General features: G+C 64.9%; 46 protein-coding genes (2 of these 46 only partly in view). 21 read left to right on the forward strand and 25 right to left on the reverse strand.

The genetic code is table 11. The annotated features are described in order from the left end of the window. The 8 genes from ppk1 to ACYVKQ_RS18180 all read right to left on the reverse strand — a co-directional run. Positions 1-774, reverse strand: partial view of a polyphosphate kinase 1 gene (gene ppk1, locus ACYVKQ_RS18145; RefSeq protein ID WP_460676767.1) — the 5' end (the start) only. 1,317 nt of this gene lie to the left of the window's left edge; 774 of the gene's 2,091 nt are visible here — the first part of the coding sequence; its start codon is at positions 772-774; the stop codon falls past the left edge of the window. 94 nt (positions 775-868) lie between these two features. Then, the gene (locus ACYVKQ_RS18150; protein ID WP_460676768.1) at positions 869-1,366 is read right to left on the reverse strand and encodes a SixA phosphatase family protein; all 498 of its coding nucleotides are present in this window, start codon (positions 1,364-1,366) and stop codon (positions 869-871) included. A gap of 159 nt (positions 1,367-1,525) precedes the next feature. Continuing rightward, positions 1,526-3,238 (reverse strand): GEVED domain-containing protein, encoded by a 1,713-nt coding sequence (locus tag ACYVKQ_RS18155; RefSeq protein WP_460676769.1) that lies wholly within the window; start codon positions 3,236-3,238, stop codon positions 1,526-1,528. 353 nt (positions 3,239-3,591) lie between these two features. Next, entirely contained in the window at positions 3,592-4,860 is a 1,269-nt protein-coding gene (locus ACYVKQ_RS18160; protein ID WP_460676770.1) for a M43 family zinc metalloprotease, read from the reverse strand. 218 nt (positions 4,861-5,078) lie between these two features. Next, a complete protein-coding gene (gene hflX, locus ACYVKQ_RS18165) occupies positions 5,079-6,443 on the reverse strand; it encodes a GTPase HflX (protein ID WP_460676771.1) in 1,365 nt (454 codons plus the stop codon). A gap of 91 nt (positions 6,444-6,534) precedes the next feature. Further along, on the reverse strand, positions 6,535-7,410 hold the full coding sequence (locus ACYVKQ_RS18170; RefSeq protein ID WP_460676772.1) for a GNAT family N-acetyltransferase: 876 nt from the start codon (positions 7,408-7,410) through the stop codon (positions 6,535-6,537). A gap of 86 nt (positions 7,411-7,496) precedes the next feature. Next, a complete protein-coding gene (locus ACYVKQ_RS18175; protein WP_460676773.1) occupies positions 7,497-9,905 on the reverse strand; it encodes a glycoside hydrolase family 2 protein in 2,409 nt (802 codons plus the stop codon). 5 nt (positions 9,906-9,910) lie between these two features. Continuing rightward, positions 9,911-12,547 carry a cellulase family glycosylhydrolase gene (locus ACYVKQ_RS18180; RefSeq protein WP_460676774.1) on the reverse strand — a complete coding sequence of 879 codons (2,637 nt, stop codon included), beginning with the start codon at positions 12,545-12,547 and terminating at the stop codon, positions 9,911-9,913. 169 nt (positions 12,548-12,716) lie between these two features. On the opposite strand from ACYVKQ_RS18180, the gene ACYVKQ_RS18185 reads away from it, so the two are divergent. Together ACYVKQ_RS18185 and rfbC are read left to right on the forward strand one after the other, a co-directional pair. Continuing rightward, entirely contained in the window at positions 12,717-13,859 is a 1,143-nt protein-coding gene (locus ACYVKQ_RS18185) for a glycosyltransferase family 4 protein (protein WP_460676775.1), read from the forward strand. 45 nt (positions 13,860-13,904) lie between these two features. Beyond that, positions 13,905-14,450 carry a dTDP-4-dehydrorhamnose 3,5-epimerase gene (rfbC, locus tag ACYVKQ_RS18190; RefSeq protein WP_460676776.1) on the forward strand — a complete coding sequence of 182 codons (546 nt, stop codon included), beginning with the start codon at positions 13,905-13,907 and terminating at the stop codon, positions 14,448-14,450. Positions 14,451-14,538: 88 nt separating this feature from the next. On the opposite strand, the gene ACYVKQ_RS18195 is transcribed toward rfbC, so the two are convergent. Beyond that, positions 14,539-15,840: a UDP-N-acetylmuramoyl-tripeptide--D-alanyl-D-alanine ligase gene (locus tag ACYVKQ_RS18195; protein ID WP_460676777.1), complete on the reverse strand. Its 1,302-nt coding sequence runs from the start codon at positions 15,838-15,840 to the stop codon at positions 14,539-14,541. Positions 15,841-15,956: 116 nt separating this feature from the next. Here ACYVKQ_RS18195 and ACYVKQ_RS18200 point away from each other — a divergent pair, with 116 nt between their 5' ends. Further along, positions 15,957-18,263, forward strand: a complete 2,307-nt coding sequence (locus ACYVKQ_RS18200) for an FG-GAP-like repeat-containing protein (protein ID WP_460676778.1) — start codon at positions 15,957-15,959, stop codon at positions 18,261-18,263. Positions 18,264-18,354: 91 nt separating this feature from the next. Here the strand turns inward: ACYVKQ_RS18200 and ACYVKQ_RS18205 are convergent, their stop codons facing one another. The 3 genes from ACYVKQ_RS18205 to ACYVKQ_RS18215 all read right to left on the reverse strand — a co-directional run bounded on the left by ACYVKQ_RS18205 (position 18,355) and on the right by ACYVKQ_RS18215 (position 24,013). Beyond that, complete coding sequence (locus ACYVKQ_RS18205; protein WP_460676779.1) at positions 18,355-19,161, reverse strand: amidohydrolase; 807 nt, start codon at positions 19,159-19,161, stop codon at positions 18,355-18,357. Positions 19,162-19,318: 157 nt separating this feature from the next. Further along, positions 19,319-20,479, reverse strand: a complete 1,161-nt coding sequence (locus tag ACYVKQ_RS18210; RefSeq protein ID WP_460676780.1) for a methionine aminotransferase — start codon at positions 20,477-20,479, stop codon at positions 19,319-19,321. Between the two features lie 126 nt (positions 20,480-20,605). Then, positions 20,606-24,013: a PAS domain-containing sensor histidine kinase gene (locus ACYVKQ_RS18215; protein ID WP_460676781.1), complete on the reverse strand. Its 3,408-nt coding sequence runs from the start codon at positions 24,011-24,013 to the stop codon at positions 20,606-20,608. Positions 24,014-24,200: 187 nt separating this feature from the next. On the opposite strand from ACYVKQ_RS18215, the gene ACYVKQ_RS18220 reads away from it, so the two are divergent. The 4 genes from ACYVKQ_RS18220 (at position 24,201) to ACYVKQ_RS18235 (ending at position 28,725) form a co-directional block, all read left to right on the forward strand. After that, a complete protein-coding gene (locus tag ACYVKQ_RS18220) occupies positions 24,201-24,596 on the forward strand; it encodes a hypothetical protein (RefSeq protein WP_460676782.1) in 396 nt (131 codons plus the stop codon). Positions 24,597-24,650: 54 nt separating this feature from the next. After that, positions 24,651-25,052 carry a hypothetical protein gene (locus ACYVKQ_RS18225; protein ID WP_460676783.1) on the forward strand — a complete coding sequence of 134 codons (402 nt, stop codon included), beginning with the start codon at positions 24,651-24,653 and terminating at the stop codon, positions 25,050-25,052. A gap of 52 nt (positions 25,053-25,104) precedes the next feature. Beyond that, the gene (locus ACYVKQ_RS18230; RefSeq protein ID WP_460676784.1) at positions 25,105-27,978 is read left to right on the forward strand and encodes a hypothetical protein; all 2,874 of its coding nucleotides are present in this window, start codon (positions 25,105-25,107) and stop codon (positions 27,976-27,978) included. Positions 27,979-28,149: 171 nt separating this feature from the next. Beyond that, positions 28,150-28,725: a fasciclin domain-containing protein gene (locus tag ACYVKQ_RS18235; protein WP_460676785.1), complete on the forward strand. Its 576-nt coding sequence runs from the start codon at positions 28,150-28,152 to the stop codon at positions 28,723-28,725. 169 nt (positions 28,726-28,894) lie between these two features. Here ACYVKQ_RS18235 and msrA read toward each other — a convergent pair whose 3' ends face one another. After that, complete coding sequence (gene msrA / locus ACYVKQ_RS18240; protein ID WP_460676786.1) at positions 28,895-29,572, reverse strand: peptide-methionine (S)-S-oxide reductase MsrA; 678 nt, start codon at positions 29,570-29,572, stop codon at positions 28,895-28,897. A gap of 135 nt (positions 29,573-29,707) precedes the next feature. Here msrA and ACYVKQ_RS18245 point away from each other — a divergent pair, with 135 nt between their 5' ends. After that, the gene (locus ACYVKQ_RS18245) at positions 29,708-30,304 is read left to right on the forward strand and encodes a DUF4136 domain-containing protein (RefSeq protein ID WP_460676787.1); all 597 of its coding nucleotides are present in this window, start codon (positions 29,708-29,710) and stop codon (positions 30,302-30,304) included. Between the two features lie 103 nt (positions 30,305-30,407). Beyond that, on the forward strand, positions 30,408-30,803 hold the full coding sequence (locus ACYVKQ_RS18250; RefSeq protein WP_460676788.1) for a hypothetical protein: 396 nt from the start codon (positions 30,408-30,410) through the stop codon (positions 30,801-30,803). Between the two features lie 134 nt (positions 30,804-30,937). Here the strand turns inward: ACYVKQ_RS18250 and ACYVKQ_RS18255 are convergent, their stop codons facing one another. Next, a complete protein-coding gene (locus ACYVKQ_RS18255) occupies positions 30,938-32,368 on the reverse strand; it encodes an MFS transporter (RefSeq protein ID WP_460676789.1) in 1,431 nt (476 codons plus the stop codon). Between the two features lie 71 nt (positions 32,369-32,439). Here ACYVKQ_RS18255 and ACYVKQ_RS18260 point away from each other — a divergent pair, with 71 nt between their 5' ends. From ACYVKQ_RS18260 to ACYVKQ_RS18270, 3 genes are all read left to right on the forward strand, one after another. Then, positions 32,440-36,258, forward strand: coding sequence for an ice-binding family protein (locus ACYVKQ_RS18260; RefSeq protein WP_460676790.1), 3,819 nt, complete (start codon positions 32,440-32,442; stop codon positions 36,256-36,258). A 570-nt stretch (positions 36,259-36,828) separates the two neighbouring features. Next, positions 36,829-37,821, forward strand: a complete 993-nt coding sequence (locus tag ACYVKQ_RS18265; RefSeq protein WP_460676791.1) for a hypothetical protein — start codon at positions 36,829-36,831, stop codon at positions 37,819-37,821. Positions 37,822-38,167: 346 nt separating this feature from the next. Next, positions 38,168-38,422 (forward strand): hypothetical protein, encoded by a 255-nt coding sequence (locus ACYVKQ_RS18270; RefSeq protein WP_460676792.1) that lies wholly within the window; start codon positions 38,168-38,170, stop codon positions 38,420-38,422. A 10-nt stretch (positions 38,423-38,432) separates the two neighbouring features. On the opposite strand, the gene ACYVKQ_RS18275 is transcribed toward ACYVKQ_RS18270, so the two are convergent. Continuing rightward, positions 38,433-39,494, reverse strand: a complete 1,062-nt coding sequence (locus ACYVKQ_RS18275) for a ferredoxin--NADP reductase (RefSeq protein WP_460676793.1) — start codon at positions 39,492-39,494, stop codon at positions 38,433-38,435. A 201-nt stretch (positions 39,495-39,695) separates the two neighbouring features. Between ACYVKQ_RS18275 and ACYVKQ_RS18280 the strand changes: the two genes are divergently transcribed. Further along, positions 39,696-39,887, forward strand: a complete 192-nt coding sequence (locus tag ACYVKQ_RS18280) for a hypothetical protein (RefSeq protein ID WP_460676794.1) — start codon at positions 39,696-39,698, stop codon at positions 39,885-39,887. Here ACYVKQ_RS18280 and ACYVKQ_RS18285 read toward each other — a convergent pair. Further along, complete coding sequence (locus ACYVKQ_RS18285; RefSeq protein WP_460676795.1) at positions 39,884-40,879, reverse strand: aldo/keto reductase; 996 nt, start codon at positions 40,877-40,879, stop codon at positions 39,884-39,886. The genes ACYVKQ_RS18280 and ACYVKQ_RS18285 overlap by 4 nt on opposite strands. A 147-nt stretch (positions 40,880-41,026) precedes the next feature. Between ACYVKQ_RS18285 and ACYVKQ_RS18290 the strand changes: the two genes are divergently transcribed. Beyond that, positions 41,027-41,437, forward strand: coding sequence for a hypothetical protein (locus ACYVKQ_RS18290; protein ID WP_460676796.1), 411 nt, complete (start codon positions 41,027-41,029; stop codon positions 41,435-41,437). Positions 41,438-41,460: 23 nt separating this feature from the next. Continuing rightward, positions 41,461-42,285, forward strand: a complete 825-nt coding sequence (locus ACYVKQ_RS18295; RefSeq protein ID WP_460676797.1) for an alpha/beta fold hydrolase — start codon at positions 41,461-41,463, stop codon at positions 42,283-42,285. A gap of 144 nt (positions 42,286-42,429) precedes the next feature. On the opposite strand, the gene ACYVKQ_RS18300 is transcribed toward ACYVKQ_RS18295, so the two are convergent. Further along, complete coding sequence (locus ACYVKQ_RS18300; protein ID WP_460676798.1) at positions 42,430-43,764, reverse strand: Gfo/Idh/MocA family protein; 1,335 nt, start codon at positions 43,762-43,764, stop codon at positions 42,430-42,432. A gap of 755 nt (positions 43,765-44,519) precedes the next feature. On the opposite strand from ACYVKQ_RS18300, the gene ACYVKQ_RS18305 reads away from it, so the two are divergent. Beyond that, the gene (locus tag ACYVKQ_RS18305) at positions 44,520-44,975 is read left to right on the forward strand and encodes a DUF2141 domain-containing protein (RefSeq protein WP_460676799.1); all 456 of its coding nucleotides are present in this window, start codon (positions 44,520-44,522) and stop codon (positions 44,973-44,975) included. Positions 44,976-45,245: 270 nt separating this feature from the next. Next, a complete protein-coding gene (locus ACYVKQ_RS18310; protein WP_460676800.1) occupies positions 45,246-45,674 on the forward strand; it encodes a hypothetical protein in 429 nt (142 codons plus the stop codon). Here ACYVKQ_RS18310 and ACYVKQ_RS18315 read toward each other — a convergent pair. Both ACYVKQ_RS18315 and ACYVKQ_RS18320 read right to left on the reverse strand, forming a co-directional pair. Continuing rightward, on the reverse strand, positions 45,671-46,180 hold the full coding sequence (locus tag ACYVKQ_RS18315) for a YdeI/OmpD-associated family protein (protein WP_460676801.1): 510 nt from the start codon (positions 46,178-46,180) through the stop codon (positions 45,671-45,673). The genes ACYVKQ_RS18310 and ACYVKQ_RS18315 overlap by 4 nt on opposite strands. Positions 46,181-46,186: 6 nt before the next feature. Further along, positions 46,187-46,774: a hypothetical protein gene (locus ACYVKQ_RS18320; protein WP_460676802.1), complete on the reverse strand. Its 588-nt coding sequence runs from the start codon at positions 46,772-46,774 to the stop codon at positions 46,187-46,189. A 253-nt stretch (positions 46,775-47,027) separates the two neighbouring features. On the opposite strand from ACYVKQ_RS18320, the gene ACYVKQ_RS18325 reads away from it, so the two are divergent. Beyond that, the gene (locus ACYVKQ_RS18325) at positions 47,028-47,729 is read left to right on the forward strand and encodes a DsbA family oxidoreductase (RefSeq protein WP_460676803.1); all 702 of its coding nucleotides are present in this window, start codon (positions 47,028-47,030) and stop codon (positions 47,727-47,729) included. 147 nt (positions 47,730-47,876) lie between these two features. On the opposite strand, the gene ACYVKQ_RS18330 is transcribed toward ACYVKQ_RS18325, so the two are convergent. The 3 genes from ACYVKQ_RS18330 to ACYVKQ_RS18340 all read right to left on the reverse strand — a co-directional run bounded on the left by ACYVKQ_RS18330 (position 47,877) and on the right by ACYVKQ_RS18340 (position 50,067). Continuing rightward, positions 47,877-48,509 carry an START domain-containing protein gene (locus tag ACYVKQ_RS18330; protein WP_460676804.1) on the reverse strand — a complete coding sequence of 211 codons (633 nt, stop codon included), beginning with the start codon at positions 48,507-48,509 and terminating at the stop codon, positions 47,877-47,879. Positions 48,510-48,898: 389 nt separating this feature from the next. Next, complete coding sequence (locus tag ACYVKQ_RS18335; protein ID WP_460676805.1) at positions 48,899-49,258, reverse strand: hypothetical protein; 360 nt, start codon at positions 49,256-49,258, stop codon at positions 48,899-48,901. Positions 49,259-49,650: 392 nt separating this feature from the next. Then, positions 49,651-50,067 (reverse strand): DoxX family protein, encoded by a 417-nt coding sequence (locus tag ACYVKQ_RS18340; protein ID WP_460676806.1) that lies wholly within the window; start codon positions 50,065-50,067, stop codon positions 49,651-49,653. Between the two features lie 133 nt (positions 50,068-50,200). On the opposite strand from ACYVKQ_RS18340, the gene ACYVKQ_RS18345 reads away from it, so the two are divergent. Next, positions 50,201-51,190, forward strand: coding sequence for a GlxA family transcriptional regulator (locus tag ACYVKQ_RS18345; protein ID WP_460676807.1), 990 nt, complete (start codon positions 50,201-50,203; stop codon positions 51,188-51,190). A 450-nt stretch (positions 51,191-51,640) separates the two neighbouring features. On the opposite strand, the gene ACYVKQ_RS18350 is transcribed toward ACYVKQ_RS18345, so the two are convergent. Further along, positions 51,641-52,192, reverse strand: a complete 552-nt coding sequence (locus ACYVKQ_RS18350; RefSeq protein ID WP_460676808.1) for a GNAT family N-acetyltransferase — start codon at positions 52,190-52,192, stop codon at positions 51,641-51,643. Between the two features lie 255 nt (positions 52,193-52,447). Here ACYVKQ_RS18350 and ACYVKQ_RS18355 point away from each other — a divergent pair, with 255 nt between their 5' ends. Next, on the forward strand, positions 52,448-54,358 hold the full coding sequence (locus ACYVKQ_RS18355; RefSeq protein WP_460676809.1) for an alpha-amylase family glycosyl hydrolase: 1,911 nt from the start codon (positions 52,448-52,450) through the stop codon (positions 54,356-54,358). Positions 54,359-54,440: 82 nt separating this feature from the next. Here the strand turns inward: ACYVKQ_RS18355 and ACYVKQ_RS18360 are convergent, their stop codons facing one another. Then, a complete protein-coding gene (locus ACYVKQ_RS18360) occupies positions 54,441-54,821 on the reverse strand; it encodes a hypothetical protein (RefSeq protein WP_460676810.1) in 381 nt (126 codons plus the stop codon). A 316-nt stretch (positions 54,822-55,137) separates the two neighbouring features. Here ACYVKQ_RS18360 and ACYVKQ_RS18365 point away from each other — a divergent pair, with 316 nt between their 5' ends. Then, the gene (locus ACYVKQ_RS18365) at positions 55,138-56,142 is read left to right on the forward strand and encodes an SDR family NAD(P)-dependent oxidoreductase (protein ID WP_460676811.1); all 1,005 of its coding nucleotides are present in this window, start codon (positions 55,138-55,140) and stop codon (positions 56,140-56,142) included. Here ACYVKQ_RS18365 and ACYVKQ_RS18370 read toward each other — a convergent pair. Next, positions 56,139-57,266 carry the 3' portion of a M61 metallopeptidase family protein gene (locus tag ACYVKQ_RS18370; protein WP_460676812.1) on the reverse strand. It continues 402 nt past the right edge of the window, so only the last 1,128 of its 1,530 coding nucleotides appear in the window; its start codon lies beyond the right edge, outside the window; its stop codon occupies positions 56,139-56,141. The two genes, ACYVKQ_RS18365 and ACYVKQ_RS18370, sit on opposite strands and share 4 nt — an antisense overlap.

Genomic DNA, 57,266 nt, shown 5'->3' on the forward strand with positions numbered 1-57,266 from the left:
GGCGAGCAGGTTGCCCGATACTTCCTCCTGAATGTCCAGCTCCGCGTCGCGCGACATCTTGATGCTGCTGACTTCCACCCGCTGGTACTTCGGAAACAGCTCGTGCGCGCAGCAGCGCACCACGTCGTCCAGAAACATCACGTAGTGCTCCGGTCCCGCATCGGGCAGCTGCACGAAGCGCCCGCCGTGGCGTTTTGTGGGCAGCTCCATCACCAGCACCCGCTCGTCCTCTTCGGCTTTTTTGCCTTTCACCGGCTCGGTGAGGTAGAGCGTGAGGTAGGTGGTCTGGTCCTTCAGGAACAGGTGGTGCAGGTTGTCGTCGAGCACAATGGGGGAGAGCAGATCCTGCACCCGCTCGCGGAAGTACTGCTGCACCCAGGCGCGCTGCTCGGCCGTCAGGTCGTGCTCGGCAATGAGGTGAATGTGGTGGCGGCGCAGCTCGGGCAGAATCTGGTTGCGGAACGTGTCGCCGAACTGCTCCTGCTGCTGGCGCACCACGCTGAGCACTTGCTGCAGCTGTTCGCCGGGGTCCTCGCCCAGCTTTGCGCGGGTTTTGCGCTTGAGATTCTGCAGGCGGCGCAGCGTGGCCACCCGCACCTTAAAGTACTCGTCGAGGTTGGAAGAGAAGATAGCCAGAAACTTAAGCCGCTCCAGCAGCGGCACGTCCGGGCTCTGGGCTTCCTGGAGCACGCGGGCGTTAAAGGTCAGCCAGCTCTGCTCACGGTTGTGCAGCTGCGGTTCGGTCGGTGGCGTGGGGGCAGCGTCGTGCGGCATGTGTGTTGATTGTTAAATTGTTAAATGGTCAAGTGGCTGCTTGTTCCAGCGTTGCCGGAACAAGCAGCCACTTGACCATTCAGCCATTCAGCCATTAATCTTCGTGATTTTTGGGCGAGTCGTGGAAGTACAGTTCGGCGTTGGTACGGTGCACGTCGGCCCATCGGTCGGCTTGAAAGTGCAGGCATACGATGGCCGCCGTGCCCATTTCGTTTACCGGGCTCGGCGACAGCGCATTGGCGACGTCAGTAATGGTCGGGTTGTGGCCCACCAGCAGCACCGATTCGGCCTCGTCGGGCAGCTCGTGCACGATGTCCACCAGCCGGTCCAGGTCAGCCGCGTAAATGCCATCGAGTACGTGCACGCGCTCGGGCGGGTACTGCAGCTCCTTGGCCACCAGGGCCGCAGTGCTGAGCGCGCGCACGGCCGGGCTGCTCACCAGCAGGTCCAGGCGGATGTTGCGCGCCACCAGGGCCTGACCCATGTGGGGCGCATCGGTGCGGCCGCGGTTGTTCAGCGGGCGTTCTTTGTCGCTCAGCCCATCGAAATTCCAGCTCGATTTGGCGTGGCGCATCAGATACAGAATCTTCATCGGGATGCGGGGTAGGTAGCGGGCTTCTTTACTGAAGCCCGCCGAAAATAGTTATTCGGGCTTGGCGGCGCTGAAAAAGAAAACCCGTTCCGCCGCAGGGCGAAACGGGTTTTCAGGACCGGAAGCTGCCGGCAGCCGACGCTACCGGCAGCGCCGGGTTTATTGCTTCACGAAACGCTGGTGCACCACCGTGGCCCCGTCGGTGAGGCGCAGGGTGTACACGCCGGCCGGCAGGCTGTTGACCTCCAGCATGCCCGAGCCGTCGTAGCGGATCTGCTTCATGCTCGCGCCGCGGGCATCAAACACTTCCACCTGCACGTCGGCCGCTTTGTGCTCGGCGGGCAACACCAGGTTCAGCACGTCGGCCGTGGGGTTCGGAAACAGCTTGTAATCGGCGGCCGTGGCCTTGGCCGATTCGCTGGTGCGCAGGCCCCCCGAAATGGTAATGGAGTAATCCTCCGTTTCGCCGTAGCTGTAGGAGTTGCAGCTTGTCGTGGCCGAATTGTCGCTCATCACTACGCGCAGGCGGGTTTTGCCGCTTTTGGCCGTGCTGGGCACGGTAAAGGCGCTGCTCAGCGTGGTGCTGGCGCTGCTGCTGCGGCTGGCCACCAGCTCGCCCGCGTCCACGAAGTCGCCGTCCTGGTTGTAGTCGATGTAGATTTTCCAGTACTCGGTGTACGCCGAGCCGGAGAAACCGGCCGAGTAGTAGATGGTCTGGGCCGAGCCGGCCGTTACCGTGGTGCCCAGGGCCGTGCCGTCGTAGTAGCCGGCGTTGGCGCCCGAGCTGCGGTTGATGGAGCCCAGCTGTACCAGGTCAACCCACTCGTAGCCGACGTTCGAGCCCTTGGAGGCGCAGTAAGTCGGGGTGGTGGGCGTAGGCGTGGTGCCGCCGGGCGCCGTGCCGCCCACCGAGGTCAGCAAACCGGCGCGGGCGCCGCCAGTGGCAAACAGCGCGTTCATGCGCGAGGACTGCCCGGTGGAGAACATGTACATGCCCGCGTCATCGGTGTAGTCCATGTAGTTCATGAACATGTCGCTGGTGTTCGAGCACGAAGGCTGCGGGTAGGTCGGCAGACCGTAGTTCTGGTCGGCTTGGTTGGGCGTATCCGATACGTTGTCGGTGCCGGTGCACGCGGTGCCGTCGTCCCCCCAGATGTGGTTCAGGTTCAGCCAGTGGCCCACTTCGTGCGTGCCCGTACGGCCGAGGTTAAACGGGGCCTGCGCCGAGCCGCCCTTGCCGAAAGCCGTGGTCAGGATAACCACGCCGTCGGTAGCGGCCGGCCCGCCGGGGAATTGCGCGTAGCCCAATATGCCGCCCGACAGGTTACATACCCACAGGTTGAGGTACTTGCTCGCGTTCCACGCATCCAGGCCGCCGCTGCTGGCGCGCTTCATCTGGTCGTCGGTGCCCCAGGAGGTGCGGGTGGTTTGCTTCCGCTCGATGCCGGTGGTAGCGGCGCCGGTCGGCGTCTGTTTGGCCAGCACAAACTGAATGCCGACGTTGGCCACCAAGCCGGCGAAGGCGGCCGGGGTCTTGGTGTAGTCGGGGTTGGTTTTGTTGAAGTCTTGGTTCAGCACATCCAACTGCGACTGAATCTGCGCGTCCGAAATGTTCTGGGCGGCCGTGTTGTAAAGCACGTGCACCACCACCGGAATGGTCACCACGGCGTTGGTGCGTTGGGCTGCCTGCGGATCGTTTTGGAATGCTTTGGTCTGGGCCTCGATGGCCGCGCGACGCAGCGCCAAGCTGGGGTCAGCGGCGAGCTGGGCATTCAGGCTCTCAACGGTAGCGCACTTGCGGAGCGTCTGCGCCTCGGCAGTAGAGGTCAGGAGCCCTAGGCACGCCAAGGCAGCGTAAAGGGTTTGCTTCATGTAAACGGTGGTTTGGTAGTGGAAAAAAGGGAATGGAAAAAGAGCAGGCTCTGACTGGCAATTTTTAAAATTATAGCGCTGCTAACAAGCGTTTGTTGCAATATTTTGCCGTAAAAGCAATTATTATTGCGATTCAATAAAAATAAGTTTGATGCCGGCAATAAAAATGTACTTTTGTGCTGGCTTAAAATTGTTATAATTATTTTATTTATAATTTGCACTAATGAAGCTGTCTTGATTGTCTCTGATGGGCAGGGGTTTAGGACAATATGCCGGCCTCGGCGCCTTTCTGTAATCAAAAAAGCCCATCCAAGCAGGATGGGCTTTTTCTACTATATCTGGAGCAGCAGCCGCTACTCTTTCACGAAGTTTTTCTGGACGGTGTTCTGCCCATCGTTGATGGCAATGCGGTAGAGCCCTTTGTTCAGGCTGTGTACGTCGAGTTGACCGGTGGCCGCGTTGTAGCGCACGCCCTTCATCAGCTGACCGTGGATGTCGTACACCTGCACCGAAGCAGCGTGTGAGGCGCGGGCTGCATCGGTCAGGTTCAGGACCGTGGTGGCCGGGTTCGGGTACAGCGAGTACGTGGTGGCCGTAGCCACCGTGCGCGGCGCGATGCCGCCGTTGGACGTCACGAGCGAAGCGCGGGCACCACCCGAGGCAAACAGCGCGTTCATGCGCGACGACTGGCCCGCCGTGAACATGTACATGCAGGCATCATAGGTGTAATCCATGTAGTTCATCGACATGTCGCCCTGGTTGCCGCAGCTCACCTTCGGGAAGGTGGGGCAGCCGCCGTTGCTGGTTTGCTGGGTGGGCGTGTCCGCCACCAGGTCGTTGCCGCAGGTGGCATCGCCCCAGATGTGGCGCAGGTTCAGCCAGTGGCCTACTTCGTGCGTGGCCGTGCGGCCCTTGTTGTAGTTCGAGGCCGTGCCGCCGGGTACCGAGGAGTACAAGCAAACCACACCATCGGTAGCGGCCGGCCCGCCGGGGAACTGTGCGTAGCCGAGCAGGCCCTGGCCCAAGTTGCAGAGCCACAGGTTCAGGTACTTCTCGCGGGGCCAGGCGTCGCTGCCGCCCTTGCTCGAGTACTTTACGAAGTCGTTCGAGCTGAACGAGCGGGTTTTGGTCGACTTGCGCACCACGCCGGTGGTGGGGGCACCGTTCGGGTCGCGCTGGGCCAGCACAAACTGAATGTTGGTGTTGGCGGCCAGGCCCGCGTAGAGGGCCGGCGTGTTGGCCGCATCGGCGTTCATTTTGGCGAAGTCTTCGTTCAGCACCCGAATCTGGGCGTCGATCTGCGACTGCGGCACGTTCTGGGCGGCCGTGTTGTACACCACGTGCACCACCACCGGGATGGTCACCACGGCGTTGGTGCGGTTCATGGCCGGGCTGGCCACGAAATTGCGGGTTTGGGCTTCAATGGCGGCCATGCGCTGACCCATGGCCGGGTCGGCGGCCACCTGAGCGGCCAGTACTTCCATGGCGGCGCACTGGCGGCCAGCCAGGGCTTCCAGGCCGGGCTTGGTGGACAGGCTCCGGTATTGATCCTGGGCGGTAGCCGACAGGCTGGCGAGCAAACCCAGGCCGCTAAGGGTGAGAGCGTAGAGCGTTTTTTTCATACGGTGGTTTGGTTGTAAGGTGAGTCTTTTGTCAATTGACGAAATGCTCTACAGAATCGCAAAAAAATGGTTGCAATTTTTTCAATTCATCAATATTGATATTGTTGAAATACAGATTATTAAAATTAGTGCAAGTGGAAAATCAACAAAAAAGAGCCGCTCCAACTGGAACGACTCTTTTAATAAAATATAACTAAACCAAGGAGTGTGTAACGCCGCTATGCTTCTTCGGCGAAGGCGTTTGGGTCAGCAAAGGGCGGGTTGCCAGGGTATTGCTGCTCGTATAGGTTGCGCAAGTGACGTACCAGCATGGCGCGCAGTTCATCAATATTCTCCCGCTCCTGGGCCGAGATGAAAATGACCGGGTCGTGGAGGCGCGCCATGTACGTGCTCTTGAGCTGTTCCAGCGAGGGGCGCTGCTGCACGTCGTCGGCGTGGTGCAGGTCCTCGTCGTGGTCGGGCTCCACCGCGTGCAGGTGGGCAGCCGGGTCCACGCTGGCCGTGTACTGGTCGATTTTGTTGAACACCAGGATGGTCGGCTTCTCGGCCGCGCCGATGTCCTTGAGCGTGTCGTTGACCACCTGAATGTGCTCCTCGAACATGGGGTGCGAGATGTCTACTACGTGCAGCAGCAGGTCGGCCTCCCGGATTTCGTCCAGCGTCGACTTGAAGCTCTCGATCAGGCGGGTGGGCAGCTTGCGGATAAAGCCGACGGTGTCGGAGAGCAGGAAGGGCACGTTTTCGAACACCACCTTGCGCACCGTTGAGTCGAGGGTGGCGAAGAGCTTGTTTTCGGCAAACACGTCGGCGCGGCTGAGCAGGTTCATCAGCGTACTCTTGCCCACGTTGGTGTAGCCCACCAGGGCCACGCGCAGAATGCCGGTGCGGGCCTTGCGCTGGGTCTGGTTTTGCTTGTCGAAGTCCTTGAGCTGTTCCTTGAGCAGGGTTATCCGGTCGCGCACCACGCGGCGGTCCGTCTCGATTTCTCGTTCGCCCGGGCCGCGCATGCCCACGCCGCCGCGCTGGCGCTCCAAGTGGGTCCAGAGGCCGGTGAGGCGGGGCAGCAGGTACTGGTACTGGGCCAGCTCCACCTGGGTGCGGGCCGTGGCCGTCTTGGCGCGCTGGGCGAAGATGTCGATGATGAGCAGGGTCCGGTCGAGGATTTTGACCTTCAGCTCCTTTTCCAGGTTGCGCAGCTGCGAGGGCGACAGGTCATCGTCGAAAATGACCATGCTGGTGCCGTGGTGCTGCACGTAAGCGCGGATTTCCTCCAGCTTGCCCGAGCCGACGAAGGTGCGGATGTCGGGCTTTTCGAGCTTCTGAATAAAGCGCTTGGTGGGCACGGTGCCGGCCGTTTCCGTCAGAAAGGCCAGCTCGTCGAGGTATTCGGTGGTCAGGGCGTTGTCCTGGCGCTTGTCGGGTACGGCCACCAGCACCGCGGTTTCGGCCTCGGCGGCGGTTTCGTAGGTAGCGTCTTTGTTGCCTTTGGCCAGGATGCGGCCCACGCGCCCTTTCACCCCGTCGGTGGCGCCGGGGTGGCGGGTGCTGTTTTGGCCGCGTTTGGAAGAGGGTCGGTTACCCATAGCTGCGAGTTGAGAAAAAAGAAGCCGGCCGCTCGGCTGGCTTCTGCGGGTAGCATACGGTAAAGGTAGCGCGGAGGTGGCCGGCCCGGGCTTACCGCAGCGTGAGGCTGTAGGCGGCCACCTGCTCAATCTGCTCCGGGGTGAGCTGGTCCTTGAAGGCGGGCATGTTGCCCAGACCGTTCGTGACCATGTACACGCGGCCCATCTGGTTGAGGTTGCTCTTGGTCAGGTCGTGGGCGCCGTTCAGGCCCAGCTTGCCGTTGGCGCCGTGGCAAAGGACGCAGTTCTGCTCGAACAGGGCCTTGCCGGCATCGACGACGGGCGCGGCTGCGGCCGCCGGAGCCGCGGCGGGCTGCGTGGCGGCGGGCTTGTCGGCCTCGCCGCAGCTGCTCAGGCCCAGCAACAGGGCCAGGCCGGCCGCCAGCAGGGGCGAGGCCGCCGGTACCGCGGCGGGGCGCAGGCCAGCCCACTGCCACACCTCGCCCGCGTCGGGGTCGAGCACGGGGCCCTGCAGCTGCAGCCCGGCTTTTTCGAGCACCCGGCAGGTGGCGGTGCGCACGGGCAGGGTAAGGGCTGTCACGCGGCGCACCTCGGGGTGCCCGAAGGCGTAGTCCACCAGCGCCCGCGCCGCCTCGGTGGCCAGCCCCTGGCCGCGGTAGGCAGCCGTGAGGCTGTAGCCGATTTCGACGCTGCCCTGCTCGTCGGGGCGGCCCTTGAAGCCCGCCATCCCGATGAGCTGCTGCGCCTCGCGGTGCACCAGCAGGTACATCCACCAACCCCGCAGCTCGGGCTGCCGGCGCAGGTGGCGGTAGCCGGGGGCCAGCGCGGCTTGGGCTTCTTCCGACCCCGGCCAACCCGCTTCGGCCGCCACGCCCAGCACGGCGGCCAGTACGTGGTGGCCGGCCAGCGCTGCCTCGAAGTGGGCCGGGGTGCAAGGAATCAGGTGCAGGCGCGGGGTTTCGAGCATGGGGCAAGGGGTGATGGTACGGCCCGCAAAGGTACGACGGACCAGCGGCCTGCTGGGCCCACACATCCGGCCCAGCCGCCGGAGTGCTAGCGCACCGGGATGTCCAGCGTAGCCGGCGTCAAGCCATCGGCGGTAGCGGTGAGGCGCACGGTGCCGCGGCCCTGGCCGGCGCGGAGCAATGCGCTGGCCGTACCGGCTTCGGCGGGCACGGGGCTGGGGCCCAGCAGCTCGGCCGGTCCCTCGGCCACGAAGCGCACGGCCGGGCTGGCCTGGGGCACGGGCTCCCCGTTGGCGTCTACCACGGTGGCGTACACGAACACCGCGTCGTTCTGGCCCGCCGTCAGGTCGCGGCCGCTGCGGTCGTAGCGCAGGGCGAGGCGCGCCGGCGCGCCGGGCGTGCGGCGCTCGGTTTCGGCCACGCGCTTGCCGCCCTGGTAGGCCACGGCCCGCAGCGTGCCCGGCGTGAAGGTAGGCAGCGTGAAGGTGAACGGTGGGTGCGCCAGCCGGTCGGCATACGCGTTGCGGTCGGGTTTCTGGCGGGCCACAGGCTGCCCGTTCAGCAGCAGCTCCACCTCCTCGGCGTTGCTGTACACCACCACTTCCTTCGAGGACGTGGGCAGCCAGTAGTTGGCAATGTACACCATGGGCCGGCCGAAGCCGTGGCGGTCGGTGGCGGAGCCGTACTGGCTCTGGTAGAAGTAGTAGGCAAACTTGGGCACGCGGAAGATGTCGGCCACGCCCGACGACTCGATGTCCGGGGCGTAGCCGCGCAGGTAGTCGAACATCAGCCAGTTGGCGTCGCCCACGGCCGGGCCGCGGAAGTTGTCGTTGTGCGCTTCCTGGAAGTTCAAGGCCTGTTGCGCCAGGGCCCGCTCGCCCTGCCCGCGCAGCTGCCGCGAGGTGCGCTCGGCGGCTTTCAGGCCCTCGTAGGCTTTCTGGTTGAAGCCCGCGTTCTGGGCGTAGTACTCCCAGTCGCCGTACTCGCAGAGCAGGATGGGCCGGCCCTTGCTGTACTTGTTCCAGTAGTCGGGCGCCTTGGCGTGCTGCCGGGCCGGGATGAACACGTCGTAGGCGTAATCCATCCACCCGCAGGTGTACACGCCTTCCTTGAACGGCAGCTCCTCGTGCACGATGCGGTGGGCCTCGTCCATGAACGGCTTGCTCATGCCCGTCTCGTTCAGGGCCGCTTCCCAGAGCACGACGCTCGGGTGGTTCCGGTCGCGGCGCACCATGTCGCGCACGTTCTGCAGGCTGTTGCGCTGAAAGGCCGCGTCGCCGAAAAACTGCCAGCCCGGAATGGCGTCCATCACCAGGATGCCCAGCTCGTCGCAGGCCTGCAGGAAGGCGGGCGCGGGCGGGTAGTGGGAGCAGCGCACGAAGTTGAAGCCCGCCTCGCGGATTTTCCACGCGTCGCGGTACTGCATGGCGTCGGAGAGGGCGTAGCCCAGGTAGGGGTACTCTTGGTGGCGGTTGGTGCCGCGCAGGCGCAGCTTCTGCCCGTTCAGGTAAAAGCCGTCCGGGGCAAAGCGGATGCTGCGCACGCCGGTGGTCAGCTCCTGCCGGTCGAGCACCTGCCCGCCCTGCCGCACTTCCACCGTGAGGCGGTACAGGTAGGGCTGCTCCGGCGACCAGAGCCGGGGCTGGTTGACGCTGATCTGCTGCACCACCCGGCCGAAGGAGCCGGGCGGCACGTCGGCCAGGTCCTGGGTGCTCTGGCCTACCTCGCGGCCTCGCTCATCGCGCAGCACGGCGCGCACCTGCAGGCTTTGGGCCGTGGAGTGGTCGTTCTGCACCTCGGTTTGCACGCGCAGGGTGGCCGCCTCGGGCGTGATGCCGCCGTAGCTCACGAACATACCGCCACCAGCCGTGCGCCCGGCCTGCACCGGATCGGTGATGTGCAGCGGGGCCTTGGTGCGCAGTTCCACCGTGCGGTACAGGCCGTGGTAGAAGTTGAAGTCGAGTTCCTTGAGTGGTTTGCCGGGCGGCACCGCCGGGTCGTCCTGGTTGTTGAGGCGCACCAGCAGGCAGTTGTCCTGATCGGGCCGGAGCTTGCCCGTCAGGTTTACTTCGAAGGGCAAGTAGCCGCCTACGTGGCGCTGCAGTCGCTGGCCGTTCAGGTACACGTCGGCCGTGTGCATGGCCGCGCCGAAATGCACGGTTACGCGCTGATTTGGCGCAGCCGGGGCCCGAAAAAACTTCCGGTAAAAGCCGATGCCCTGCCACTGGCGCTGCCCGGTGGCTATGGGCTCCAGCTGCGCCGTGTGCGGCAGCGAAACCGGCGCCCAGCCGTCTGCGCCGCCGGCCGCAAACAGCGCCGGCGTGATGGTCGTGTCGCGGTCCTTCACGAACTGCCAGTCCTGGGTGAAATCCTGGCTACCCAGGGCCGGGGCCAGCGGCGCGGCCGCCTGGGGCATCTGGCTGCTGGTGCACTGGCCAAACGCGGCCGTCAGCAGCAGGCCGGTGGCGGCCCAGAGAACATGCGGGAATCGGGGCATAACGCTTACTGAAGCTGGACGGATTCAATGTCGACGTGCACGGGCGAGCCGGCGGCCGGGCCGTCCACGATTACCTGCAGCACCTCGGCATCGGCGAGGCGCAGCTGGGCGGGCTGGCTGGCCGGCTGAAAATGCAGGGGCAAAAAGCCGGGGTAGGGGCGGGGTGTGATGAGCAGGGGCGCCGGGCGTAGCGCCGCCAGCGGAATGCGCACGGTCTGCCACTCCGTAGTCAGTGGTAGCGGGGCCGCGTAGGCCGCCGCGTCCTTGGTGACGAGCAGCACCTGCACGCGGGCGGCCGGCTGGCTGCTGCGGGCGCGCACCAGTAGCTCCCGGGCGCCGGGCAGCGCTTCGGCGCGGGCCTGAAGCTGGTCGGCGAAGTAGGCCCGCAGGCTCACGGCCGGGGCCGATGCCCCGGTTTCGAACGGAGCAGCGGCCGGCGTTTTGGGCACCGGCACCACCAGCCGCAGGGCCAGCTCCCCGGCGGGCGTGGTCACGTAATCGGCCCAGCCCGAGAAGGCGTTTTCGGTACCGCGCACTTCCACGCGGCGCTGGTCGTGGGCGGCCCGGAACAGCGGCAACGGGCTGCCCGCCGTCACAATCGGTACGGCCCAGTGCTCCTGGGAATAAAAGTCCCAGTCGGAGGGCTGCCCGGCCACGCTGCCGGGGAACGTCAGTGCATAGGGCAGGCCTTTCGACTTATCATGTGGCTTCAGCACCACCCAGTAGCGCAGCTGGCCGGGGTACAGTAGCTCGGCGGGCACGGTGGCTTCGGCCGTGGTGAGGCTGCGGCGCGTCATCGGCAGGCGGCGGGTGCGGCCGTAGAAATGCTGCGCCACCAGCAGCAGGCTATCCTGCGGGCCGGCACCGGCCACCTGCACCTGCAGCCGCAACGGCTGGCCCGCCGTGACCTGGGCCGGCGGCGTCGAGCGCACCGTCGGCACCGGCTGCGCGGTCGGCTGGTCGGACGTGGGCAGCGGGGCCACGTATTCGCGCAGTCCGAGGGCGCCCACCTGCGCATCCTGCGTTATCCACTTCGCGGCATCCTGGTCGCGCGCCGTGAGCAGATAGGAGCCGGGGAGTACGGTCAGGGCGCCGGCCTGCGCCTGCTGCTGCGGGCGGTTGCCCTGGTTGAGGCAGCGCAGCGCGAAAGCCGGCCCCAGGTCGGGCAGCTGCACCCGCAGCGGCTGCTCGTTCCACCGAATGCTGGTCATGGCCTTGCGCAGCGAAGCCGTTTCGAACGGGTCGTGCAACGGTACCGCGTCGGGCAGCACTTCCAGGCGCCACACGCCGGGCGCCAGCCGGTCGAGAAAATACGCGCCGGTGCCGCCGTACGTCACCACCGGCGAGGAGCCCACCCCGGCCAGGTGCCGCAGCTTCGCCAGCTTTTTCGGCTGGGTACGGGTGTTGTTGGTGTAGTAAAACTCCTCGTCGGTGTTCATTTCGCTGAGCTGCTCGCGGTAACTCACGCGGAAGGCCCCGAACGCCGAGTCGGCGGGGTAGCGGCGAAACTGCTGGCCGCGGCCCGCCTGCCGGAACACCTTGCCCGCAATGAGCAGGCTCAGGGCCTTGGCCGGGGTGTAAGCCAGGTTCAGGTAGTGCGTCTGGTACTCGGTGTTGTAGGGCGCAATGGCCAGCGGGTCGTAGGCAAACTGCGTGGCCCACTGAAAGCCCGCCTCGCGGAAGCTGCGCGCCATCAGTGGGTACATGATGGGCTGCAGCACGTCGGCCGACTCGAACTCGTACACCATCTTGGCCCGTCGCCGGAAGCGCGGGTCGTTGCGGTACGGAATGGGGTAGTGGTCCACGTAGGGCAGCAGGTTACCGCGCAGCTCGTGCCCGCTCACCAGGCCCTGCGGGTACCACTGAAAGGTGAGTCCGTCCACATCGGCGTCGAGGATGGCCTCGTGCACGGCGTAGTTTTCGGCGATGTTGTAGAAGATGGGCTTCTGCAAGCCCGTGGCGCGCATGGCCCGCACCATGCGGTTGGCAAAGTCCGTTACCTGCGCCTTGGGCTCGTGGTAGCGCGGCTCGTTGCACACCTCAAAGGCGATGATGTCGGGGTCTTCGCGGTTGAGCAGCTTGGTGTAGGGGTTTTGGTGGTTCAGAAACTGCGTCAGGTAGTTTTCCTGCGCCCGAATGGCCCGCGGGTTCACGTAGGCTTCGGCCTTGGAGTAGATGCTGGAAAAGCCGGTGCCGGTGTCAGGCTCGGGGTAGCCGTTGTTCCAGTAAGCAATGGGCGTGAGAATGGTCTTGATGCCGCGCTGCTTGAGCTGGGCCAGCAGAAAGTCGAGCAGGCGCAGGTGCTCGTTCTGCTGCAGGTTGCCCGCCGTGTCGGTGATTTCCACGTCCCACACGTGCACCCGGAAGGCGTCCACGCCGAGGCGGGCCAGGTGGTACACGTCCTGCCGGATGGCCTGCTCCGGGTCGGCGCCGACGACCTTGTGGGCCCGGTAGGCGTGGGCAAACGGCGCGGTGTAGTTCACGCCGAACAGGGCCACCTCCTCGCGCGAGCCGGCCCAGCGCAGCACGCCTGCCTTGTCGACGTACACCCCGGCGGGGGCACTACGCCGCTGGGCCTGGGCTGCCGGGGGCACGAAGGGCAGGCTGAACAAAAGCAGGAGAAGCAGGCGAAGGGTTGGCATGGCAAGAGCGGAAAAAGCGGGTTCTGGCATACGAGTGCGGGCCCGGCCGGGGCGAAAGTAGCACCCGACCCGCCAAGCAGCCGGGCTGCTCATCGCCCGCTGGCTACCGGCGGAGCGCCAGGAGCTTCCTACCTTTGCGGCCCGGCGCCCAACCCGCGCCGGCTTTTTTATGCGCGTCGCCATCGTCATCAACACCAGCTGGAACATCTGGAATTTCCGCCGCAACCTCGTGCGCGCCCTGCAGCAGGCCGGCCACGAGGTGCTGGCCATTGCCCCGCCCGATGACTACTCCCAGCGGCTCGAAACCGAGCTGGGGTGCCGCTACGTGCCGATTCTGATGGAAAACAAGGGCACCAATCCCCTCAAGGATGCCCAGCTCACCAAGCGCTTCTACGACCTGTACCGCCGCGAGCGGCCCGACGTCATCCTGCACTACACCATCAAGCCTAACATCTACGGCACGCTGGCGGCCAAGCTCGCGGGTATTCCCTGCGCCAACAACGTCTCAGGCCTGGGCACGGTGTTTATCGTGCAAAACCTGGTGAGCAAGATTGCCCTCGGCCTGTACCGCTTCGCCTTCCGCTTTCCCAAGCGCGTGTTTTTCCAGAACGGCGACGACCGGCAGCTGTTTCTGCAGCACGGGCTGGTGCGCCCGGAAATCACCGACCTGGTGCCCGGCTCCGGCATCGACGTGGACAAGTTCCGCCCCGACCCCGAGGCGCCCGCGCGCCACGAGCCATTCACCTTCCTCATGATTGCCCGCGTGCTCTACGAAAAAGGCGTGGAGGAGTACTTCGAGGCGGCCCGGCTGGTGCGCGAGGCCGTGCCCGGCACCCGCATCCAGCTGCTCGGCGGCATCGATGAGTCGGGCGGGGTGGGCGTGAAGCGCGTCGTGTTCGACGAGTGGATGCAGGCCGGGCACGTGGAATACCTCGGTACCTCCGACGACGTGCCCGCCCACATCCGCCAGGCCGATTGCGTGGTGCTGCCCTCGTACCGCGAAGGCACGCCCAAAACCCTGCTCGAAGCCGCCGCCCTGGGCAAGCCCCTGGTCACCACCGACGTGCCTGGCTGCCGCGAAACCGTGGTCGACGGCCACAACGGCTACCTCTGCCAGGCGCGCTCCGCCCCCGATCTGGCCGCCAAAATGCTGCAGGTGCTGCGCCTGCCCGACGCCGAGCTGCGCCGCCTGGGCCAGGCTTCGCGCCAGCTGGCCGAAACCAAGTTTGACGAGCGGCTGGTGCTGGACAAGTACCTGCGCACGGTCGCCGAAATTGGCCGGCCGAAAGCCCCGGCGCCCGTGCGTGCGTAAGCACCCCGGCCGCGCCCTTCCCCTGATTTCTCCTTTGTATTCCCGATGGAAGTAATTCACAACCCGCTCAGCGGGGTTATCGAGCTGGTGCCGCGCGTGTTCGGCGACGCCCGCGGCACGTTCTTCGAATCGTTCAGCGCCCGGCTGCTGGCCGAAAAAGCCGGCATCCGCGAAGACTGGGTGCAGGACAACCAGTCCATTTCGGCCGCCGGCGTGCTGCGCGGCCTGCACTTCCAGCGTCCGCCCTTCGCCCAGGCCAAGCTGGTGCGCGTGGCCCGCGGCCGTGCCCTCGACGTGGTGGTGGACCTGCGCCGCGACTCGCCCACCTTCGGCCAGCACACGCAGGTGCTGCTCGACGCGGCCCGCGGCAACATGGTGTACGTGCCCGTCGGCTTCGCCCACGGCTTCCTCGCCCTCGACGACGACACCATCTTCCTCTACAAGTGTTCCAACTACTACCACCCGGCCTCCGAGGGCGGCCTGCTGTGGAACGACCCCGCCCTGGGCATCGACTGGGGCGTGGCCGAGCCCAACGTGTCGCCCAAAGACGAGATACTGCCGCGCCTGGCCGAGCTGGACAGCCCGTTTTGAATGGCTAAATGGCTGCATGGGTAAATGGCTGGCCGTCCAACGATTCGCCAGAGCGGCCAACCATTTAGCCATGCAGCCATTTAGCCATTTACAGCAGCTCCATCAGCGTTTCCAGGCCCATGCCGCGGGAGCCTTTCACCAGGACCAGGCGCTCCTGCAGCGGGTGCTCCCGCAGCCACGCGGCGGCCTGGGCCTTGGTGGCAAAGTGCCGGAAGCCGGGCCGCTGGGCGCGCTGCATCTCGGGGCCGACGAGCAGCACTTCGCCGAAACCCTGGCGGGCCAGCAGGTCGCCGAGGGCGTGGTGCTCGGCGGTGCTCTCGTCGCCGAGCTCAAACATGTCGCCGAGCACGGCCACCTTGCGCGCGGCCTCGCCGGGCCGGGCCGTGAGGCTGGCCAGCGCCGCCGCCATCGACGAAGGATTGGCGTTGTAAGCGTCGAGGATGACCTCGTTGCGCGCGGTGCGCACCAGCTGCGAGCGGTTGTTCTGCGGGTCGTAGGCGGCCAGGGCGGCGGCAATGTCGGCGGTGGGCACCTCGAAGTACGCGCCCACGGCGGCGGCGGCGGCCAGGTTCACGAAGTTGTAGGCCCCGGTAATGGCCGCCTCCACCGGCGTGCCGTCGAAGAGGCGCAGCACCACGCGCGGCGCGGCGGCCACCAGCTGGGCCGGGTAGGTGTCGGCGGGGCCGGGGTAGCTCACGCGGTTCGGCACCAGCCCGCCCAGCGCGGGCAGGCGCGCATCCTGCGTGTTCACGAAGGCTGTGCCGCCGGTTGCGGTCAGGTAGCGAAACAGCTCCGATTTGCCCTTGGCCACGCCTTCGATTCCACCAAAGCCTTCCAGGTGAGCCTTGCCGATGTTGGTGATGAGACCGTGGGTGGGCTCGGCGTAGCGGCAGTACGCGTCGATTTCGCCCTGGTGGTTGGCGCCCATTTCCACCACGGCCAGCTCGTGCGCCTCGGGCCGGATGCTGAGCAGCGTGAGCGGCACGCCGATGTGGTTGTTGAGGTTGCCGCGGGTGTACTGCACCCGGTAGCGGCGGCTGAGCACCGCGTTGAGCAGCTCCTTGGTGGTGGTTTTGCCGTTGGAGCCCGTCACGGCCAGCACCGGAATGCTGAGCTGCCGGCGGTGGTGCAGGGCCAGCTGCTGCAGCGCCACCAGCGTATCGGGCACGTAGCAGTAGCGCGCCGGGTCGGTGGCGGCCAGCGCCGCGTCGTCGACCACGGCAAAGCAGGCGCCCTTTTCCAGGGCCTGCGGGGCAAAATCAGCCCCGCGGAAAGAGGGCCCGTTCAGGGCCACGAACAGCGTCTGCTCCTGCGCCTGGCGGGTATCGGTGCTCACGGCGCGGCACTGCAGGTAGCGGGTGTACAAATCGGGAAGGGAAATCGGCGACATACCGGCGGGGTTGGCGTAAATTCGGGGAAGCGGAACCGATCGGCTTCGGCGCAAATTTTGCTATTTGTTCCGGCCTATTTCGTATTTGCTTCGTCACTTCGGCTTACCACTGCTTTATGCTGCGTCGTCTACCCGCATTATTGGCCCTGCTGCTGCCGCTGAGCGCGGCCGCCCAAAGTCAGTTTGGCTTCGAATACCGCCCGGAGGCGGCCGCCGTTCAGGCCGGCGGCAATCCACTACCCCTGGCCTGGACCGGGGGGCTCAACAGTCCGCAGTATTCGCAGCTGGATCTGAACGGCGACGGGCAGAACGACTTGGTGGTGTTTGAGCGCGTGAACAGCCGCCTGCTGACTTTCCTGAGCGTGGCCGCGCCGGGCGGCGGGCGCCGCTGGCAGTATGCCCCCGACTACGAAAGCCTCTTTCCGCAGGACCTCAACAACTGGGTGCTGCTGCGCGACTACGACTGCGACGGCCGCCCCGACCTTTGGACGCAGGCCGGCCCGGGCGACATCCGCGTGTTTCGCAACGTGGCCGGCCCCGGCGGCCGGCCGCGCTTTCAGCTCGCCAGCGGCCTGCTCATGTTCGCCAACACGCCCACGTTCAGCGGCAACATCCACTTGAGCGGCTACGACATCCCGGCCATCCAGGACGTGGACGGCGACGGCAAGCTGGACATCCTCGGGTTTGACTACGGGGCCAGCACGCAGGTGCAGTACTACCGCAACGTCAGCGCCAGCTGCGGCGGGCTCAGCTACCGCTACGAGTCGCTGACCTGGGCCGGGCTGACGTTCTGCGGCGCCACCTGCACCGATTACGCCACCGGCGGCAACGCCTGCGCCCCGGTGCGCTCCACGGCTTCCGGCCCCGGGGCCAAGCCCAACGCCACCAACCACACCGGCGGTTACAGCCTGCTGCTGCAGGACTTCGACCAGGACGGCGACCAGGACCTGCTGCTGGGCCGCGACAGCTGCCCCGAGCTGGTGGCCATCCGCAACACGGGCACCAACGCCACGGCTGCCACCAACGCCGGCAGCGTCCTCACCACCCTGCCGGGCGGCATCGGCAGCGTAAGCCTGCCCAACTTTCCGGCTGCTTACGCCATCGACGCCAACCAGGACGGCAAGCAGGACCTGGTGGTGGCTTCGGGCTTGGTCAACAACTCCGACATGACGAGCATGCGCCGCAACGGCCTGCTCTTCGAAAACACCAGTGCCACGGCTGTGCCGGCCTACACGCGCAACGCTGCGCCCTTCCTGCAGGACCAGATGGTGGACGTGAGCGAAGCCGCCGCCACGGCCTTTGCCGACCTCGACGGCGACGGCCTGGTGGACATGCTCGTGGCCAACGCCGCCGACCAGTACGGGGCCCCGCTCTCCGATGGCACCTACCGCGCTACGCTGGCGCACTACCGCAACACGGGCACGGCGGCCCGGCCCGTGTTCAGCCTGGTCACCACCGATTACCTGGGCCTTTCGGCGCGCAACTTCCGCAACCTGCGCCCGGTATTCACCGACCTGAACCGCGACGGCGCCGTGGACCTGGCCTTTAGCGGCTACTACATTGGCGCCTCCTTCGTGTTCTACTACCTGAACACGGCCGCGGCCGGCCGGCCCGTGAGCTTCGATACCGCCCAACTCAACAACCTGAACGGAGTGGGAAACCTGGCCAAGACCACGCCCTGCTTCGCCGACGTGGACGCCGACGGTTACCTCGATCTGCTGGTGGGCATCGGCGCCAACCCCAGCGGGCTGAACTCGCCGCTGAGCTACTACCGCCGCAACCCCGCCCAACCCCTCAACGACGCCTTTACGCTGGTAAACAACGACTTTGGGCGCATTCGTACGGCCAACAACGAAAAGCCCAGCTACCTGGCGCCTGCCGTGGCCGACGTGGACCGCGACGGTACCCCCGACCTGATGGCCATCGACCACACCGGCACGCTGCACCTTTTCGCCAACTACCGTTCTCAGTCCGGCGTGTTCCTGGATCGTACCGATCTGCTGCTGAACAGCGTATCGGGCCAGTACGCGGTGTCGCGCCTGGGCGACAACATCGAGGCCCGCAACCACCTCGCCCTGGCCGACATCACCGGCGACGGCACGCCCGAACTGGTGGTGGGCACCGAGGCCGGCGGGCTGCTGCTGTACGGCGCCCGCAACGTGGTGACCACCGCCCGCAGCAAGGCCGCTGAGGCCCTGCCGCTGCAGGTGTTCCCGAACCCGGCCCAGGAGCAGGTGACCATTGAAACGCCCACGGCCACGCGCGTACTGCTGCGCGACCTGCTGGGGCGGCCCGTGCGGCACAGCGAAGCGCCGCTGCGGCGCCATCAACTGAACGTGCAGGGCCTGGCCGCGGGCGTGTATCTGCTGGAGGCCACGGATGCCGCCGGCCGCCGCGGCGTGCAGCGCCTCACGGTGAAGTAAGATACGCTAGTTGGCACCACGCAAACGGCCCCGGCAATTGCTGCCGGGGCCGTTTGCGTGTTGGAGGCCGTTCAAGTGCTTGGGCAGCCATTCACACCCTCACCATTTCGCTCGTCGTGCGCAGTTCAAACTCGTCGGCGTCGAGCAAGGCCGGGAAGCGGCTGCGATACGCTTCCAGCTCGGCCCGGCGCAGGGTGCGCGTAATGCCCGTAGCCTGGTTGCCCACCTCCACGAGGTATTCGCCCTTCATGTCGAGCAGCGCCGAGTCGCCGTCGTAGGGCTGGCCCTGCAGGTCGAGGCCCACGCAGTTCACGCCCATGGTGTAGGCCAGGTTTTCGATGGCGCGGGCGCGCAGCAGGGTTATCCAGGCCGTGCGGCGGGCGGCGGGCCAGTTGGCCACGTACAGCAGCAGGTCGTAGGGTTGGTGCATATCGTTGCGGCTCCACACCGGAAAGCGCAGGTCGTAGCAAATGAGCGGGCAGATGCGCCACCCGCGCCATTCTTCCACGAGGCGCTGCTGGCCCGCCGCAAATACTTCGTGCTCCCCGGCCATGCGGAACAGGTGGCGCTTGTCGTAGTGGCTGTACGAGCCGTCGGGGCGCACCCAGAGCAGGCGGTTGTAGAAGTGGCCGTCGTCGTCGCGGGTCATCACGCTGCCCGTTACCACGGCGTCGCGGTGGGCGGCCAGCTCACGCATCCAGGCCAGCGTAGGGCCTTCCGTGGGCTCGGCCCAGCGTTCGGCCTGCATGCTGAAGCCGGTGCTGAACATCTCCGGCAGCACAATCAGGTCCGTCGGAATAGATATCTCGGCAATGTGCGCGGCTAGGTCGGCGCGGTTGGTTTCGGGCGAATGCCACTTGATGGCTAGCTGAACGAAGGAAACGGTGAGGTCGGACACGGGGCAAGGTGGCGCTATAGGTGTTGTACTGGCATGATACCTAAACATTGGTAAAAAGCCAAAGATTAATGCGCAAAGTGCTAACCTTTGAAAGATCGGGCCGGTTCCCCCGAGCAGCGGCCTCGCCCCGACCTGCCGGCAGGTCGGGGCGAGGCCGCTAGGGCTTCTGGTGGCAGAAGCGGCGCAGGCGCTCGGCGGCGGCGCGCAGCGTGTCGTCCTGCTTGGCAAAGCAGAAGCGCACCAGCCCGTGGTCGGTGCCGTCGTGGTAAAAGGGAGAGACGGGCACCACCGCCACGCCGGCCTCGGCGGTGAGGCGGCGCGCAAACGCCACGTCGGCCTCGCCGGGCGCCAGCTGCTGGTAGCGGGCCAGCTGAAAATACGAGCCTTCCGAGGACAGCAGCTCGAAGCCGGTGCCCTGCATCAGCTCGCCGAACAGGTCGCGCTTCTGCTGCATGAACGCCGGCAAATAGTCGTAAGAGCCGGCGTCGTCGAGCACGTCGGCAATAGCCAGTTGGGCCAGGGTGCTCACGGCGAAAGTCACGAACTGGTGCACGCGGCGCACCTCGGCGCTCAGGGCGGCCGGCGCCACGCAGTAACCCACCTTCCAGCCCGTGGCGTGGTAGGTCTTGCCAAACGACGACACCACGAAGGCCCGCTCGCGCAGGGCCGGGTGCTGCAGGGCCGAGCGGTGCGGGCGCCCGTCGAACACCATGTGCTCGTACACCTCGTCGGAAAGCAGGAGCGCGGAGTTGCCGGCCAGCACATCGGCCAGCTGCTGCCAGTCGGCCTCGGTCCACACGGCGCCGGTGGGGTTGTGCGGGGTATTGACCATCACCAGGCGGGTGCGGGGCGTCAGGGCGGCCCGCACCCGGTCCCAGTCGGGGCGGAAGCCGGGCAGGCTGAGCGGCACGTACACCGGCCGGCCGCCCGCCAGCCGGATGGCCGGGGCGTAGGAGTCGTAGGCCGGTTCGAGCACCAGCACTTCGTCGCCGGGGTGCACCACGGCCGTGATGATGGCGAACAGGGCCTCGGTGGCGCCGCTGCACACGGTCACGTCGGTGGCTGGGTCGGGGGCCGGCACGCCATACACGCGGGCCGTTTTGGCCGCAATCAGCTCGCGCAGCCGCGGCAGGCCGGGCATGGGCGCGTACTGGTGCTGCGCGCCCTGCGCGTGCCGCACCAGGGCCTCGGTCAGCGCGGCGGGCGGGTTGAAGTCGGGAAAGCCCTGGGCCAGGTTGATGGCCCCGTGCTCGGTGGCCAGCTGCGTCATCACCGCGAAGATGCTGGTGCCGACGTCGGGGAGTTTGGAAGGTAGCAAGGGGGAGAGAAGAATAAGTCTGGGCTTCGGTCAGGCCGAGCACCGCGAAGCAGCTTGTTACACGCGGACGATTCGGGCCCACATGATAAGGCCCGGCGCAGCCCTAAGGATAACAAACGTACAATTTTACTCTACCCGGTGCCCATTTACGCCTCCCAGCAGCCGCACGCGGAACGTGGTGCCCTCGCCCGGCGTGCTTTCCACCTCCAGCTGCCCGCCGTGGGCCTGCACCAGGCGCTGCACCAGGTAGAGGCCGGTACCGGAGCCGGGCACGTGGTCGTGGAAGCGGCGGAACAGCTGAAACAGCTCGCCGCCGTAGCGCTGCAGGTCGATGCCCAGTCCGTTGTCCTGCACCGAGAGCACCGAATGGCCCTGCTCGTCGCGCTCGGTCCAGACGCGAATGCGCGGCGGGCGCTCCGGCGAGCGGTACTTTACGGCGTTGCTGATGAGGTTGTAGAGCACGCTCTGCAGGTTGGGCCGCACGAAATGGATGGCGGGCAGGGCCGAAAAGTCGGTTTCGACCACCGCGCCGGCTCCCCGGATCTGCTCGCCGATGCTGTGCAGCACCTCCTGGGTAAGCCGCTCCAGCCGCACTTCCTCCGGGGCCACCTGCATGCTCTGCTTCTGCACCTGCACCAGCGCCGACAGCTCCTGAATGGTGGTGTAGATCTGGTCGAGCGAATGCTCAAACATGGTCATCAGCACTGGCGTTTCGGGGTCGTCGAAGCGGGCCGAACGGGTCAGCTCCTGGAAGATGCCGGCCATGTTGTCGATGGGCTGGCGCAGGTCGTGCGAGGCCGTGTACACGAAGTTGTCCAGGTCCTGGTTGATGCGCAGCAGCTCGGCGTGGCGCGCTTCCATCTCGTGCTGAAAGCGCTTGTAGTCATCGATGTCGGTGCTGGTGCCGAACCAGCGCACGATGCGGCCCTCGGCGTCGCGCATGGGGCGGGCGCGGTGCAGGTGCCAGCGGTACTGGCCGTCGGCGGCGCGGCGCAGGCGGTTTTCCTGCTCGTGGTAGCGGCCGGCGCGCACGTTGTCGGTGAGCATCTGCAGGGCGGCGTCGCGCTCCGGCGCCGGTACCAGGGTACCCCAGCCTTCGCGCTGCACGTCTTCCAGGCCCAGGCCGGTGTACTCCAGCCAGCCTTCGTTGAGGAAGCTCACGGTGCCGTCGGGCTCCAGCGTCCAGACAAGCTGCGGAATGCTGTCGGCCAGAAAGCGGAACTCGGCCTCGGAGCGGCGCAGCTCCTGCTGCAGCTCGTGCAGCTCGTGGATGTCGGTGTTGGAGCCGTAGAGGCGCAGCACCTGCCCGTCGGCGCCGATTTCGGGCACGCCGCGCACTAGGTGCCAGCGGTAGTGGCCGTCGCGGTGGCGCAGGCGTACGTCCATGGTGTAGGGCAGACGGGCCTGCAGGGCCTGGGCCATGCGGTGCTGAGCCACGGCCAGGTCGTCGGGGTGCAGGGCCTGCACCCAGCCCCCGGCGGGCCCGAGCAGCGAAGGGTCGTGCGGGTCCTGGCCGGTGAGGCGGAACCACTGCGGGCTCAGGTAGTCGAGCACGCCCTGGGCATTGGCCGTCCAGATGATGTGCGGGATGCTCTGGGTAAGAAAGCGGAACCGTTCTTCCGAGCGCCGCAGCCGGTCGTTGAGGCCGCGCTGGTCGTGGATATCGGTGCTGGAGCCGTACCACTTCAGGATGCGGCCCTCCTCATCGCGCATGGGCGTGGCCCGTACCAGGTACCAGCGGTACTGCCCATTGGCGCCGCGCACGCGGTGCTCCACCTGGTAGTCCTGCCCGCTGCCGAGGCTGTGCTGCCAGTGCAGCAGCGTCGGGGCGTGGTCGTCGGGGTGAATGGTGTCCAGCCACGCCGTGCCGATAGCGTCGGGCGCCAGCCCGGTATATTCGTAATACCGCTGGTTGGCGTAGTCGAGGGTGCCCGAGGGCAGCGCCGTCCAGGCAAACAGCGGAACGGCGTTGGCCATGAAGCGGAGCTGCTGCTCGCTGTGGCGCAGGCGCTCGGCCAGGGCCTGCTGCTCGTGCACGTCGGTGAGGGAGCCGTACCAGCGGCTCAGGCGCTGCTGCGCGTCGAACACGGGCAGCGAGCGGGCCAGGTGCCAGCGGTACTGCCCGTCGTGCTGGCGCAGGCGCAGCTCGCTACTCCAGGCGGCGCGGTGGCGGCGCGCCCGGACAAAGGAGGACGCCACGGCCGCCAGGTCGTCGGGGTGGACGTAGCTGCGCCAGTCGCGGCCGCGCGTCGCCGCCGACACGCCGGTGTACCCGGCCCACTGCGGGCTCACGTACACGAGGCGGCCGGAAGGCGCCTGGCTGAAGCTGATCAGCGGCAGGGCTTCCGTCATGGCGCGCACCTGCTCGTCGCGGCGGCGCACGGCCGCCGATAGCCGCTCGTTGCGCTGCTGGGCCAGCACGCGCTCGGTGGCATCCACGGCAAAAAACAGCACGCCCTGCGGCTGGCCCGCCTCGGCAAACAGGGGCTGCAGCGTTAGGTCATAGTAGCGCCGTTCGGGCGGCTGGGCATCGGCGTGGTGCCAGGCAATGGCGCGGGCCTGCACGGCGGTGGTGCGGCCGGTGCGGTACGCGTCGTCGAGCAGGGCCGCAATGCCTTGTTCGCGCAGCTCGGGCACGGTTTCGGTGATGGACCAGCCCACGCGCAGGCGGCCGCCCAACAGCGCGAGGAAGTTGGGGGTGGCGAAGGAACAGAGGTGCTCGGCGCCGAACAGGGTGGCCACGTAAGCGGGCACCTGCCCGAGTATCTGCTGCAGCTGCCGGTCTTTGGCCAGCAGGCGCTGCTGCACGCGCTTGGCGTCGTCCACGTCGGTGCAGGTGCCCAGCCACTGGCTCACGCGGCCGTGGGCGGCGCGCAGCGGTTGGGCCTGCACCAGAAACCAGCGAAAACGTCCGTCCTGCCCGCGCAGGCGCAGCTCGGCCCGGTAGGCGGTACCGCTCTGCAACGCCTCGGCCCAGCGCTGGGCCGCCGCCGGCTGATCGGCCAGATGCAGCTGTGAGGTCCAGGCGGGGTCGGGTGCGGCCAGGCCGGCGTGCCCGGTATAGTCGAGCCAGCGCTGGTTGAAGTAGTCGGGCCGGCCCTGGGCATCGGTGGTCCAGACCAGCTGCGGAATAAACTCGCTCAGCAGCCGAAACTGCTCCTGCGGCCGCGGGGGCGGGGCGGGCGCAGCCGGCGCTTCCAGTACCAGCAGGTAGCGCAGCGGCTCTTCCGCCGCGGCGGGCACGGGCCGGACGATAAGGGAGAGCGGCCGCCCCGCAGGTGACTGCACCGCTACGGTGCGCTCCTGGCGCTGGCTATCCAGCGCCGCCAGAAGCCGGGCCCAGGAGTCCCCGGGGGCCAGCAGAGGCAGCACCGCCGGGGCCGCGGCCCCGAGCAGCGCGTGGGCCGGCTGGCCCACGCGCTGGCACATGGCCGCGTTGACCGCCGCCACCGTCTGGTCGGGCTCCAGCGCCAGGTGCGGCGTGGGTAAGGCATCGAACAGCAACCCGAAATCGGGGGCCTGAGGTGGGGGCATAACGGCGGGGAATACAAACGGACGACACGTCGTCTTCCTCAAAGATAGGCAGGGGCCGGGGGCCTTTCCGCTTCGGCTGACGGCTGTTTTTTGTGTTGGGGGAAATTTTCTGGCCTGGAACCCGAAAAACGTGTAACCCCGAATCCTGGCGCTACGTTATCATTCGATTGTCTTTTACCCTGCTTGTATGGCCGAGCGCCTGCTTTACCAAGACGCTGTCATCAGCATAGCCTACGATTACGCGAACGACTGGCTGTACACCGACTGGCAAGCCGATCAAAACCTGTTTACGGTGCAGGCCGGCGCGCTCAAGATGTTGGAGCTGCTGCGGCACGAGCGCTGCCGCAAGGTGCTCAACGATAACCGCCGCGTGCAAACCATCTGGTCCGACGCGTCCGAGTGGGGCGGCAAGGTGTGGTTTCCGCTCATGGCCGAAGCCGGGCTGGAGTATTTCGCCTGGGTGTACTCGCCCAACGTGTACAGCCGGCTGAGCACCGATCTGACGCTGCAACATACCCAGAAGCCCGTCGTAATGACCTTCGACAACCTCGACACGGCCAGTGACTGGCTGCGGCAGATGTAAGTTCCGCCGCGGGCATGGCCGGTAAGGATGCCTTTTTTCCTGCCCTCTGACGCCATGCTCCGTCTCTTACATCAGGATGCCGCCGTGGGCATCTTCCTCGACGAAGCCCACGACTGGCTGTACGTGGAATGGCAGCCGCGGCAAGACCCGCACACGGTACGCACGGGCTGCGCCACGGTGCTGGCCCACGTCCGGCAGCAGGGCTGCCGCCGCGCCCTCAACGACAGCCGGCTGGTCTGCACGCTCTGGGCCGATTCCGCCGAGTGGGTCGGAACCGAGTTTTTTGCGCAGCTCACGGAGGCCGGCCTCGAGTACCTGGCCTGGGTGTATTCGCACAGCATTTACGGACGCCTGAGCATCAGCCAGACGCTGGCGTACGCCCAGCAACCGACGATTCAGACGTTCGACGACTGTGCCGCGGCCGCGGCCTGGCTGCAAACCTGCCGCGTGGGCTAAGCCGCCGGCGCCGGTTGCAAATGCGGCGCCGGCGGGGCAGCTTTACTGCCTTATGGTTCGCTTCCCCGCCCTTTCCCTGCTGGCCCTCGCGCTCGGCGCCGCCCCGGCGGCCGCGCAGACGCTGCCCGTGCTCGATCAGAATCCGCCTTCCCTGCGCTGGCAGCAGGTGCGCACCCCCCATTTCAGCGTGCTGTACCCGGCCGGCTTCGAGGCGGCGGCCCAGCACACGGCCCAGCGGCTGGAACAGGCCCACGGGGCCGGCACCGCCTCGCTGGGCGTATCGGCGCGGCGCCTGACGGTGGTGCTCCAGAACCAGACCACCGTCAACAACGCCTTCGTGACGTTTTTGCCCCGCCGCGCGGAGTTTTTCGTGGTGCCGCCGCAGGACATGAGCCTGGGCACGGTGGACTGGCTGGACCAGCTGGTGGTGCACGAGTTTCGCCACGTGGGGCAGTTCGACAAGGCCCGGCAGGGCGTGGGCCGCGTGCTGGTGCCGCTGCTGGGCGAAGGCGCGCTGGGCGTGGCCTCCATCGGGGTGCCGCCGTGGTTTTTCGAAGGCGACGCCGTGGGCACCGAAACGGCCCTGACGCGCAGCGGCCGCGGCCGTATGCCCAACTTCGACGTGGGCCTGCGCGCCAACCTGCTCCGTGGCCGGCACTACTCCTACCAGGAAGCCGTGTGCGGCTCCTACCGCCACCAGGTGCCCAACTGGTACGTGCTGGGGTACTTCATGACCTCGTACCTGAAAAACCACTACGGCCCGGACGTGTGGGACCGGGTACTGGACCGTTACTACGCCTTTCCGTTCTACCCGTTTTCGTTTTCGCGCGGCATCCGCCGCACCACCGGCCTGCGGGTGGAAGAGCTGTACCAACGCAGCATGGCCGAGGCCGACTCGGTGTGGCGCGCCCAGCAGCCTGAGCAGCGCCTGACGGAAGCCCGCGACTTGGCCGGGCAGGCCAGCGAGAAGATTTACACCAATTACGAGTACCCGCAATACCTCAACGACAGCACCGTGCTGGCCCTGAAAAGCGGGCTGGGCGACATTGCGCAGTGGGTGCGCCTGGGCCGCGGGGGGCGCGAGCAGCGCGTGTTCGTGCCGGGGCTGCTGCACCTGCCCGAAGCGCTGAGCGTGGCCGCCGGCAAGGCCGTGTGGCCCGAGTATCAGCCCGACCCGCGCTGGGGACAGCGCATGTACACCGAACTGCGCGTGCTCGATCTATCCAGCGGCCAGCTCACGCGCCTGACCCGGCGTAGCCGCTACACGTCCGCCGCCCTCTCGCCCGATGGCCTCCGCCTCGTGGCTACCCAGACCGACGAAAGCTACCGCCACGCCCTGCTCATGCTCGACGCGCGCACCGGCGCCGTGCTCCAAACCCTGCCCAACCCGCAGAACGACCTGTACCTGCAGCCCCGCTTCACGCCCGACGGGCAGCGCATCGTGGCGGTGGTGCTCAAGCCCGGCGGCAAAACCATCGAACTGATCGACCCGCAGGCGGGCACGACGCGGGCCCTGCTACCGGTGGCCAACGTGAACCTGGCCAACCCTCAGCCCTGGCAGGATTATGTCCTTTACAACTCGCCGCAGGCGGGCGTCGACAACCTGTTCGCCGTGGACACCCGGCCCGGCGGGCAAACCTACCAGGTGACCAGCCGGCCGCTTGGGGCGTACCACGCGGCCGTATCGCCGGATGGCCGGCACCTGGCCTTCCACGATGCCCGGGCCCAGGGCAGCCGCATCGTGGAAATGCCCCTCGACCCGGCTACGTGGACGCCCGTGACGCCGCCCGCCGCCGACCCGGAGCGCCTATACTCCCGCCAGCTAGCCGCTACCGACCCCGGCGCCCCGCGCCTGCTGCCCCGCTTGGCGGCCGCCGATTCGGCGGGCCGCTTCCCGGTAAAGAACTACTCGCCGCTGGCCCACGCTTTCCGGGTATTCAGCTACGGGCTGATCCAAAGCCCCTCGGGCAACAGCCTGAGCCTGGGCATCCGCTCCCAGGATTACCTGAGCACCACGCAGGCCGTGGCGGGCGTGAGCTTTGATCAGGCCGAAAGCACCGCCGCTTTCTTCGGCGGGCTGAGCTACCAGGGCCGCTACCCGGTGCTGGACCTCGACATCGAGCACGGCGGGCGCAACGCGGGCCTGATCGTGGGCGGGCGCGAGTACCGCGACCAGTGGCGCTACACCCGCCTGACCACCGGCGTACGCCTGCCGCTCACGCTCACGCGCTCCAGAATGCTACAGGCCCTCACAGTGGGCCTGCACTACCTGCACGAAGAAGTGCGCGACTACGACCTGCCCGTGCGCTACCTCAGCGACCCGGGCCGCAATCAGCCGCTGAACGGCCTGCAAACGACGCTGAGCTACGTGCGGCAGCTGAAGATGAGCGCCCGCGACGTGGCCCCGCGCTGGGGCCAGAGCCTACTGCTGACCAGCCGCCTCACGCCCTTCGGCCGCGGCCTCGACGCTACGCAGTGGGGCGCCCTGGGCAGCCTGTACGTGCCCGGCATCGGCAAGCACCACTCGCTGCGGTTGCGCGGCGGCTACCAGTGGCAGAGCCAGCGCGAGTACCAGTTCAGCCCGGCCGTGTTTTTTCCGCGCGGTTCCAGCTACGTGAGCTTCGACCGCCTGGCGGTGGGCAGCGCCGAGTACCGTCTGCCCCTGGCCGACACGCACTGGGCGCTGGGGCGCTGGCTGTACGTGCAGCGCCTGAAGGGTTCGGCCTTCGCCGACGTGGCGCAGGGGCGCAACGTGGAAGGCCGGAACGTGGGCACCTACCACTACCGCAACGTGGGCGTGAGCGGTTCGGTGGTGTTCAACGTGCTGCGCCTGCGCACCCAGCTGGAAACCGGCCTGCGCGCCGTGTACAACACCCGCACCGGCCAGTGGGTCATCGAGCCGGTAGTGCTGGATATCGGCATCTAAAACAACGCACTGGTAGCCGGGGCCCGGGAAAGTAGACCGCCGCTCGGTAGAAATAATGCGTCAGAATGTAAGGGGGTTAGGGCACGGTAAATAGAAAATATTTGAGATGTCAAAATCCGGGAATGAGCCGGCTGCCGTAGGTCGCAGCACATTCATTCTCTCAACCTCTCCATGAAAAAGAATCTGTTTTCTCTGGCCCTGGTGGCCCTGCTCGGTGGCGTTTCGTACTCGGCTGCGGCGCAGTCGGCACAACTCTCGCCCAACAGCGTAATGGTGGGTGGTCAAGCCATGTTAGCAAGCAAAAACATCGTGGCCAATGCCGTCAACTCCGCCGACCACACCACGCTGGTAGCGGCCGTGAAAGCCGCCGGCCTGGTGGAAACGCTGCAGGGCAAAGGCCCGTTCACGGTGTTTGCGCCGGTCAACGACGCCTTCGAAAACCTGCCCGCTGGCACCGTGGATAACCTGCTAAAGCCGGAAAACAAAGCCGCGCTGACCAAGGTGCTTACCTACCACGTGGTGGCCGGCACCATGACTGCGGACAAACTTAAGGCGGCCATCAAAGCCGGAAAAGGCAAAGCGACGCTGAAGACCGTAAGTGGCGGCACGCTCACGGCCATGCTGAACGGCCCGCACAACGTGGTGCTGGTGGACGAAGCCGGCAACGTCGCCAGCATCTCGACTTACGACGTGCTGCAGAGCAACGGCGTGATTCACGTCATCGACAAAGTGGTGCTGCCCAAGTAAGCAGCGCCAAGTAGTGAAAAGCCGCCGTTGACTTTGTGGTCATCGGCGGCTTGCTTATTGAATTTTCCCAGGATGCTGACTTCGCGGGCATGACTTCGCCAAGGTAGCTCGCAGGCCCCCAACAGAAACGGCCCCAAGTGGGGCCGTTTCTGTTGGGGGCCTACCGAATTTAGGCGCCGGGCTTTTTGATCAGGTCCGGAAACTGCCGGGCAAAGTGGTTGTAGCGCGGCGTGGAGACGTTGCGGATGTAGGGATTCTCGGGGTGGTTCACGAAGTAATCCTGGTGGTAGCGCTCGGCCGGGTAAAATTCCTTGAACGGCACTACCTGCGTCACGATGGGGTTGGGGTAAACCTTAGCCGCATTGACGCGCTTGATTTCGGCCTCGATGAGCTGTTTTTCCTGCGGGGTGCGGTAAAAGGCGATGGAGCGGTACTCCTCGCCCGCGTCGGGGCCCTGGCGGTTGAGCGTGGTCGGGTCGTGCTGCACAAAAAACACCTTCAGCAGGGTGGCGAAGCTGATGGCTTTCGGGTTGTAGTACACCTGAATGGCTTCGGCGTGGCCGGTGCCGCCGCGGCCCACCTGTTCGTACGTGGGGTTGGGCACGGTGCCGCCCGCGTGGCCCGATATCACGGTGCGCACGCCCTTCAGGCTCTCGAACACGTGCTCGGCGCACCAGTAGCAGCCGCTGGCAAACGTGGCCACGGCCTCGCCGGGCAGCGGCTTGGGCAGCTCGGCAAAGCGGTGGTCTTCCTGCGGCGGAGCCGTGGCGGCGGGGGCGCCGCCGGAGCGGGCTTCGCAGCTGGCCGCGCCCAGCGCCGCCAGCAACAATACAAACAGCTGTTTCATCCTTGTCATAGTCATGGAGCTCAACATACGAGCGCGCAAATAGATTCGGATGCAGGCCCTGGGCCTACAACCAATTGGCGGCCGGCGGGGTAGGAGAAAGGCACTAGCATTCCGTTCAACCAACCGCACAACCTCATGACTCTGCGATTCTTAAGCGCCTTGCTGTTGCTCCTGGGCGGGCTCAGTGCCTGTTCGTCCGTCAACGTCGAGCAGCAGGCCAACGTCGACTACAGCCAGTACCGCACCTTTGCCTGGGCCGAAACCGAAGTGAAAACCGATAATACCCAGGGGCCGGCCCTGCGCAGTCAGCTGCAGGACGGCGTGCTGCGGCCGGCCATCGAGGTCGAGCTGGTCAAGCGCGGCATCACGCCCGTTACTTCGGGCCGCCCGGATTTGTACCTGACCTACCACCTCTACGTGGAAGAAGCCGAGCGCACCGTGGCCAACCCGCCCAACCCGGCCGTGCCGGTGAGCTACCCCTACTTGGTGAGCTACCGCGGCGCGCTTATCCCGGTCAATTACACCTACTGGTACCGCGCCCCCAGCGGCTACCGCACCGAAACCTACCAGGAAGGCATGTTGGTGCTGGACTTCATCGACGCGAAAACCAACAACATGATCTGGCGCGGTTCGATGATGGACGCCGTCAACAACCCGGCCCGGGCGGGTGAGCGGTTTGCCGAATCGGCCCGCGACATCCTCGACAAATTCCCGGTGAAAGAGCAGAAGTAAGCGGCCGACCGGCCCGGCTGCGAGGCCGCGCGAGCGGCTTGCGGCCGGGCCGGGTTGCTTCCGCTACCTTCACGCCGCCGCTTACTTTCCGCACCCCGCCCCAATGGCCCTGAACACGCTTTTTGAAAACGCGCACGTGAGCATTGCCTACGATTACGCGAACGAGTGGCTCTATGCGAACTGGACGGGCGACCAGGACTTTGACACCGTACGCGAAGGCTGCCTGCAGCTGCTGGCGCTGGTGCGGCAGGAGCGCTGCCACAAATTGCTCAACGACAACCGCCAGGTCACCAGCATGTGGTCGGATGCGGCCGACTGGGGCGGCAAGGTGTGGTTTCCGCTCATGGCCGAAGCCGGGCTGGATTTTTTCGCGTGGGTGTATTCGCCCAATTACTACAGCCGCCTGAGCACCGACCTGATGATGAGCCACGCCACCCGCCCGCTGGTGCTGGCCTTCGACGACATCAGCACCGCCCGCGCCTGGCTGCGGCAGATGTAGAAGCAATAAAAAGGAATGAGAAAGGAAGAGGCCACCGTTGTAAACACGCTGGCCACGTTCCTGCAGCAGCATAAGCAAGAATGAGGAGGGAAGGAGCGGCCGAAACCCGGACCCGTCTCTTCCTTCCCCATTCTTCATTCCTCCTTGATCTTGGACGTGTATTTCGTATCGGCCATGCGCCAGTACACCAGCAGGGAGCAGGCCGCGCAGGCGGCCACGTACCAATAATACGCCGGCTCGATGCCCCAGCTTTTGGCTTGCAGCGCGCCCCATTCGGCCGAGCCGCCGAAGATGGCCACCGTCAGGGCGTAGGGCAGGCCCACGCCGAGGGCGCGGATGTGCGTCGGAAACAGCTCGGCTTTCACCACCGCGTTGATGGACGTGTAGCCGCTCATCACCACCATGGCCAGCACCAGCAGCCCGAAGGCCGCCCACGCATCGGTGGTGCGCGCCAGCAGCGTGAGCAGCGGCACCGTGCCCAGGGTAGCGCCCACCCCGAAAAACAGCAGCACCGGGCGCCGCCCCACGCGGTCGGAGAGGGCGCCCATGAGCGGCTGCAGCACCAGGGCCACGGCCAGCGCCCCAAACGATACCTGCGCCGCCTGCTCGCGGCTGAAGCCGGCCGTATTGACGAGAAACTTCTGCGCGTAGGTGGTGAAGGTGTAGAAGGCAATGGTGCCGCCCAGCGTCAGGCCCACCACCGTGAGCACCTCGCGCGGGTGGCGCAGCAGCACGCGCAGCTTGCTTTCCGTCACCACGTCTTCGGCAGTGGCTGCCTGCTCGGCAAAGGCGGCCGTTTCGGCCATGTGGCGGCGCAGCTGCAGCGCCACCAGCGCCGCGCCCGCCCCGACGGCAAAGGGGATGCGCCAGCCCCAGCGCTGCAGCTCGGCAGGCGTAAGCAGCTGCTGCAGCCCGAGCTGCACCAGCAAGGCCAGCAGCTGCCCGGCCAGCAGGGTCACGTACTGAAAGCTGGAGTAAAAGCCGCGGTGGCGGGCGTCGGCCATTTCGCTCAGGTAGGTGGCCGAGGTGCCGTACTCGCCGCCCACGCTCAGCCCCTGCAGCAGCCGGGCCACCACCAGCAGCACCGGCGCGGCCACCCCGATCTGCTCGTAGCCGGGCGTGAGGGCAATCAGCAGGGAGCCGCCGCACATCAGCAGCACCGAGAGCAGCAGGGCGGCTTTGCGGCCGTGGCGGTCGGCGTAGGCGCCCATCAGCCAGCCGCCCAGGGGCCGCATCAGAAAGCCCACCGCGAAGATGGCCGCCGAGTTCAGCAGCTGCATCGTCAGGTTGCCCTGCGGGAAAAACACCGGCGCGAAGTACAAGGCGAAGGCCGAGTACACGTACCAGTCGTACCACTCCACCAGGTTGCCGATGGAGCCGCTGACGATGGAGCGGAGGCGCGAGGCTACGCGGGGCGGAGGAGTCATACGGCCTGGAAGCAATCCAAAATGAACTATATTGACGGGCGCGTTGGCCGTTGGTGGCTCACAGCAGACTAATTTGCTGGCAGCCGCGAGGTGCCCGCGCAGCCAGTGTGAATTACCGAGAATTTCCCGTTCACCCATACTTTTTTGGCCTATGAAAACCCTTTTACTCGCCTGGCTGCCGCCTCTTGGAGGTTACCCCCACCCCCGCAATGGCTGCTGTTAGCCGGCCGCTGGTAAGCCCACCCACCCGGGTGCTGCCTGCCGCTGCCGATGGCTACGCCTTATTGGCGGGTGGTTCCATCACCGCAAGCCCGGAGGCCGTGGCTGCCGGCAATGCCGGAGCCGTCGGCGGTTTGGGCTCGTCGGTGCGGGCAAGCGGTACCGCCCTGAGCGGCAGTGCCGCTCAGGCGGTGGTGGCACAGCTGGTGCAGGCACGGCAGGAATGTGCCGCGCATCCGGCCGATGCGTTGGCACCAACGCTGGATGGGCAAACCGTTGCTCCCGGTCATCACTTGGTGAGCGGCTCGGCCGCGCTGACGACCGGTAGCGTGCTGCAGCTCACGGGTGATACCGCCGACGTAACGGTCATCCGGATTACAGGCGACCTGACGGTAGAAGCCGGTGCGGCCGTGCTGCTGGCGCAGAATCGCCCCGGCAATGTGTATTGGGTGGTCGATGGCCAGGTGCAGCTTCAGGACGGCGCGGCACTGCCCGGCGTGGTGCTCGGCGGCAGCGACATAGGCGTGCAGGGCCGCCACTACGGCAGCACGGCGCTGCTGACCGAAGGCAGCATTACCCTGACCGACTTGGATGCCCTGGAAGGCACGCAGGTGTTTTATGCGCCCAACCAGCAACTGGGCCAGCGCATCGGGCCGTGCCCGGCCACTGACGCATGCGCGATAAACCGGGTAACCAATGGAAGCTTTGAGGACGGCACCGGTTGCCCGTTTTTGATGGGCAGCTTCGGGTACCAAAGCATCGCAGCGCTCGTCTGCGCGTGGTACAACCCGGATACAAACCCGGGCTGGCAAGGCGGCTCGCCGGATTGGTTTCACCGCTGCGCCACTGGGCTGGACGTGCAGGTGCCGGTCAATCGCCTCAATACCAGCGCCACCCCACGCCAACCCCGCTCGGGCGACGCATACGCGGGGGTGTACAGCGTCTTGGGCAACGGGCGCGAATATATTCAGCAGCGCTTAGGAGCACCGCTGCAAGCCGGGCAGCAATATTACGCGGAGTTTTATGTGAGCCTCGCGCCGGCCTCACGCCGCACGGCCCTTGGGTTGGGCATGGCTGTTACCTCTACCGCCCCCGTGGTTCCAATTACGGGTAGCCAAGTGCTCAGTCATCTGACCCCGCAAATTACCAATGGCAATATGCCCTTGCCCACGGGTGTTAACCCCAGCTGGACCCGTATCGGTGGTACATTTACGGCTGCCGGTGGAGAGCAATACATTACCATCGGCAACTTCCTGCCGGATGCGGTAAACGGCACCAATACGCTACCGCAGAATGGCCCTGGCATTACCGGAGTGCCAGTAGATGGGGCTTACTATTTCATCGAAGACGTATCCATCGTGCCAATCCGCGCCGAGAGCTTTGCCGTGACTATTCCTTGCAGCCAGAGCCAAGCGGTTATTGGGCAGCAATGCCTGAACCTGCCACCTGGCTACGTTGCCCAATGGTCGCCCACGACCGGCCTGGGGCAGCCCAACGCCACCAGCACCACGGCGGCCCCTGCGGTGCCCACTACTTACACGCTAACAGTAAGCGCGGGCGGCCAAGCCGTGCAAACCTACGCTTGGAACGTTACTCCGCTTCGCTCTGCTTCTACCACCCTTGGCTCGGCCGGCGCACCCACCACGCTGAACGCCAATGGCGGCACAATTACTTACTCCGGTAACTACCGGGTACTGGGCGAACTGGTGCTCACCAACGGTATCTTTGAACTGACCCCTGGGACGCGGTTTTGGATGGATATTCCCCTGCAGCCCAACGGAGAGCCCAGCAGGGGCATAGTGGTAGGCGCCAACGCTACTTTACGGCTAAACAACGCCACCATCGAAGCTTTTTGTACCGATTTCTGGCGGGGCATTCAGCTGGATGGGCTGTCGCCTAACACGCGCCTAATCATGGAAAACAACAGTACCATCGCCGATGCTAAGTATGGAGTGCTGGCCGAAAAGCCTACCACGTACCCCTCGTATGACACGTACTATTCCATCAGCAACTCCACTTTTCGCAACAACCTTACTCATGTTTTTGATGAATCGGCCCACTTGAGCGCAGCCACCTCCTCTGTAATCAGTGGAAGCAGTTTTGTCTCTACTGCCAATCAGATGCTGTCACCTTATTCTGGACTGCATACATACGAAGCGCTGCACCTCGCGCCTTTCAACAGTACGGACGGTTCAGTGCTCGTAAGCCAGAACAGCATCGATCAGGCAGTATATGGCATCGTCAGCAACGAGCCGGACCGCAGCCGGGTACATATCACCGGCAACCTTATGCAAAACATTTACTCGATAGGTATCTGGCTATGGAACAACCATTCCAATGAGTGCAACAACAACAGCATTTACCTGAACCCTGAAAATCAGCTTACCTCCCCGCAAATTGCTTACAACTCGCCCGCAACAGGCATCTATTGCGGGTCCAGTGGCTTCGGGACCGGCATCAGCAACTTCAACTACGTGTACGGCGCCACGCCCGGTGCCTATCCCAACCCGCGACCCCAGATAGGCACCGTGGCGGGCCAAAACCAGCGGGTGGAGAAAAGCTATTTCTTTAACCTGGACGTGGCCATGCAAACCCAAAGCGGCCGGCCCACGCTGATTGGCAACCGTGCCATCAACTGCGGGCAGGGCGTGCAGATAGGCCCGGCCACCTACAGCACCGACAACGTGACCATCCGTTGCAACAGCTTTAGCCGCACGGCTACCAATAGCCTCTACAGCTGCGGCATCGTGATTCCCAGCGGCAGCAGCCAGAACGCCCCCATCGGCTCCAGCAGCCAGCCGGCCGGCAACTTGTTCAGCAACATTCAGGAACCGCTGCGCAACGATGGACCCGTCCCAGTCACGTACTGGCGGTATAACTCCAGCCAGGAGAACGTATCCGGGACCGGGACTACACCTCCGCTTGTACGGACTAATATTACTTTATCCCCTGTCAACGCCTGCCGGAATCAGACCTACACCGCCGGCGTCAACGCGGCGCGAGGAACCACCGGTGGAAACCTCGCCTTCGTTCAGGCTCTCATGGATTCGGTGCTGCGGCGCAATGCCCGGCATTTCCGGCTGAAGGATTACCAGGGCGAGATTGTGCGCTACTTTGCCGACCGCAACGACCTGGCTGCGCTGGAGCCTTACCTGAACCGGCTGGAAGCAGCCAACCCGGAAGCGCACCGCTCCATCGGCTTGGCCATGCTGGCCATTCACCGCCAGCAGCGCAACGCGCCGCGTGCCCAGTGGGTGCGGGCGCAGCTGCTGCGCGCGGCCGCTCAGGACGCCGAAGTACGCACCCAGATAAAGTTTTCCGAAGTGCTGGTCAGCCTAGCCGAGCGCCCGGTACGCCCGGGCCAGCGCCTGCTGGCTGCCGACAGCGTGGCCCTGCGGCAGGTGGCCATGTCGGGCAGCGATGTAGCCGAAGACGCTGCCATCTGGCTGCGCTACTACTACCCTCAGGCCCTGCCCACCGATAGGCCGGCCCCATTGCGGCCGGCCGCCACCGCCACGACCGAACAGCTAGCCGCTACCCCCTCCACGCACTTGGACGGAGCCAGCCCCAACCCGGCCAGCACGGAGCTGACCGTGCACTATGCGCTTGGCAGCGAGGTACGCCGGGCGGAAGTGCAGGTATACAGCCTGCTGACCGGCAAGCGCGTGCTTACCCAAGCGCTGCCCGCTCAAATAGGCCCTGGACAGCAAGCGCTTAACCTGCGGGGCTTGCCCCCTGGCCAGTACAGCTACCGTCTCATGACGGACGGACGCACTGGCCCGGCCAAGCATCTCATCATCGCCCGATAACTAGTGCAACCCCGACTAGCCCATGTTGGGCTAGTCGGGGTTGCCTTTGATGCCATGCGTGCATTCGTCATTTTTGCTATGCTAATCCTAGCGGGTTGGCATAGTACCGCTCAGCAATTGACGCGCGATAGAGTTTACACTGCGGTAAGCAGTTTCGAGTTTGGGCCCAGCACTGGACTAGTTAACGGCAACGTTTTGACGTATACAGTAAAACGTCTGCCACGCGACCCGAATTATTTTCAGCGCAGCATCCGGCTTAATCGTCAATTAGATACGCTTACCACACCTATAATTTTGTATAGGCTATATCCAGGGCTTATATATAAATCATTGTCAAATGGATATATTGCTCCGTTTGGCTCTCCAGGCAATACAAGTCTGGACGTGCAAAAAATAGCTTTAGCACGCTACCGCAATGATTATTCATTGTCTTGGTCGCGACGGTACAACTTTTACAACGGTCAGCAAGAAATATCTACCGGTCTGCTGTCCACGCCGAATCATTATTTTTTCTCTGTCTATGCTGAAACGAACACCCGTACCAGGTTTTCACTGGCCAAAACGGACACGATGGGAAACCTGCTGTGGGCCAAAGCATACGGGTGGAACGGCGGTGATTTTATAGCCGACCTGAAGTTTACCCGGCAAGGCAACATCCTGATGATGGGCGTCGCCGCGTCCGGCCTGGACTGGGACTTGAAGCTGCTGCTGGTCAATCAGCAGGGCGACTCGCTCAACGCCTTACATTACGCGCCGCTGGGGCCGGGCCGTACCGTTGGGTCAGCGCTGGCGGCCAACAGCCTGTTTCCGCTTACGGATGGTGGCTTTCTGGTGCTCACCGGCATTGACTCGGTGAACCTGCCCTACCTGCCGCTGGCCGTCAAAGTAGATGCGCAATTGCGCCCGGTCTGGACGCGGGTGGAGCGCTACGTGCCGCCGCGCTCGGCCGGGCCGGCCGCCCGCTACGGCAGCGCCGTGGAGCTGGCCGATGGTTCGGTGCTGGTGCTGTGCTACTACCTCAGCACGCCTGCCACCGAGGACCGCCCCTTTTACCTGCTGCGCCTGGACGGGGCCACCGGCCGGCTGCTGCAGCGCCACGAGTTCCGCAGCACGGTGTGCAACCGCATGCGAACCGATTACTTGATTGCCGACGGCGACAGCGCCGCTTACGTACTGGGCCTGTGCTCAGCCGGGCTGAGCGGGGCGGCGGTGCAGGCTCCGTACGCGGCGCGCCTGAGCCTGCGCGGGCTACCGGCCGTGGTAACGGCCGCGACCGGCCCCCCGCCGCCGGAGGGCCCGGCGCCGGGGCTGGGGGCACCCTACCCCAACCCGGCCAGTGGCACCGTGCGCGTGCCCTACCGCCGGGCGGCGGGCACGGCACCGGCGGCGGTGCTGCTGCTCAACGCCCTGGGCCAGCGCGTGCGCGCCGTGCCGGTGCCGGCCGCCGCGCGGGGTCAGGTGGAGCTGCCGCTGGCCGGGCTGGCGGCCGGGGTGTACTGGCTGCGCTACGAGCAGGACGGGGCACCCGTCGGGCCGGGGCGCCGGCTGCTGGTGCAGCCGTAGCACCGCCGTAAAAATTTGCCAGTGGATAGCGGACACGGTCGGCTGTATTGGGTTTGAGGGATACCCTATTCCGCTACCCGGCGCGCCAGCACGCAACGTCGCGTTCTGGCGCGCCGGGCAGCAGCGTGCCGGGCGAAGGGCTGGATTGGGTGGAGGTGTGGGCGTGGCGCGCCTTCTCTAGCAGAAAGGCTTTGGGCCGACTTTCAGTGGCTGAATCTGGAAATGAGGGAATTTTTGGGATTAATTTTTACATTTTTTGTACTAATTAGTGCGAAGTATTAGGTACGCCGAGAATAATTTAGCTAGTTAGTAGGCGTCAACGCGCTTTCGGGTTGACCAGCGTCTTATGAGTACCCGGCAATTTCATTTTACCGCCCGTGACCATCCCAATGACCGGCAAAAACTCGTGGAAAGGCTACAGGATTTTCACCGGGAAGTGGTGCGGCAGAGCAACCGCGAAACCATGCTCAAAGTGTACTGCCAGGCCATAGCCTGCTGGGCACAGGATCCCAACACCGACCTCTACCACGTCGAGCGGCTGTGCGACGAAATCCGGCACGCCTCCGCCCTGGATAGCCTCGACGATTGGGAGGAAGCCTGAGCGGCCCGGCTCAGCCGTCGATTTCCAGCCGCACCGGGCCGCCCACCGGGTAGCCCGTGCACGTGAGTACGAGGCCGCGGGCCAGGTCGCGCGCGGTCAGCACCTCGTTGTAGCTCATCCACACGCGGCCCCGGGTGCAGCGGGCCACGCAGTTGCCGCAGCGCCCGGCCTCGCAGCTGTAGGGCAGGCGCAGGTCGAGGCGGCGGGCCGCCTGCAGCAGGGTATCGGGGTGCTGGCTCTCGAACTGGTACTCGCGCCCGGCCCAGCGCACCGTTACGGGATGTGGGTCGGTGTCGGGTGGCAGCAGCGGGGGCACGTAGGCGGGCTCCGTCACGAAGTTTTCGCGCCGGATGTTGGGCAGCGGCACCTGCAGCTCGCGCAGGGCGTAGGTGCACATCCGCATGTAGTTCAGCGGGCCGCACACGTAGGCCAGCAGCCGGTCGGGCGGCGCGGTGGCGTGCCGCCGCACCAGCGTTTTCAGCAGCTCCTTGTAGAGGTGCGCCCGCGCCAGGTCGGGGGCGTTGCTGTACAGCCACTCGATGTGCAGCCGCTCGGGGTACTGCGCGGCCAGCTGCGCCAGCTCGCGGTGGAAAATGGTGGTGCTCGGGGCGTGGTTGGAATACACGAGCACAACGTTCAGGGCGGGCCGGGTGGCCAACAGGCTTTTGAGCAGGGAGTAGATGGGGGTGATGCCCGAGCCGGCCGCCAGCAGCCACACTTGGTCGGCGGCGTGCGGGGCGTCGTCGGGCAGCGTAAAAAGGCCGGCTGCGCCGGTGGTCAGCAGCACGTCGCCGGGGCGGGTGCGGTCTACGAGGCGGCGCGAGAACAGCCCGTTGGCAACGCGCTTGACGGTAATGGCGGGCGGCTCCGCCACGTCGGGCGAGGAGCTGAAGGAGTAGGAGCGGCGCACTTCGCGGCCGTGCTCGTGGTGCACCAGCGTGAGGTACTGCCCGGCGCGGTAGGGCAGCGGCTGTCCGTCGGCCGGGGCCAGCACCAGCGTGGTGGTGTCGGCGGTTTCGGGGCGCACGGCCACCACGGTCAGCGGCCGGTAGGGCGAATCGGCAGTGGGCATAGGCGGGCTAGGGGAAGCGCGGCAAAGCAACAAGATAATCCGGCGCCAAGCGCGGCGCCCGGCTACCCTGCAGAAAGGCAGAGCGGCCGGGCGCCGGGTGTTGGTTGCGGAAAAGGAGCGGATGCCAGCTTACGCAGGCGGGCCGGCTTTGGTTGGCCGCGCGGCCATTAACTTTCGCTTGCTCTATTACTTGCTCCTGCCATGAATTCGGAACCCGGCGCCCTTTTCCAGCTGCTCAGCTACCTGCCACTGCTCACCAGCCTGGCATACCTCGTGCTCATCTTTCTGCTGGGCCGCCTGCTCATCAGCCTCGATGCCTATGTCAAGCTGAAAATCGGGCAGGAAAGCCGCCGCGCCGGGCAAGACCCGGACCGTGCCGCCGACCTCCGCTAGCTGAGCTGCAGCGCGGCCAGCTCGCGGTTGATCAGGCCCAGGTCTTCGTCGGAAAGCTGCACGTCGAGGGCGCGGGCGTTCTGCTCGGCCTGCCGGGCGTTGCGCGCGCCCACCAGGGCCACCGTAATGCCGGGCTGCGCCAGCGTCCAGCGGATGACCAGCTGCCCGAGCGTGGCGTTCTTGGCGTCGGCCAGCGGCTGCAGCTTAGCCAGGAAGGCGTTGATGCGCGTCACGTTGTCGGGCGTAAACAGGCGGTGAGTGGCGCGCAGGTCGCCGGGACCGAAGTCCTGCCCGGGCTGCATCTTGCCGGTGAGCAGGCCCAGCTGCAGCGGGCTGTAGGCCAAGATGGCTTTGTGGTGCTGCAGGCAGTAGGGCACCACGTCCTGCTCTATGTCGCGGCGCACCATGCTGTAGGGCACCTGGTTCGAGGCCAGCTGCACGGTCTGCTCGGCTTCCTGCATCTGCGCCACGGAGTAGTTGCTCACGCCCACGGCGCGCACCTTGCCTTGTTCTACCAGCCGCTGCACGGCTTCCATCGTGTCGTGAATGGGCGTCGTCACGTCGGGCCAGTGAATCTGGTAGAGGTCGATGTAGTCGGTGCCGAGGCGGCGCAGCGAGTTTTCGCACTCTTCGATGATGCTCTCCGGCCCGGCGTACTTGTAGATGTCGATGGCCTGGCCCGCGTTGTCCTGGCTGTGCATGGCCAGCGTGCCTTTGCCGGGCAGGTCCCAGCGCATGCCGAACTTGGTCAGGATCTGCACCCGGTCGCGCGGGAGGCCCTTGATGGCCTCGCCCACGATTTCCTCGCTCAGGCCCTGCCCGTACACCGGCGCCGTATCGATGCTGGTAACGCCCAGCGCGTAGGCTGCCCGGATGGCGCCCACGGCGTCGTTCTGCTCGGTGCCGCCCCACATCCAGCCCCCCGCAGCCCAGCTGCCGAAAGCAATGCGCGACACGTTCAGGCCGGAGTCGCCTAGTTGTTGATATTCCATGGTGGAGTTGGTGCCGTAAAGTGAAAAATGCCCAATTGGGGCGGTTGGGTTAACCTTCGAACCGCGCAGAAGGTTATACCGGAGCTACCGCAAGGAGCGCACGCGCTATTTCTGCGCTGCTCGTTTGCATTGCCTCCGCCCGAATCTATGCCCGTTACCCGCTTCCGCCGTCCCGATGGCCACGTTTTTCTCACCGCCGAGCGCAACCGCCACGAAGGCTGGATTCACGCGCAGTGGTCGGGGGTACAAACGCTGGAAACCGTGCAGGAGGGCGGCCTAGCCTACGTACAGATGCTGCGCGAAGAGCCCTGCAGCAAGCTCCTCAACGACCACCGCGAGCTGATCGGGCGCTTCACCGAGGCCAACGACTGGATTGCCCAGGTCTGGACGCCGCTCATCGTGCAGGCCGGCTTGCGCTACTTTGCCCACGTACTTTCGCCCGGCATCTTCGGGCAGCTGTCCATCGAAGACCTGCACCAGCGCATCGGCGAGGTGTTCGAGCTGAAGATGTTCGACGACCTGGAGCAGGCCAAAGCCTGGCTGCGCAGCGTGCAGTAAGCTCCTGCTGCCCCGGATTCGCCATGACGCAAAACCCTGCACTGCTGCCCGCGGAAGACTTCGACCTGCCCCTCGACGGTTACACCCTGTGCGTGCGGCGCCTGCGCGTGACGGGGCCCGCCGCCGATACGCGCCCCTGGCTGGTGCTGCTGCACGACTCGCTCGGCTGCATCACCGTCTGGCGCGACTTTCCGACGCGGCTGGCGGCCGCCACTGGCTGCCACGTGCTCGTCTACGACCGCCGCGGCTACGGCGGCTCCTCCGCTTTCGACGCCGCCCCTCGCACGCTTGGTTACCTGGAGGCCGAAGCGCCCGTGCTGCGGCAGGTGCTCGACGCCTGCGGCATCGGCCAGGCCATCCTCTTCGGCCACTCCGACGGGGGCAGCATTGCCCTGCTGGCCGCCGCGCTGTACCCCGGGCGCATTGCCGGGGTGCTGACCGAAGGTGCCCACGTGTTTGTCGAAGACGTGACGCTGGCCGGCATCCGCACCGCGCAGCAGCAGTACCACACCACCAGCCTGCCCGAGAAGCTGGCCCGCCACCACGGCTCCAAAACCGAGGCCGTGTTTCGCGCCTGGACCGATACCTGGCTGGCCCCAGGCTTCCGCGCTTGGAACATCGAAGCCTACCTACCGCGCATTCAGTGCCCCGTGCTCGTGCTGCAGGGCGAGGCCGATGAGTACGGCACTCCGGCGCAGGTAGCCGCCATTGCCGGGCAGGTAAGCGGCCCCGCGCGAAGCGTGCTGCTGCCCGGCGCGGCCCACACGCCCCACCGGGAAGTGCCCGAGGAAACGCTGCGTCTCGCCGCCGACTTCATTCAGGGGCTCGTGCGGCCGCAGGGCCGGTAAGCAGCGCAGCGCGAAGGGAGCGGCCCGACCAGACAAAAAAAGGGCGCGAGCTGTTTGCTCACGCCCCTTCTGAAGCTCGCGTCGGGTCCATTCCCCAATGCCCTTGCCAACCGGGTAGTTTTGGTGCATTCTCCCAACCCCTGGCTACGTTCGGTTGACTTGCGGCTTCAGTGTAGTTAAATCCCCGATGCGCACCGGCTTGCCCGTGTCGATGCTCTGGCGGGCGGCAATGCCCACCAGGATGGACATGGCGCCGTCGCGGACGCCGGCGGCCTGGCGGTAAGGGTCCTGGCCATCGGGGTTGAAGATTTGTTTGCGCAGGCGGACGTCGCCGCCCCCGTGACCCGGCTCGTGGTTCGGCATGCGGATGATTTCGCGCTTGCCGAAGTTCGTGGTCAGCTGCAGCTCGTCGAACGGTTCTTCGTTCCAGGTCTGCTTTTCCTTAATCCAGGTTTCCAGGCGCCCTTTCGTGCCGTTGAAGGCAATGCGGTAGCCTTCGTAGGGCGAGTAGGTGGTGAGCGAGTAGCTGACCTGCACGTTGTTGGCGTACTTGATCTGCACGGCCATCTTGTCGAAGATGTCGATGTCCTCGCGCCACACGCAGCCGTCGCGGTGGTAGCCGTCGTGCTGCTCGTTGGCGGCGTAGATTTTCATCAGCCGCTCGTCCTTGGTCATGTCCCAGTAAAAGGCGCACTTGTCCTTGTGCGGACAGGGGCGGCAGTGGGTGTGCCGGAAGGGGTTGTTCTTGCCGTAGTGTTCCAGCGAACCGTAAGCAAAGACCTCCTGTGGCTCAGACTCCAGCCACCAGTTGAGCAGATCGAAGTGGTGCGTGGACTTGTGCACCAGCAGCGAGCCGCTGTGTTCGCGCTTGCGGTGCCAGCGGCGGAAGTAGTCGGCGCCGTGGTGCACGTCGAGGTACCAGTGGAAGTCCACCGAAGTCACCTGCCCGATGGCGCCCGCGCGCAGCATCTCGTAGATCTTCTGGCGGTGCGGGGAATAACGGTAATTGAACGTGACGCTGACCTTCTTGCCGGTGCGCTTCTCCGCGTCGATGATGGCCTGCGCCTTCTTCTCATCGGTGGTCATCGGCTTCTCCGTCACCACGTCGCAGCCCGCTTCCAGCCCCTTGATGATCTGCTCGTGGTGGGTGGCATCGACGGTCGTGACAATGAGCACGTCCGGCTTCACCTGTTTGAGCATCTGGTCAAGGTTGGTGAAGGTAGGGCAGCTCACGCCCAGCATCTGCTTGCCGGTTTGCACCCGGCCGGGGTTGATGTCGCACAGGCCCACAAACTCCACGCGGCTGCTGTGTTCCTTGAGCACGTCCACGCCCCACATGCCCAGGCCGCGGTGGCCGGTGCCCACCATCGCCAGGCGCGTCTTGCGCGGGGCGGCGTGGCCGCCCGCCAGGAGCTCCGGCGCCAGCAGAGTGGCGGCGGCTACTGTACCCGAATGCTGCAGGAAGGTGCGGCGTTGCATGAGCAGTCTGATCAGACGGAAAGTGGGTGGGAACGGGGGAGGAGTTGCGCGTTGTGGAGTTGAATGTTGGGTTAATTCTTCTGAAAGTCATGCCTTTGGCGGTGGATTTTTTGTGCAAACGTTATCGGGAACGTTGCCAATAGCGGCTACCAAACGGTCGTTTGGCGCCGAAAAGCCAACGTACGGCTTTCCGTTAGGCTTGGGACAGGTACATGCATCTTTCTTTTACACGAGAGTTCCTTCTGCCACCCACCCCCGAGCTCTACAGCGCACCGGTGGTCCATTACCCATGCCTTTTCGCGTTATCATCGACATCCTGCATGCTCAGCCGGCGCTGCCCTGCCTCCTCGGGGGCACTTACCCTAACGAGTGGCTGTATACCTGCCAAGTGGCAGCAACAACCAGGCTTCCGCCCGGTCCGCGACGGGGCCAAGCGGTAATTGCGCGCCAGTACCTTGCCATCGATAACGCCGCACTGCCGCACCGCCGGGCTGAACCCAGTTGCCCGAGCACCGCGGCGCGGTCGTGTGTTGCGCACAGCAGTGAGTGCGGGTTGGCGTTGGGTGCGGTGGCCAGCAACCCGGCCCTGCAAAACCCGGGTTTGAACGCAGGACGCGTAGCGGGGAGCGGGCTGCGTAGAAAACAGCCGTCAGCTGCATTGCACCGTTGACGGCTAACAAATTGCTGGCACTAAGGCAACTATTTTGCGTATCTTGACGATTCACCGAGCAGTATACACCCAGCATCCACCGCCGATGACGATTTTTCAGCTTGCTCTCGTCGCCGCTAGCGGCCCGTTGCTTACCGTTGCGCCGTGCCTTGGAGCGGGTAATCCCACCGCTACTTCGTCGGTTACTGTCGTGGTGTCGCGGCTGGCTTCTACCCAGGCGGCCGTGAAGCTGTATTTCTACAATGTGCGCGAGTCCTTTCTCCAGCCCAAGCAATACGTCTTTTACAAAGTAGTACGCCCGGGCGGGCAGGACCGGATTACGCTGCCGGTGGAGCTGGCCAACGGCGAATGGGCCGTCGCCATTACCCAGGATACCAACAACAACGACAAGCTCGACAAGAATTTCGTGGGTATTCCCACCGAGCCTTTCGCCTTTTCCAACAACGTACGTCCCCGGTTGGCCCCGCCCGATTTCAACGACTGCAAGTTTGTGGTGAATGGCCCTGGTAAAGTGGTGACCATCATGCTGAAGGCGGAATAGCTGCGTCCGGCACGCTTAACGCAGACCGATCAGTTATAGGCTCCCGTTTGCAGCGTGGACGCTTGGGTTCAGGCAGTTGAAGAGCAGGTTCGGCGTGCGGTCGTACGGTGGAGCTTGCCCGCTTATGGGGCAGCCGCGGGCGCCCGCAGCGGCCAGTGCCCGCGCCCGACCGCAACCCGCAGGTGCCTTGTGCCGTTCGTGGGGCACAGAACCGGAAGATCGAAGTGCGGGTGTTAGCTTTGCTTCTGCCTTTCGAGTTCAATGCCGCCCATGTCCGACGTTGTCATCCAAGCTGAATCCTACGGTTCCCTGCTCTTTGCCCCGGAAGTGCCTAGCCTGGTGGTGCAGTGGCACGGGTTTGCCAACAGCCAGCAGTTCCGGGGTCTGATGGACGAGGGACTGACGCAGTTTGGGGAACAGGCCCAGCGAACTTGGCCGCTGGGCTGGATAATGGACGCGCGCCAGATGAGTGCCATCACGCCTGCCGACCAGATCTGGCTGGAAACCGACTGGAACCCGCGGGCGTATGCCGCGGGCCTGCGCCACATCGGCATTGTAACCTCCGAAAACATCTTCGGCCGCATTGCCACGCAAGTGTACATCGCCAACTCAGTGGCGCAGACGCACTACACGCTCGAATTGGCGTCGCTTGCTACGCCGGACGAGGCGAAGCGCTGGGTGCGCGCGCGGCTGCGCTAGAAGCGGCCGCCGTCGGCGCCGGGTGACCGAAACGGGTTGCCACCCGTAGCCAACTGATGCAGCAGCGTAATCACCCGCTGCGCGCGCGTTTCCGCCCGTTTAGCTGAGTCGATGTGGTGCACCAGATTGCGCTGGCGGCCGGGTGTAAGGCGGTGAAAAGCCGCTGCGGCTTCCGGCCACTCGGCCAGGCCCTCGAGCAACTCTTCGGGGAGGTCCACCTGATCCGGGTTTGGGTCGGGAGCCAGCGTTACCGTTACTTCGTCGCTGAGGGTCAGCTGCAATTCCTTGCGCAGGGCCTTGCTGATCATCAGGAACCGCTCGCCCGTGCGCAGCGGCAGCAGCCCGCGCCGGATCGGGTAGCCGTTGAGCGTGCCGACCACGCGCTTCACGCCCTTGCCCCCCAACGCTTCGACGACCTGCTCGGGTACGATGAGCATGAGCATAGGCATAAAGCCTACCCCGTTGGGCGTCAGATGAGCGCGGAAAGTCAAGGGCGCGTCCGGCACAATACGTTACTTTTTGGCCGGCGCAGCGGCGCGCAGTTCGGCACCGGCGGGCATGGGAATCTCGCGCGAAGTCTGAAACTCGGGCTGCTTGTCGGAGCCTTCTTCCAGGCGTCGCTGCACAATGCGCAGGCGGTTGCCGGTGCTTTGCAGCACAGCCAGGTCGTTGCTGGTGCCCGAGTTGGGGTCGTAGCTGCGGAAGCCCAGCAGCATGCTGCTGGGGAAGTTGGCGCGCTTCGCCTCGGCCGCGTCCACCACGTCGGGCTTGCCCGCGAAAGGCCCTAGATCCACCTCGCGCGACTCGCCGCCGCTCATCACCAAGTAAGCCGTGTTGCGGGCCGGGCCACCTTCGGTGTCTTTTACCGGCTGAAAACGAAAGGCCAATTCCACGGGCTTCACCGCCGCTGCCGTGGCCTCGGGCGTCGCATCGGTCGAGCCGGATTCCCCGGGCGCCGCTTCGCTTGCGTCGGCGGTACCGGCTTCCGGGGCTTTTGCGGCGCCGGCCGGGGCCGACTGCTCGGCCGCAGAAGGCGAGTTTTGGTTGCAGCCAGCCAGCAACAAAGCGGCGGCGAATAGGGGCAGGGCGTAGCGTTTCATCAGGCGGTAGAGCGAAGAGCTGAACGAGGCGTTTCAGCGGGTAAGATTAAGCATTATTGGCACGCAGACCACACGCAGCCGCGAAAAAGCGCCCTGTTCTGCTGAGGCCAAGCGCCGCTGTGCCGGGTGGGAGGAGCATATAACACCCAAGTCCCCTAGCATCGGGGCACTTACCGCTCAGGAACCACCCCCAGGAAACCTTTCTGATACCCCACTGCTTATAGCGGCCAACCCCCTTTTTGCTTCCAACAACATGAAAGTTGAAATCTGGTCTGATATCATGTGCCCGTTTTGCTACATCGGCAAGCGGCGCTTCGAAGCTGCCCTGCAGCAGTTCGCCCACCACGATAAGGTGGAAATAACCTGGCACAGCTTCGAGCTAGACCCTAACATGGAAACCCGCCCCGGCCAAAACATCCACGAACTGCTGGCCGAGCGCAAGGGTGTGTCGGTGGCGGAGGCCCGGCGCATGAACGACTACATGGCCGGCGTGGGGCGGGAAGTAGGCCTGCACTACGATTTCGATAAAGTAGTGCCGGTAAACACTTTCGATGCCCACCGCTTCACCCACTTGGCCGCCGCCCACGGCAAGCAGGATGCGGCCGAGGAACGTCTGTTTGCCGCTTACTTCACCGAAGGCCGCAACTTGGCCGACGCCGATACCCTGGCCCAACTGGGCAGCGAAATCGGCCTGAAGGCCGACGATGTGCGGCAGACGCTGGCCTCGGATGCTTATGCTCAGGAAGTACGGGTCGACGAGTACCACGCCCGGCAAATCGGGGTGGGCGGGGTGCCCTACTTTGTTTTTCAGGATAAGTACGCCGTGTCGGGCGCGCAGCCGGCCGAGCTGTTTCAAGAGGTGCTGGAAAAAGTATGGGCTGAGTTCCACCCAACGCCCAACCTGGTGACCATCGCCGACGGCCCCGCCTGCAGCACCGACGGTGCTAACTGCTAACCCAAGGCAAGCTTCTCGGCCTGAACCAGGACCAATGCCCAGTAGAAGCGCGGCTACCAGCCCGGCAATCGGGTCGTAGCCGCGCTTCTTCGTTTTCTTTAAGTAAAGCGTAGAGCCGGCTGGCGCGCCGGCGTAGTCACAGTAGGGTTAGCGCTGTGCTGTTTCGCCCTGCAGAAACGCGAACGAGCGGCTTTGGTAGCGCGGTAGTTGCAGGCCGTTGCGCAGCTTCATGAAAGAGCTGTAGGGGGCCACGGGCGCAATCATATTGATCAGCCAGGTCGGCAATTCACCGCCCGGATCTACCCGGAAGGTGTAATCGATTTGCAGGCGGCTGTCGGTCACTTGCCGCACCGTCCACTGGCCCGTCCACGAAGGCACCCGAACCAAATCGGGCTGCGGGGCCACCATGCCATTGACGGAGTTGGTGTGAATCACTAACAGCTTATCTACTGGCGAGTAGGCGAACTGCAGGCGCATCACCAGGTCGCGGTTGGCCACCGGGCGCGGCATCTGGCTTTCGATGTAGTAAAACAGCTCGGTTTCGCTGACGCGGCGCAGCAAGTGCGCCCGTTTGGTATTGCTGATGACCTGGGTGTAGTTGTCAACGTCGGTATACAGGGCCACCAACTGCGAAAGCGTGCCCGGCATTTCGCAATGAACCCGGATTTCCTTGAACCGGCTGCCGGGCGAATGGCGGGAATACACCTTGATGCCGTCCTTGTTTGTTTCGAGCCGCCAGTTTTCACGCGCTGCGGCGCAGCCCGACATGGGCTTCAGCATTCCCCCGCACAAGCAGAGCAGCGTCAGGAGAACCGCATAAAACGCGCGTGAGTAACGCATTCTGAACAAGGGCATACAGATGAAATAGAAAACGGGCCGGACCGTGAAAATACAACCGATAGATTTAATAAGACAACTTTTCTGCCAAAAGCTTAAACTTTGTCGACCTACTGCGGTTGAAAGACGCCAAACGCATCGGCCCATCCCTGACACGGACCTAGCGGAGGGCTATGCAAGCCCTGCCACTTACCTCGGCATAGGACGTAACGCACAGGCTGCCAGCTGGTAGCGGCAGGCGCTGGCTTTGGCGGCGGGGTTAGCCGATTCCCTTTGTGCGACGCTTCAAAAGGGCTGGCGCGGCCGTGAGCAAGCAGGCGTTAATAGATGCGCTAAGCAGACACCGGCATCTGAGCTGGAAGCTGGGTACGGCAGGCCAAGTGAAACAGCGGCGAAAGCAGCACTTTGCTAAGGCGTCCGTCGCGGGCGGCCGAATTGCCCCCGTCGTGGAGGCGCTGCTGGCAGGCACGCTGCACCGCGTTGTACACAGCCGCTACGGGGTATTGGCTAAGCAATTCGCGCAGGTCGGCAATATCGACCGAGTTGAAATGAGCATTGAGGGCCAGCAAGGCTAGAAATTGTTCCCGGTCAGCAGGGGAAGCGAGGCCGCAACCAACACGCTGGGCGCGCCGGGCGGGCTGCAACGACACATTTACCGGGGCTGGGGCAGAGAAGGTAAGGGTGTTGTACATAACAGGGAATTGGTGAAGGTTTCAATAAACATAGATAAAATATTTAATAGTATAATATAATTTAATATTTAAATTTTCATGGTATTTTTACCTGTCCAGTTTTACTATCAGGTAAGCTAGAACCCCAACGGTTGCATTGTTTTTCAGGTTGTTGGCTGTCATTTATTGATGCCATCCTCGAAATGGTTTGACGCAGTGCGTTGACTGAATACCATCGAGGCTACTTCAGCGCACAACGAGAGCGGCTTTTGAATAATAGCAAGGCGACGCAATGGATTCTAAGACACGCAGAGGCAGTAGATTTTCCTTTGTCTTCACCTACCCGCAGCCGCCGCGAAACTTGATCCGGAGCGCGTGGATACTTGCTCCCACACGCTCCGGAACCGGCCAGCTTATGCCGCAACCGGTAAAGCAGGGTCTGCCCGCGGTGCTTTGGGGGTGTGCGGTTGCATTCGTTTCCAGAGCACATAAGAGGCAATCATCGGTAGCAGGAAAAACAGGGGGAAAAGGCCGAGCGCCACTCCGGCACCAATGGAAAACCAAGCCGCCGCCGCGCCGACAAGGTCGATGGTAGAGCCTGCGTAGGCCCACTCTTTAACCGTGCGAAACCGCGTTTGCACCAGTGCCAGGGCTCCTAGCACTTTGCCGGAACCGATGACCAACAAGGAATGGGGCGGATAGCCCAGCTGACGCATAATGGCCAGGCCATCCTCGGTTTGTAGCAAGTTGCCAAGGCCACCCAGCAGCATGAAGGCAGCAAACAGCAGGGTGATAAACCAGTAAAGGGCGGTGGTGAGTTGAGGTTTCATAAGCGTGGCTGGCTAAAGGGTTTGACATGATGAGACTGTGTGCCAAAAATATTAGTAATTTGGGTAGGGCTTAGAGGCAAATGCGACCAATACGGGGGTATTTGCGACATTTAGAACACCTTATTCTGGAGCCATGAAGCATATCTCGATTCTGGTCCCCCGGGGGGCCATCCTGGGCAGCATCGAAGGACCACGGCTGGTGTTTACGGAGGTCAATGCGCTGCTCAAGCGCATGGGCAAGCCACCGCTGTTTCAGGTGCAGCTGGTGGGGCTGGCCCCCGATACGCCGGTGTGCGGCGGCATGTACACCGTCTCCACCAACCAGCTGGTGCAGGATGTGGAGCGCACCGATCTGGTGATTATTCCGGCCGTGGATGGCGACCCGGCCCAAGGGCTGGCCAATAACCGCGACTTTGTACCGTGGATCGTGGGGCAGTACCGGCAGGGGGCGGAAGTGGCCAGCCTGTGTCTGGGGGCGTTTTTGCTGGCTTCTACCGGACTGATCGACGGGCGGCAATGCACCACGCACTGGGCCGCGGCCAATGACTTCCGGCGCATGTTTCCGAAGGTGAAACTGGTGGAGGACCGGCTCATTACCGACGAGCACGGTATCTACTCCAGCGGGGGCGCCTTTTCCTACCTGAACTTGGTGCTGTACCTGGTAGAGAAGTACGCCGGACGGGAAATGGCCGTGGTGTGCGCCAAGGTGTTTCAGATCGACATTGAGCGCGTCAGCCAGTCGGCTTTCGTCATATTCAACGGCCAGAAGGGGCACGGCGACGAGCAGATCAAGAAAGTGCAGGCCTACATCGAGGACAACTATCAGGAAAAGCTCTCGGTGGACCAGCTGGCCGACCTGCTGGCGCTGGGCCGGCGCAACCTGGAACGTCGCTTCAAGAAAGCCACGGCCAACTCAGTGGTGGAGTACATTCAGCGGGTGAAAATCGAGGCGGCTAAGAACGGCCTGGAAACCTCGCGCGAGAACGTGAACGAGGTCATGTACCGCGTGGGCTACACCGACCCCAAGGCGTTCCGGCTGGCTTTTAAACGCCTCACCGGCCTCTCGCCCAAGGAGTACCGCGACAAGTACAACCGCAGCCGCGCCCTGGCCTCGGTAGCCTGAAGAAGCCGGCGCCGAGCAACTAGCCCGGGAAGAGCGGGCAAGTCGGTACAGGGGGCGGCGTGCGAGCAAACCGGCGGGCGCGAATAGCCGCTTCGAGGAAGCACCGGGCAGCACAGCGGCCGCCTGCCAGCCGCCATGCTGCGGCCGCTACGGAGCAAAGAATAAGTAAGCGCGGGTAACCAAATACGTAATTCAACGGTTGTCCCCCCCCCCCTCGCTGCTTATTTAGCCGCATGGATGACCACGCGCTTACCCCGACCCGGCGGCGGCGGCTCGTTATCGGAGCCGTGCGCTTCATGAGTAGCAGCGGTTACCCGCCCACCTACTTTGAGCGCCGCCTGTTAGCCCTTTTTGCTCGTGGGCGCATGAGCATTGAGCAAGTGCAGGCGTATCTCGGCGCGAGGCGCGGGCCCGGAGCACCGCCCCAAGCGGGCTGAAACCGCTGTTCCGTCAGGGCTGCACCGTCACCAGCGACTTGTCGTAAAGCTGCAGCCAGTCGCGGCGCAGGATGGCGTAGAGCAGCTCGTCTTCGAACTCGCCCGCGTCGTTGACGCCCGACTCGCGCATGACGCCCTCAAACTGAAACCCGCGGGTTTTCTCGATGGAGCGCCGGGAGGCGTGGTTGGAAACCCGAAAGCCGGTGGCCACGCGGTTGAGGCCCAACAGCTCGAAGGCCAGGTAAAAGAGGTGGGGCTTGCTGCGCGGCGTGACGCCCCGGCCGCGCATGTGCCGAAACACGTCGGCGCCGGTGGAGCCGCTGCGCTCCTCCCAGCTGTCGACGGTGAGCAATGTCAGGCCGGCCAGCTCGTTGCCCAGCAGGGAGTAGAAGCCGAAATTGGTGCGGCGGCCGGCGCGGTCGTACTGCGGCAGGTAACTTCGAAACAACTCCTCCAGCATGTCCTGCGAGTCGGGGAAGCCTTGGAAGAGTGTGGCTATTGCGGCCAGGTTGTCGTCGTCGATCAGGTGCAGGGCAATGCCGTCGGAGTGCAGGGCGCGAAACATGGACGAAGGCTGAAGTAGAACGAGAGGGAGAAAACGAAGCCGCAGCGGGCCACTGCTAAGTAAGCAAAAGCCGCGGGCCCCAGAAGAAACCCCACGCGCCGGCAAGCGCGGCCAGGAGCTATGCCCGGGTCAGCCCGTGCTGCCCCGACGCAGGACGCGCACCCACGCCGAAAAAAACGGCGCAACTTTTCGTGCTATTTTGCCGCCGGCCCCGGCTGCGGCCGGGGTTTCCCTCCGCTTACTGTTCCCGTTCCCATGCATACTTCCCCTTTGTGTCGTCGTTACCCGGTGTGGTTTCTCCTGTTGCTTGCCTGCTGGCTGCCGTGGCTGGCCGCCGCCCAGACGCCCGCCATTCAGCGCGTAAACCCCACCAACTGGTGGGTGGGCATGAAACACAGCAACGTGCAGCTGCTCGTGTACGGCCCCCAGGCCGGCACGCTGACGTATTCCGTCAACTACCCCGGCGTGAAGCTGGTGAAGGCCAGCCCCGTCGAAAACCCTAACTACGTCTTTCTGGACCTGGCCATCGGGGCCACTGCCAAGCCCGGCAAGGTGGCGCTGGTGGGCAAAAAAGGCGCGCAGACCGTGACGCAGCAGTGGGAGCTGAAGGCCCGCGACAACGCCGTGAAGGCGCAGGGCGTCACCCAGGCCGACCTGATCTACCTGGCCATGCCCGACCGCTTCGTCAACGGCGACCCGACGAACGATAAGTTCGCCGACATGGCCGACCCCAACGCGGACCGCGCCAACCCCTTCTACCGCCACGGCGGCGACCTGCAAGGGGCTGCCCAGCGCATCGGCTACCTCAAGGACCTCGGGGTGACGGCCGTGTGGTTTACGCCCGTCATCGAAAACGACCAGCCGCTCACCAACGAGGGCGGCAACATGCGTTCGGCTTACCACGGCTACGGCTTCACCGACCATTACAACGTGGACCGGCGCCTGGGCGGCAACGCGGCCTACAAGGCCTTCGTGCAGCAGGCCCACGCCGCTGGCCTGAAGGTGGTGCAGGACGCGGTGTACAACCACGTGGGCATCAACCATTGGACGGTGAAGGATTTGCCCATGAAAAGCTGGCTGCACCAGTGGCCCACGTATACCAACACCTCCTACCGCCAGCAGCCTGTGACGGACCCCCACGCGGCGGCCATCGACCGGAAAGTGCTGCTCGACGGCTGGTTTGTGCCATTCCTACCCGATCTGAACCAGCAAAACCCCTACGTAGCCAACTTCCTCATCCAGCATGCGCTGTGGAGCGTGGAAACCTTTGGCGTAGACGCCTGGCGCATCGATACCTACATGTACAACGACCAGCCTTTCATGAACCGCTGCAACGCGGCCTTGCTGGCAGAATACCCCCGGATTCACATTTTTGGGGAGTCGGCTGTGTCGAGCGTGGTGGACCAAGCCTACTACGTGCGCAACAAGGTGGCTTTCCCCTTTAAGTCCAACCAACCGGGCGGGCTGGATTTTGTGCTGGAAGGCGGCATGCTGGCCGGCCTCAAGGAAGTAGGCGGCAAAGACGCTACCGGCTGGGACAACGGTGCGCAGCGCGTGTACCAGGCCTTGGCCCAGGACGGGCTGTACGAAGACCCCACCAAACTGGTCACCTTCCTCGATAACCACGACCACCACCGTTTCCTCTCGGAAATGGGCGAAGACGTGGCCAAGTTCAAAATGGGGCTGACGTGGCTGCTCACCACGCGCGGTATTCCGTCGATGTACTACGGCACGGAGATTCTGATGAAAAACTTCAAGGACCCCTCCGACGCCGAGGTGCGCCGCGACTTCCCCGGCGGCTTTCCCGGCGACAAGGAGGACAAGTTCACGGCCGCCGGCCGCTCGGCCCCCGAAAACGACGCCTTCCAATTTGTGCGCACCCTGGCCCAGTACCGCCGCACCCACCCCTCGCTGCATTCGGGTAAGCTGATGCAATACATCCCCGAGAAGGGCCTTTACGCGTATTTCCGCTACGACAACGCGGGCACCGTGATGGTGGCCACCAACACCACCGACCAGGCCGCTGCGTTGGCCACGGCGCGTTTTGCGGAGCGTATGAGCGGCTTCACCAAAGCTCGCAACGTACTGACCGGCGAAACCCTGACGAACCTGACGACCCTGCAGCTGCCGGCCAAAACCGCCGTGGTGCTGGAGCTGCAGAAGTAGCCGCGCCCGGTGGGCCACCAGCCAAACCGCCGCTGTGCCCAAGCTGGGCGCAGCGGCGGTGGCATTTGGGGGCCATGCGGGCTTATTCGCCCTGGGTCTGGTACTTCGGCATTTCCTCGGGGCGGGTGAGCAGGCCGGCTGTCAGCCCCACGATGCCCATGCCGAGAAAAGCGTTGCGGGCCCGCTCGTTGCGGGCAAAGCCGAACAGCCAGGGCGCCGCCAGGGCCGTGGTGCTGTTGACGAAGTCCAGGGCCACGTGGGCTTTGAAGGGCATTACCTTAAAGGCGCCCCACTCGGCGCGGGTAAGCAGGGCCGACACCAGGGCCATGCCGCTCAGGGCGTAGCACACGGTAGCGGCCGTTTTTTCTTCCTCGAAGCCAAACAGCTGCGGCGCGGCGGCTACCGTCGGGATATACGTCAGGTCGGCCAGGCCGTGGGCCTGGCGGGAAATGGGCTGATTCATGGAATAAGGTGTTTGGGTGAGCATGGCGGCCCGCCGGGCCGCCTCAAAACAACGGTCCGCGCCAGCAAAAGGATAAGGACGAGCTGGCCGGCGCGCGGCACGGGAAACGCCGGGGCCGGACCGGATGGGCCACCGGCAGAGCAGAGCGGGATGGATCCGTACAATGGGCTTTGGGGGCAAGCTGAGCTATATCTCGCCCCCGGGTGGCACCGTAGGGGCTAGCGCCGCGCCTCACCTATCTGTCTTTTTGGTTCGGATGCCATACCACGTGTTTCCCGCCGCGGCGCGCCTCGCAGGCCTGCCCGCCTGCTGCCTATTGCTGCTAACCTTGCTGCTGGGCGCCTGCGCTACTTCCTGGCCCGGCCCGGCGGTGCAACAAAAAGTGCAGGGCAAAACCTACGTCATCGTCGGGGCCTCCAGCGGCTTTGGCCGCGGCATGGCCGAGCAGCTCGGCGCTATGAAGGCTAACGTGGTGCTGGCCGCCCGCCGCACCGACGTGCTGGAAGAGGTGGCCGGCAAGGTGCGCGCCGCCGGCGGGCAGGCGCTGGTGGTGACCACCGACATCAGCCAGCCCGAGCAGGTGCAGGCCCTGGCCGACGCGGCCCTGCGGCAGTTTGGCCGCGTCGATGTGTGGGTGAACGACGCGGGCGTGGGCGGCATCGGGCGCTTCTGGGACATTCCGCTGGCCGATTATTCCCGCATGGTCGATGTGAACTACAAGGGCGTTATCTACGGCAGTCAGGTGGCCGTGCGCATCTTCCAACAGCAGGGCAACGGCACGCTCATCAACCTGGGCTCGGTGGAAAGCCACGTGCCGCTGGCCTACCACGCCGTGTACGCCGGCACCAAGGCCGCCGTGCGCAACTTCGATCAGGCCCTGCGCCACGAGCTGCGCCTGCAGGGGTACAAGAACATCGAGGTGGCCACCATCGAGCCCTGGGCGGTGGACACGCCGTTCTGGGGGCACGCGGCCAACTACAGCGGCGGTACGGCGCGCATGGCGGCCATGGACCCGCCGAGCAAGGTGGTCAATGCCCTGGTGCGCGCCTCGGTGCGGCCGCGTGCCGAGCTGCCGGTGGGCGGCAAGGCCAAAGCCGCGGTGTTTTCGCACCGCGTGGCCCCGCGCTTTACCGATTGGCTGTCGGCCCACGTGGCGCACCGCTACCAGATCAAAACCGCTCCGCCCCTGCCGCCCACCAGCGGCGCGGTGCACCAGCCCCTGCCCACCGGCCGCGGCGGACGGGGTGAAGGCGCGCATCAAGGCCGAAAACCAGCAGCGCAAGGCCCAACAGAACTGACGCGCCGGCGCGGGCGCCGCTAGCGTCCGGGCTGGGCGGCCACGGCCGGGGCGGCGGGTTTCAGGTTCAGGTACCGCTCGCGCAGCGCGGCGGCCGGAGCCGTGGCCTTGATCAGCGGAACAGGCTGGGAGGTGTCCACGTCGAAGCCCTCGATCAGGTCGGCCTTTGTCCAGGCAATGTCGGCGCCGCTCAGAATGTGCTTCTGGAAAAAGTAGCTGATGTCTTCGTGCAGGTAGCGCTGGGCCAGGGCCAGCAGCCGCTCGTCGGTGAACTGCTGGCCGGGCTGGCGGCAGTCGCGCAGCAGCTCGCGCATCAGGTCGTCGAGCGAGTGGGTGTAGTTGGACTGGCGCAGAATGCGGTTGTCGAGCCAGAAGGCAAAGAGGGCTCCGCGGCGGTAGGGCAGCTTGCCGAAGCTGCTGTTGGTCCAGTAATGGTCCTTGATGAGGTAATTGGGCTGGTTGCGCTGCGGGTTGTTGTACAGGCGCCGGATGACATCGGTGTTGAAGAGCTTCAGCCACTCGTCCAGGCTCAGCTCGCCGCTGCGCAGGCGGTTTTTGTAGGCATAGTAATCGGTGAAACCCTCCGTAAACCAGTAGCTCAGCTCCTCGCGGGCGCTGCCGATCTGCCCGCCGATCCAGGTGTGAAGCATCTCGTGGTTGAACATGTAACGGAGCATGTCCCAGTTGTTGAAGGGGTTGTTCGAGGCCTGCAGCAGAAAGCCCTGGTGCACGCTGGCGCCCTTCATGCTGTAGCCGCGAAACGTGCTGTCGGCGCGCGTAACGGTGGGGCTCATGATGACGGTGTAATACGGGAAGCGCGTGTCCTGCCAGAAGTCGCGCTGCGCCGTGAAGGCGGCCTGGATGATGCGCAGCAGCTGGGGCTCGTCGTAGCGAAGCCACTGGCCGCGCAGGGCCACGTGCACCACGCGGTCCTGGTACGGCAGGCGGTGGAGGCGGTAGTCGCCGCCCACGTAGAGCGAGCGGTAGAACTGCGTCCAGAGCTTGCCGCGAAAGGTTTGGGTGGCGGCGCCCGAGGCCAGGGTGTTGTGCAGGGTGTAGCCCTGCGGAAAGCCCACCCAGCGGATGGTGGCTGCGAAGTCGGGGTCGCCGGGGGCGGCCGCGGCGGCCTCGGGCACGGCAAACAGCGT

This window comes from Hymenobacter coalescens (genome assembly GCF_054783195.1).

Coding starts and splice junctions, on each gene's coding strand:
- ACYVKQ_RS18150 (WP_460676768.1), bottom strand. CDS start 1,366: ATGAAGATTCTGTATCTGATGCGCCACGCCAAATCGAGCTGGAATTTC.
- ACYVKQ_RS18155 (WP_460676769.1), bottom strand. CDS start 3,238: ATGAAGCAAACCCTTTACGCTGCCTTGGCGTGCCTAGGGCTCCTGACC.
- ACYVKQ_RS18160 (WP_460676770.1), bottom strand. CDS start 4,860: ATGAAAAAAACGCTCTACGCTCTCACCCTTAGCGGCCTGGGTTTGCTC.
- hflX (WP_460676771.1), bottom strand. CDS start 6,443: ATGGGTAACCGACCCTCTTCCAAACGCGGCCAAAACAGCACCCGCCAC.
- ACYVKQ_RS18170 (WP_460676772.1), bottom strand. CDS start 7,410: ATGCTCGAAACCCCGCGCCTGCACCTGATTCCTTGCACCCCGGCCCAC.
- ACYVKQ_RS18175 (WP_460676773.1), bottom strand. CDS start 9,905: ATGCCCCGATTCCCGCATGTTCTCTGGGCCGCCACCGGCCTGCTGCTG.
- ACYVKQ_RS18180 (WP_460676774.1), bottom strand. CDS start 12,547: ATGCCAACCCTTCGCCTGCTTCTCCTGCTTTTGTTCAGCCTGCCCTTC.
- ACYVKQ_RS18185 (WP_460676775.1), top strand. CDS start 12,717: ATGCGCGTCGCCATCGTCATCAACACCAGCTGGAACATCTGGAATTTC.
- rfbC (WP_460676776.1), top strand. CDS start 13,905: ATGGAAGTAATTCACAACCCGCTCAGCGGGGTTATCGAGCTGGTGCCG.
- ACYVKQ_RS18195 (WP_460676777.1), bottom strand. CDS start 15,840: ATGTCGCCGATTTCCCTTCCCGATTTGTACACCCGCTACCTGCAGTGC.
- ACYVKQ_RS18200 (WP_460676778.1), top strand. CDS start 15,957: ATGCTGCGTCGTCTACCCGCATTATTGGCCCTGCTGCTGCCGCTGAGC.
- ACYVKQ_RS18215 (WP_460676781.1), bottom strand. CDS start 24,013: ATGCCCCCACCTCAGGCCCCCGATTTCGGGTTGCTGTTCGATGCCTTA.
- ACYVKQ_RS18220 (WP_460676782.1), top strand. CDS start 24,201: ATGGCCGAGCGCCTGCTTTACCAAGACGCTGTCATCAGCATAGCCTAC.
- ACYVKQ_RS18225 (WP_460676783.1), top strand. CDS start 24,651: ATGCTCCGTCTCTTACATCAGGATGCCGCCGTGGGCATCTTCCTCGAC.
- ACYVKQ_RS18230 (WP_460676784.1), top strand. CDS start 25,105: ATGGTTCGCTTCCCCGCCCTTTCCCTGCTGGCCCTCGCGCTCGGCGCC.
- ACYVKQ_RS18235 (WP_460676785.1), top strand. CDS start 28,150: ATGAAAAAGAATCTGTTTTCTCTGGCCCTGGTGGCCCTGCTCGGTGGC.
- msrA (WP_460676786.1), bottom strand. CDS start 29,572: ATGAAACAGCTGTTTGTATTGTTGCTGGCGGCGCTGGGCGCGGCCAGC.
- ACYVKQ_RS18245 (WP_460676787.1), top strand. CDS start 29,708: ATGACTCTGCGATTCTTAAGCGCCTTGCTGTTGCTCCTGGGCGGGCTC.
- ACYVKQ_RS18250 (WP_460676788.1), top strand. CDS start 30,408: ATGGCCCTGAACACGCTTTTTGAAAACGCGCACGTGAGCATTGCCTAC.
- ACYVKQ_RS18255 (WP_460676789.1), bottom strand. CDS start 32,368: ATGGGTGAACGGGAAATTCTCGGTAATTCACACTGGCTGCGCGGGCAC.
- ACYVKQ_RS18260 (WP_460676790.1), top strand. CDS start 32,440: ATGGCTGCTGTTAGCCGGCCGCTGGTAAGCCCACCCACCCGGGTGCTG.
- ACYVKQ_RS18265 (WP_460676791.1), top strand. CDS start 36,829: ATGGGAAACCTGCTGTGGGCCAAAGCATACGGGTGGAACGGCGGTGAT.
- ACYVKQ_RS18270 (WP_460676792.1), top strand. CDS start 38,168: ATGAGTACCCGGCAATTTCATTTTACCGCCCGTGACCATCCCAATGAC.
- ACYVKQ_RS18275 (WP_460676793.1), bottom strand. CDS start 39,494: ATGCCCACTGCCGATTCGCCCTACCGGCCGCTGACCGTGGTGGCCGTG.
- ACYVKQ_RS18280 (WP_460676794.1), top strand. CDS start 39,696: ATGAATTCGGAACCCGGCGCCCTTTTCCAGCTGCTCAGCTACCTGCCA.
- ACYVKQ_RS18285 (WP_460676795.1), bottom strand. CDS start 40,879: ATGGAATATCAACAACTAGGCGACTCCGGCCTGAACGTGTCGCGCATT.
- ACYVKQ_RS18290 (WP_460676796.1), top strand. CDS start 41,027: ATGCCCGTTACCCGCTTCCGCCGTCCCGATGGCCACGTTTTTCTCACC.
- ACYVKQ_RS18295 (WP_460676797.1), top strand. CDS start 41,461: ATGACGCAAAACCCTGCACTGCTGCCCGCGGAAGACTTCGACCTGCCC.
- ACYVKQ_RS18300 (WP_460676798.1), bottom strand. CDS start 43,764: ATGCAACGCCGCACCTTCCTGCAGCATTCGGGTACAGTAGCCGCCGCC.
- ACYVKQ_RS18305 (WP_460676799.1), top strand. CDS start 44,520: ATGACGATTTTTCAGCTTGCTCTCGTCGCCGCTAGCGGCCCGTTGCTT.
- ACYVKQ_RS18310 (WP_460676800.1), top strand. CDS start 45,246: ATGTCCGACGTTGTCATCCAAGCTGAATCCTACGGTTCCCTGCTCTTT.
- ACYVKQ_RS18320 (WP_460676802.1), bottom strand. CDS start 46,774: ATGAAACGCTACGCCCTGCCCCTATTCGCCGCCGCTTTGTTGCTGGCT.
- ACYVKQ_RS18325 (WP_460676803.1), top strand. CDS start 47,028: ATGAAAGTTGAAATCTGGTCTGATATCATGTGCCCGTTTTGCTACATC.
- ACYVKQ_RS18330 (WP_460676804.1), bottom strand. CDS start 48,509: ATGCTGAAGCCCATGTCGGGCTGCGCCGCAGCGCGTGAAAACTGGCGG.
- ACYVKQ_RS18335 (WP_460676805.1), bottom strand. CDS start 49,258: ATGTACAACACCCTTACCTTCTCTGCCCCAGCCCCGGTAAATGTGTCG.
- ACYVKQ_RS18340 (WP_460676806.1), bottom strand. CDS start 50,067: ATGAAACCTCAACTCACCACCGCCCTTTACTGGTTTATCACCCTGCTG.
- ACYVKQ_RS18345 (WP_460676807.1), top strand. CDS start 50,201: ATGAAGCATATCTCGATTCTGGTCCCCCGGGGGGCCATCCTGGGCAGC.
- ACYVKQ_RS18350 (WP_460676808.1), bottom strand. CDS start 52,192: ATGTTTCGCGCCCTGCACTCCGACGGCATTGCCCTGCACCTGATCGAC.
- ACYVKQ_RS18355 (WP_460676809.1), top strand. CDS start 52,448: ATGCATACTTCCCCTTTGTGTCGTCGTTACCCGGTGTGGTTTCTCCTG.
- ACYVKQ_RS18360 (WP_460676810.1), bottom strand. CDS start 54,821: ATGAATCAGCCCATTTCCCGCCAGGCCCACGGCCTGGCCGACCTGACG.